The organism is Thermus sp. NMX2.A1 (genome assembly GCF_000511705.1).
GTDB lineage: Bacteria > Deinococcota > Deinococci > Deinococcales > Thermaceae > Thermus > Thermus scotoductus.
In genome coordinates this window covers 106,514-161,032 of sequence record NZ_ATNI01000081.1, presented here as the reverse complement: position 1 = coordinate 161,032, position 54,519 = coordinate 106,514, and the positions used below count along the sequence as shown (strand labels likewise).

52 protein-coding genes, 4 tRNA genes and 2 pseudogenes (2 of these 58 only partly in view) are annotated in these 54,519 nt (G+C 64.6%); 31 read left to right on the top strand and 27 right to left on the bottom strand.

Annotated features, from left to right (window positions below; genetic code table 11):
* The 3 genes from TNMX_RS10435 to TNMX_RS10425 form a co-directional block, all read right to left on the bottom strand.
* On the bottom strand, positions 1–714 hold the 5' portion of the coding sequence (locus tag TNMX_RS10435) for a universal stress protein (protein WP_038031851.1). The gene continues 93 nt to the left of window position 1, outside the view; 714 of the gene's 807 nt are visible here — the first part of the coding sequence; it begins with the start codon at positions 712–714; the stop codon falls past the left edge of the window.
* Positions 711–1,862 (bottom strand): MFS transporter, encoded by a 1,152-nt coding sequence (locus TNMX_RS10430; RefSeq protein WP_038031849.1) that lies wholly within the window; start codon positions 1,860–1,862, stop codon positions 711–713. The genes TNMX_RS10435 and TNMX_RS10430 overlap by 4 nt, the downstream gene beginning before the upstream one ends.
* Before the next feature lie 89 nt (positions 1,863–1,951).
* Positions 1,952–2,028 (bottom strand) — tRNA-Arg (locus TNMX_RS10425).
* 44 nt (positions 2,029–2,072) lie between these two features.
* Between TNMX_RS10425 and TNMX_RS10420 the strand changes: the two genes are divergently transcribed.
* Positions 2,073–3,890: a peptidylprolyl isomerase gene (locus TNMX_RS10420; RefSeq protein ID WP_038031847.1), complete on the top strand. Its 1,818-nt coding sequence runs from the start codon at positions 2,073–2,075 to the stop codon at positions 3,888–3,890.
* A 65-nt stretch (positions 3,891–3,955) separates the two neighbouring features.
* On the top strand, positions 3,956–5,533 hold the full coding sequence (locus tag TNMX_RS10415; RefSeq protein WP_038031844.1) for a phosphoglucomutase: 1,578 nt from the start codon (positions 3,956–3,958) through the stop codon (positions 5,531–5,533).
* Here TNMX_RS10415 and TNMX_RS10410 read toward each other — a convergent pair.
* The 6 genes from TNMX_RS10410 to TNMX_RS10385 form a co-directional block, all read right to left on the bottom strand.
* A complete protein-coding gene (locus tag TNMX_RS10410) occupies positions 5,530–6,372 on the bottom strand; it encodes a carbohydrate ABC transporter permease (protein ID WP_019550567.1) in 843 nt (280 codons plus the stop codon). The genes TNMX_RS10415 and TNMX_RS10410 overlap by 4 nt on opposite strands.
* Positions 6,369–7,244: a carbohydrate ABC transporter permease gene (locus tag TNMX_RS10405; RefSeq protein WP_019550568.1), complete on the bottom strand. Its 876-nt coding sequence runs from the start codon at positions 7,242–7,244 to the stop codon at positions 6,369–6,371. Before TNMX_RS10405 ends, TNMX_RS10410 begins: the two co-directional genes overlap by 4 nt.
* Before the next feature lie 50 nt (positions 7,245–7,294).
* Complete coding sequence (locus tag TNMX_RS10400) at positions 7,295–8,584, bottom strand: ABC transporter substrate-binding protein (RefSeq protein ID WP_038031842.1); 1,290 nt, start codon at positions 8,582–8,584, stop codon at positions 7,295–7,297.
* 131 nt (positions 8,585–8,715) lie between these two features.
* Complete coding sequence (locus TNMX_RS10395; RefSeq protein WP_019550570.1) at positions 8,716–9,795, bottom strand: TRAP transporter substrate-binding protein; 1,080 nt, start codon at positions 9,793–9,795, stop codon at positions 8,716–8,718.
* A gap of 80 nt (positions 9,796–9,875) precedes the next feature.
* Entirely contained in the window at positions 9,876–10,346 is a 471-nt protein-coding gene (locus tag TNMX_RS10390; protein ID WP_019550571.1) for a DUF4384 domain-containing protein, read from the bottom strand.
* 38 nt (positions 10,347–10,384) lie between these two features.
* A complete protein-coding gene (locus TNMX_RS10385; RefSeq protein ID WP_038031882.1) occupies positions 10,385–11,005 on the bottom strand; it encodes a ribonuclease HII in 621 nt (206 codons plus the stop codon).
* Positions 11,006–11,124: 119 nt separating this feature from the next.
* Between TNMX_RS10385 and TNMX_RS10380 the strand changes: the two genes are divergently transcribed.
* The 5 genes and pseudogenes from TNMX_RS10380 to TNMX_RS10360 all read left to right on the top strand — a co-directional run bounded on the left by TNMX_RS10380 (position 11,125) and on the right by TNMX_RS10360 (position 17,668).
* A complete protein-coding gene (locus TNMX_RS10380) occupies positions 11,125–12,672 on the top strand; it encodes a carboxylesterase/lipase family protein (RefSeq protein WP_038031829.1) in 1,548 nt (515 codons plus the stop codon).
* A 4-nt stretch (positions 12,673–12,676) separates the two neighbouring features.
* Complete coding sequence (locus TNMX_RS10375; protein WP_038031827.1) at positions 12,677–14,686, top strand: molybdopterin oxidoreductase family protein; 2,010 nt, start codon at positions 12,677–12,679, stop codon at positions 14,684–14,686.
* Between the two features lie 36 nt (positions 14,687–14,722).
* The gene (locus TNMX_RS10370; RefSeq protein WP_019550575.1) at positions 14,723–15,151 is read left to right on the top strand and encodes an NUDIX hydrolase; all 429 of its coding nucleotides are present in this window, start codon (positions 14,723–14,725) and stop codon (positions 15,149–15,151) included.
* A 2-nt stretch (positions 15,152–15,153) separates the two neighbouring features.
* Positions 15,154–16,383 (top strand): annotated as a pseudogene (gene thiI / locus TNMX_RS10365) (tRNA uracil 4-sulfurtransferase ThiI).
* Entirely contained in the window at positions 16,364–17,668 is a 1,305-nt protein-coding gene (locus TNMX_RS10360) for an amidase (protein ID WP_038031825.1), read from the top strand. Before thiI ends, TNMX_RS10360 begins: the two are co-directional and overlap by 20 nt.
* Here the strand turns inward: TNMX_RS10360 and TNMX_RS10355 are convergent.
* Together TNMX_RS10355 and TNMX_RS10350 are read right to left on the bottom strand one after the other, a co-directional pair.
* On the bottom strand, positions 17,660–18,859 hold the full coding sequence (locus tag TNMX_RS10355) for an SLC13 family permease (RefSeq protein WP_038031822.1): 1,200 nt from the start codon (positions 18,857–18,859) through the stop codon (positions 17,660–17,662). The two genes, TNMX_RS10360 and TNMX_RS10355, sit on opposite strands and share 9 nt — an antisense overlap.
* On the bottom strand, positions 18,825–19,415 hold the full coding sequence (locus tag TNMX_RS10350) for a GNAT family N-acetyltransferase (protein WP_038031820.1): 591 nt from the start codon (positions 19,413–19,415) through the stop codon (positions 18,825–18,827). Before TNMX_RS10350 ends, TNMX_RS10355 begins: the two co-directional genes overlap by 35 nt.
* A gap of 103 nt (positions 19,416–19,518) precedes the next feature.
* On the opposite strand from TNMX_RS10350, the gene TNMX_RS10345 reads away from it, so the two are divergent.
* The 6 genes from TNMX_RS10345 to TNMX_RS10325 are packed head-to-tail and all read left to right on the top strand — an operon-like array spanning position 19,519 to position 24,216.
* Positions 19,519–20,754: an extracellular solute-binding protein gene (locus TNMX_RS10345; protein ID WP_038031817.1), complete on the top strand. Its 1,236-nt coding sequence runs from the start codon at positions 19,519–19,521 to the stop codon at positions 20,752–20,754.
* Position 20,755: 1 nt separating this feature from the next.
* Complete coding sequence (locus TNMX_RS10340) at positions 20,756–21,646, top strand: carbohydrate ABC transporter permease (RefSeq protein ID WP_038031815.1); 891 nt, start codon at positions 20,756–20,758, stop codon at positions 21,644–21,646.
* Positions 21,643–22,464, top strand: coding sequence for a carbohydrate ABC transporter permease (locus tag TNMX_RS10335; RefSeq protein ID WP_038031813.1), 822 nt, complete (start codon positions 21,643–21,645; stop codon positions 22,462–22,464). The genes TNMX_RS10340 and TNMX_RS10335 overlap by 4 nt, the downstream gene beginning before the upstream one ends.
* A complete protein-coding gene (locus TNMX_RS13485; RefSeq protein WP_256378178.1) occupies positions 22,461–22,595 on the top strand; it encodes a hypothetical protein in 135 nt (44 codons plus the stop codon). The genes TNMX_RS10335 and TNMX_RS13485 overlap by 4 nt, the downstream gene beginning before the upstream one ends.
* Before the next feature lie 3 nt (positions 22,596–22,598).
* Positions 22,599–23,093, top strand: coding sequence for a MogA/MoaB family molybdenum cofactor biosynthesis protein (locus tag TNMX_RS10330; protein WP_038031811.1), 495 nt, complete (start codon positions 22,599–22,601; stop codon positions 23,091–23,093).
* Positions 23,086–24,216: an aminotransferase class I/II-fold pyridoxal phosphate-dependent enzyme gene (locus TNMX_RS10325; protein ID WP_038031810.1), complete on the top strand. Its 1,131-nt coding sequence runs from the start codon at positions 23,086–23,088 to the stop codon at positions 24,214–24,216. The genes TNMX_RS10330 and TNMX_RS10325 overlap by 8 nt, the downstream gene beginning before the upstream one ends.
* Before the next feature lie 32 nt (positions 24,217–24,248).
* Here the strand turns inward: TNMX_RS10325 and TNMX_RS10320 are convergent, their stop codons facing one another.
* The 5 genes from TNMX_RS10320 to aceE are packed head-to-tail and all read right to left on the bottom strand — an operon-like array spanning position 24,249 to position 30,841.
* Positions 24,249–25,490, bottom strand: a complete 1,242-nt coding sequence (locus TNMX_RS10320; RefSeq protein WP_038031808.1) for a folylpolyglutamate synthase/dihydrofolate synthase family protein — start codon at positions 25,488–25,490, stop codon at positions 24,249–24,251.
* A 22-nt stretch (positions 25,491–25,512) separates the two neighbouring features.
* Positions 25,513–25,908 (bottom strand): manganese-dependent transcriptional regulator PerR, encoded by a 396-nt coding sequence (gene perR, locus TNMX_RS10315; RefSeq protein WP_038031806.1) that lies wholly within the window; start codon positions 25,906–25,908, stop codon positions 25,513–25,515.
* Between the two features lie 42 nt (positions 25,909–25,950).
* Positions 25,951–26,856, bottom strand: a complete 906-nt coding sequence (gene hemC, locus TNMX_RS10310; RefSeq protein ID WP_019550583.1) for a hydroxymethylbilane synthase — start codon at positions 26,854–26,856, stop codon at positions 25,951–25,953.
* A 40-nt stretch (positions 26,857–26,896) separates the two neighbouring features.
* Positions 26,897–28,153 carry a 2-oxo acid dehydrogenase subunit E2 gene (locus TNMX_RS10305; protein WP_015716059.1) on the bottom strand — a complete coding sequence of 419 codons (1,257 nt, stop codon included), beginning with the start codon at positions 28,151–28,153 and terminating at the stop codon, positions 26,897–26,899.
* A 21-nt stretch (positions 28,154–28,174) separates the two neighbouring features.
* Complete coding sequence (gene aceE / locus TNMX_RS10300) at positions 28,175–30,841, bottom strand: pyruvate dehydrogenase (acetyl-transferring), homodimeric type (protein ID WP_052037975.1); 2,667 nt, start codon at positions 30,839–30,841, stop codon at positions 28,175–28,177.
* A gap of 174 nt (positions 30,842–31,015) precedes the next feature.
* Between aceE and TNMX_RS10295 the strand changes: the two genes are divergently transcribed.
* Complete coding sequence (locus TNMX_RS10295) at positions 31,016–31,873, top strand: LysR family transcriptional regulator (protein ID WP_038031802.1); 858 nt, start codon at positions 31,016–31,018, stop codon at positions 31,871–31,873.
* Here TNMX_RS10295 and TNMX_RS10290 read toward each other — a convergent pair.
* Together TNMX_RS10290 and TNMX_RS10285 are read right to left on the bottom strand one after the other, a co-directional pair.
* A complete protein-coding gene (locus tag TNMX_RS10290) occupies positions 31,870–32,127 on the bottom strand; it encodes a hypothetical protein (RefSeq protein WP_015716056.1) in 258 nt (85 codons plus the stop codon). The two genes, TNMX_RS10295 and TNMX_RS10290, sit on opposite strands and share 4 nt — an antisense overlap.
* Positions 32,124–32,387, bottom strand: a complete 264-nt coding sequence (locus TNMX_RS10285) for a septum formation initiator family protein (protein WP_172640117.1) — start codon at positions 32,385–32,387, stop codon at positions 32,124–32,126. The genes TNMX_RS10290 and TNMX_RS10285 overlap by 4 nt, the downstream gene beginning before the upstream one ends.
* Before the next feature lie 210 nt (positions 32,388–32,597).
* Between TNMX_RS10285 and TNMX_RS10280 the strand changes: the two genes are divergently transcribed.
* Entirely contained in the window at positions 32,598–33,041 is a 444-nt protein-coding gene (locus TNMX_RS10280) for a Fur family transcriptional regulator (protein ID WP_015716054.1), read from the top strand.
* 45 nt (positions 33,042–33,086) lie between these two features.
* On the opposite strand, the gene TNMX_RS10275 is transcribed toward TNMX_RS10280, so the two are convergent.
* Positions 33,087–34,508, bottom strand: a complete 1,422-nt coding sequence (locus TNMX_RS10275; RefSeq protein ID WP_371180294.1) for a leucyl aminopeptidase — start codon at positions 34,506–34,508, stop codon at positions 33,087–33,089.
* A gap of 15 nt (positions 34,509–34,523) precedes the next feature.
* Between TNMX_RS10275 and TNMX_RS10270 the strand changes: the two genes are divergently transcribed.
* The 9 genes from TNMX_RS10270 (at position 34,524) to TNMX_RS10230 (ending at position 43,298) form a co-directional block, all read left to right on the top strand.
* The gene (locus TNMX_RS10270; protein ID WP_038031799.1) at positions 34,524–35,408 is read left to right on the top strand and encodes a DUF1385 domain-containing protein; all 885 of its coding nucleotides are present in this window, start codon (positions 34,524–34,526) and stop codon (positions 35,406–35,408) included.
* Entirely contained in the window at positions 35,405–36,523 is a 1,119-nt protein-coding gene (gene mnmA, locus TNMX_RS10265) for a tRNA 2-thiouridine(34) synthase MnmA (protein WP_038031798.1), read from the top strand. The genes TNMX_RS10270 and mnmA overlap by 4 nt, the downstream gene beginning before the upstream one ends.
* 35 nt (positions 36,524–36,558) lie before the next feature.
* Entirely contained in the window at positions 36,559–37,638 is a 1,080-nt protein-coding gene (gene pstS, locus TNMX_RS10260; protein WP_038031797.1) for a phosphate ABC transporter substrate-binding protein PstS, read from the top strand.
* Between the two features lie 64 nt (positions 37,639–37,702).
* Positions 37,703–38,650, top strand: a complete 948-nt coding sequence (gene pstC, locus TNMX_RS10255; protein WP_224065403.1) for a phosphate ABC transporter permease subunit PstC — start codon at positions 37,703–37,705, stop codon at positions 38,648–38,650.
* Positions 38,650–39,519 (top strand): phosphate ABC transporter permease PstA, encoded by an 870-nt coding sequence (gene pstA / locus TNMX_RS10250; protein WP_051909143.1) that lies wholly within the window; start codon positions 38,650–38,652, stop codon positions 39,517–39,519. The genes pstC and pstA overlap by 1 nt, the downstream gene beginning before the upstream one ends.
* Before the next feature lie 24 nt (positions 39,520–39,543).
* Positions 39,544–40,311, top strand: a complete 768-nt coding sequence (gene pstB, locus TNMX_RS10245; RefSeq protein WP_370687363.1) for a phosphate ABC transporter ATP-binding protein PstB — start codon at positions 39,544–39,546, stop codon at positions 40,309–40,311.
* Positions 40,312–40,321: 10 nt separating this feature from the next.
* On the top strand, positions 40,322–41,494 hold the full coding sequence (locus TNMX_RS10240) for an MFS transporter (RefSeq protein WP_038031794.1): 1,173 nt from the start codon (positions 40,322–40,324) through the stop codon (positions 41,492–41,494).
* Positions 41,495–42,517, top strand: coding sequence for a DNA replication and repair protein RecF (gene recF / locus TNMX_RS10235; RefSeq protein WP_038031792.1), 1,023 nt, complete (start codon positions 41,495–41,497; stop codon positions 42,515–42,517).
* A gap of 19 nt (positions 42,518–42,536) precedes the next feature.
* A complete protein-coding gene (locus TNMX_RS10230; protein ID WP_038031790.1) occupies positions 42,537–43,298 on the top strand; it encodes a DUF721 domain-containing protein in 762 nt (253 codons plus the stop codon).
* Between the two features lie 70 nt (positions 43,299–43,368).
* Here the strand turns inward: TNMX_RS10230 and TNMX_RS10225 are convergent.
* The 3 genes from TNMX_RS10225 to TNMX_RS10215 form a co-directional block, all read right to left on the bottom strand.
* Positions 43,369–43,445, bottom strand: a tRNA-Val gene (locus TNMX_RS10225).
* Between the two features lies 1 nt (position 43,446).
* Positions 43,447–43,521 (bottom strand) — tRNA-Glu (locus TNMX_RS10220).
* A gap of 6 nt (positions 43,522–43,527) precedes the next feature.
* Positions 43,528–43,603: transfer RNA gene (locus tag TNMX_RS10215), tRNA-Lys, on the bottom strand.
* A 124-nt stretch (positions 43,604–43,727) separates the two neighbouring features.
* Here TNMX_RS10215 and TNMX_RS10210 point away from each other — a divergent pair.
* From TNMX_RS10210 to TNMX_RS12895, 7 genes and pseudogenes are all read left to right on the top strand, one after another.
* A complete protein-coding gene (locus TNMX_RS10210; protein WP_015716041.1) occupies positions 43,728–44,522 on the top strand; it encodes a cytochrome c oxidase subunit II in 795 nt (264 codons plus the stop codon).
* A gap of 9 nt (positions 44,523–44,531) precedes the next feature.
* Positions 44,532–44,753, top strand: a pseudogene (locus TNMX_RS13625) (cytochrome c oxidase subunit I); the annotation flags it as partial.
* Between the two features lie 76 nt (positions 44,754–44,829).
* Positions 44,830–46,293, top strand: coding sequence for a cbb3-type cytochrome c oxidase subunit I (locus TNMX_RS10205; protein WP_253269395.1), 1,464 nt, complete (start codon positions 44,830–44,832; stop codon positions 46,291–46,293).
* Positions 46,268–46,855: a cytochrome c oxidase subunit 3 gene (locus TNMX_RS12900; protein ID WP_015716039.1), complete on the top strand. Its 588-nt coding sequence runs from the start codon at positions 46,268–46,270 to the stop codon at positions 46,853–46,855. Before TNMX_RS10205 ends, TNMX_RS12900 begins: the two co-directional genes overlap by 26 nt.
* Positions 46,856–46,867: 12 nt before the next feature.
* The gene (locus TNMX_RS10195; protein ID WP_015716038.1) at positions 46,868–47,542 is read left to right on the top strand and encodes a cytochrome c oxidase subunit 3; all 675 of its coding nucleotides are present in this window, start codon (positions 46,868–46,870) and stop codon (positions 47,540–47,542) included.
* An 8-nt stretch (positions 47,543–47,550) separates the two neighbouring features.
* Positions 47,551–47,889 carry a cytochrome C oxidase subunit IV family protein gene (locus tag TNMX_RS10190; RefSeq protein WP_015716037.1) on the top strand — a complete coding sequence of 113 codons (339 nt, stop codon included), beginning with the start codon at positions 47,551–47,553 and terminating at the stop codon, positions 47,887–47,889.
* Positions 47,876–48,040, top strand: coding sequence for a hypothetical protein (locus TNMX_RS12895; protein ID WP_156919450.1), 165 nt, complete (start codon positions 47,876–47,878; stop codon positions 48,038–48,040). Before TNMX_RS10190 ends, TNMX_RS12895 begins: the two co-directional genes overlap by 14 nt.
* Positions 48,041–48,049: 9 nt before the next feature.
* Here the strand turns inward: TNMX_RS12895 and TNMX_RS10185 are convergent, their stop codons facing one another.
* From TNMX_RS10185 to pckA, 5 genes are all read right to left on the bottom strand, one after another.
* The gene (locus TNMX_RS10185; RefSeq protein WP_038031788.1) at positions 48,050–48,751 is read right to left on the bottom strand and encodes a hypothetical protein; all 702 of its coding nucleotides are present in this window, start codon (positions 48,749–48,751) and stop codon (positions 48,050–48,052) included.
* A gap of 58 nt (positions 48,752–48,809) precedes the next feature.
* Positions 48,810–51,185: a cytochrome c oxidase subunit I gene (ctaD, locus tag TNMX_RS10180; RefSeq protein ID WP_038031786.1), complete on the bottom strand. Its 2,376-nt coding sequence runs from the start codon at positions 51,183–51,185 to the stop codon at positions 48,810–48,812.
* A gap of 14 nt (positions 51,186–51,199) precedes the next feature.
* Positions 51,200–52,213 carry a cytochrome c oxidase subunit II gene (gene coxB / locus TNMX_RS10175; RefSeq protein ID WP_038031784.1) on the bottom strand — a complete coding sequence of 338 codons (1,014 nt, stop codon included), beginning with the start codon at positions 52,211–52,213 and terminating at the stop codon, positions 51,200–51,202.
* A 12-nt stretch (positions 52,214–52,225) separates the two neighbouring features.
* Positions 52,226–54,049: a heme o synthase gene (locus tag TNMX_RS10170; RefSeq protein ID WP_038031782.1), complete on the bottom strand. Its 1,824-nt coding sequence runs from the start codon at positions 54,047–54,049 to the stop codon at positions 52,226–52,228.
* A 167-nt stretch (positions 54,050–54,216) separates the two neighbouring features.
* A protein-coding gene (gene pckA / locus TNMX_RS10165) for a phosphoenolpyruvate carboxykinase (ATP) (RefSeq protein ID WP_038031780.1) crosses the window boundary here: on the bottom strand, positions 54,217–54,519 show its final stretch. 1,287 nt of this gene lie beyond the right edge of the window; only the last 303 of its 1,590 coding nucleotides appear in the window; the start codon falls outside the window, past its right edge — the gene reads right to left on this strand; the stop codon is at positions 54,217–54,219.

Below are 54,519 nucleotides of genomic sequence, written 5' to 3'. Positions count from 1 at the left end.
CAGAAGATCCGAGGGGGTTTGCAGGGACAGAAGATGCTCTGCGGGATCGCCCGAGAAGGCCAGGGACTCCACCCGGATCCCCTGGTCCTGCAGGTAGGTCTGCGCCTCGAGGGCCCAGGTCCCTGCCTGCACCGGATCGTCGTGCACGCTCACCACCCGCACCAAAAGCCCCAGGGGTTTGGCCAAACCGGCTAAGGTGTGCAAGGCCCGCACCGCGCTTTCCGAAGCGTTGTAACCCAGGATGGCCCCTTGTATCTCCACGTAGTCGGTGGGGGCCACCAGAACCGGGGTCGGCGAGGTTCTTAGCACCCTATCCACGGTGCTTCCCAACCCCACGAAGCTTCCCCCATGGGCTTCCCCGCTTCGGCCCATGACCAGGAGGTCTGCGGTGCGGGCATGGCGCAGGATCACCTCGTGGGGTAACCCGGTTTCCATGAAGACCTCCACCTGAAGCCCCGCCTCCTCGGCACTTTTGCGAATGCGCTCCAATAAGGCCTCGCCATGGGCGGAAAGGGCCTTTTCCAGCTCTTCCCGGTAGGCGGGCACGGGCACGGTAAGGGCCCCGAAGTCCATGAGCTCCAGCACCCGGATGAGGCGGGAATCCCGGACGTAGAGGGCCACCAACTTGGCGGAAAGCTTGTAGCAAAGCCACTCCGCCAGCACCTCCGCCCCCCGGGCCTGGGGAGAGCCATCTGTGGCCAGAAGGATCCTCATGGATCCATCTTACGGCCCTCAGGCCCAGCCCCCGGTTCCCGTACCCCCTGGGCCAAGGCCCAGGCGGGCAGGATCAAGGCCCCCAGGGCCAGGAGAACCGGCATCACGCCAAAGACCTCGATCCAGTGGCCTATGGGGGCGTAGAAGAGCCCGGCGAAACCCCAGGTGAAGCCCATGAGAAGCCCGGAAACCGTGGCCGTTTGGCCCGGTTCCAGCTCCTGGGCCAAGGCCACGGCCACCGGGATCCCCGCGTTCATCAAGGCCCCGGTCAGGGCCAGAAGGACCAGGTAGGGCGCACCCCCGGGAGGCAGGAAAAGAAGGCCCAGGTACAGGGGAAGCCCAAAGGCCAGGGTCCCCACCAAAACCGCCTTCCGCCCCAGGCGGTCGGAAAGGGTACCCCCAAGGAAGGTACCCAGGGTGGCGGAGAAGCTATAGGCGGAAAGGCTTAAGGCGATGTACGCATCGGAAAGGCCCCTTTGGGTAAACCAGTAGGGCAAGGTGGTGGAAAAGCTCATAAACACCAGGCTCCTTAAGGTGGCCATCCCCCATAGGCGGGCCACATCCCCGCGAAAGACCCTCAGAAAGTCCCTGAAACCCGCGGGCTTTCCCTGGCGCCGAACGGGGGGCAGGCGCAGGAGGAGCAGGGCCGGCACCAGGGCGAGCGGGGTTAACCACACTAGGCCCCCAAGCCCCCAGGCCCCCACGGCGAACAAGGCCACCACCGGTCCCAGGGAAAGACCCAGGTACCCGGCGGACCCGAAAAAGGAAAGCCAAAAACCCCTCCGCTCCCTGGGGGCAAACTCCCCCACCAGGCTGGCCCCCGAGGCGTGGAAAAGAGCCGAACCCAAGCCGGCAAGCCCCAGGACCAAAAGCAGTACCTCGAACCGAGGCCATAGGCCCAAAGAGCCCATGCCCAAAGCCACCAGCACCGGCCCCAAGGCCGCCAAAAGCCTTCGGTCCAGCCGGTCGGCAATGAGGCCGGCCAGGGGCTGAAAAAGGCTACCCGTAAGGGAATACACGGACACCAGAAGCCCCACCGTCCCAAGCCCTACCCCAAAGTGGGCCATCAGCTTGGGCAGAAGGGGTGTGAGGAAGTTGGAAAAGAGGTCGTTGACCGTGTGAAGCCAGGCCAGGAGAAGCGGCAGCACCCTCCCATGCTAAACCCCTTTCTCATGGGGAGTGTGTTACAATCCCTTCGTGCTTGTGGGCTTTCCGGTAGGCGGGGGAAAAAGAAAAATGGCGCGCCCGAGAGGACTCGAACCTCTGACCTTCGGCTCCGGAGGCCGACGCTCTATCCAGCTGAGCTACGGGCGCACTCAGCGGGATGTATCCTAGCACGCTAAGGAGGAGGCGGTCAAGTGTTCGGTATCAGCAAGAAAGCCATCACCATCCTTTTCGGTCTTCTGGCCTTGGCCTTCGCCGTGGGGGCCATCCTCCTCTTCACCCCGCAGGCAGGGCAGCAGGCACGGGGCAAACCCGTGCTGTGGGTGAACGGGAAGGCGGTTTACGAGCTGGACCTGCTCAGGCTCCAGGGGAACGACCCCCTTTACGCCGCAAACCCGCAAGGGCTCCTCAAGAACCTGGTGGACACCCATTTCCTGGAGCAGGTGATCCTCACCGAGGCCCTCAAACAGGACGCCGCCCGGATACGGGTGGGTAGCGCCGAGGTGCGCAAGGAGGTGGACCGCATCCGGGAACAGCTTGGCCTAAAGGACAAGAAGGCCTACGAGCAGTTCCTGAACCAGGTGGGGTACACGGATGCCCAGCTCAGGAGTGAGATAAAAACCCAGCTCCAGATCCAGAAGCGCCTCGAGCAGATCCGCTCCGCGGCCAAGCCCACCCCGGAAGAGGTGCGGTTTTACTTTGAGGTGCACCAGGAGGATTACAAGGGTGAGCCCCAGGTGAAGGCCCGCCAGATCGTGGTGGACGATGCCAAACTGGCGGCGGAGCTTCTGGCCAAGGCCCAGGCCGGGGAGGACTTTGCCGCCTTGGCCAAGCAGCACTCCAAGGTGGGGGCCGAGCAAGGTGGGGCCTTGGGGGCTGCTCCCGGAGAAAGCGAGTCCAAACCCGTGACCAAGGTGGTCTTCCCCGAGAAGGTGGCGGAGGCAGTCTTCGCCAAGCAGGGGCCTGGCCTGGTGGGACCCATAGAGGCTGGGGGCCGGTACTACCTGGTGAAGGTGGAGGAGTACCTGCCCCCCAAGGTGCCCACCTTTGAGGAGGTGAAGGAGCAGGTGGAGAAGGATGCCCAGGAGGCCAAGGGGAACGGGGCCCTCGAGGCCTACCTGGAAGACCTCCGCCGGAAGGCCCAGGTGCGCTTCGCCGAGGATAGCCCCTACAGCTACAAGAACCCTCCCGTGGCCAAGGTGGGCGACAGGGAAATCCTGCTGAGCGAGATTCTCCAGCCGGTTTTCTCCAACCAGCAGACCGCTGCCCTCATCCAGCAGGGCCTGGGGGAGCTGGCGGTGCAGTTCTTCCTGCCCCAGACCCTGGAAAGCCTGATCGACCGCGAGCTCCTGGTGGAGGCCGCCAAGAAGAGCGGCCAACCCTTCATCGGCTCCAAGGACCAGATCGCCCAGGCCTACCTCCTCTACGAAACCCGGGGCCTCACCGCCACCGAGGAGGAAGCCCGCAAATTCTACGCGGAAAACCCCGCCCTCTTCACCATCCCGGCCAGCGCCGAGGTGAGGGGGGTAGTCTTTAAGGCCGAGGCCAAGGCCAAGGCCTTCCGTGAGGCGGCTTTAAAAGGCGGCGATCTTCAGGCCCTGGCCAAGGCCCAGGAGGGTAGCGTCACCGAGTACGGCACCGTGAACCCCAACCAGCTCCCCGCCGTTTTGGACCGCCTGGTCTTCAAGGTGAAGGAAACCTTCCCCAAGGGTCCTTTGGGGGAGGTGAGCGAGGTGGTGAAGCTGGAAGATGGCACCTTTGCCGTGCTGATCATCAAAGACCGCAAGCCGGAGGTGCTCAAGCCCTTCGCGGAAGTGGTGGAGCAGGCTAAGGAAGGGGTCATCAACCGGAAGCGGCAGCAGCAGGCCCAGGCCCTCATTCAGGAGCTCCGTAAGGCCGCCAAGATAGAAAACCGCCTGAGCCAGGTGCTGGCGGAACTCACCCCCAAAACCCAGGAGCCGGCGAAATCCCCTACACAGGAGGCTCCCAAGGAAGCGCCTTCCAAGCCCTAGGCCGGAATAAACCCGCAGGGAGGCCCCAGGCGCCTGGGGCCTCCTGGGTTTTTTAAGATGGAAACATGGACCTCCTCAGGCTCCTCACCCTTTACTACGAAGAGCGCCCCGACCCCCAAAACCCCTTCGAGCGGGTGGCCTTCGGCACCAGCGGCCACCGGGGCACAAGCCTCAGGGGCACCTTTACCGAGGCCCACGTGCTGGCCATCGCCCAAGCCATCGCCGACCTCCGGGCCTCCTTTGGAGCCACCGGACCCCTCTTCCTGGCCAAGGACACCCACGCCCTCTCCGAACCTGCCTGGGCCACGACCCTCACCGTCCTCGCCGCCAACGGCATAGAGGTGCGCCTCGAGGAGGGCTACACCCCCACCCCCCTGGTTTCCCTGGCCATCCTGGAGCACAACGCCCACCACCCCGCCAAGGCGGATGGCATCCTCCTCACCCCCAGCCACAACCCCCCCGAGGACGGGGGGCTTAAGTACAACCCCCCTACCGGCGGCCCCGCAGACACCCGCATCACCAAGGCCATTGAGGAAAGGGCGAACGCCCTCCTTGCGGAAGGGCTAAAGGGAGTGAAGCGCCTTCCCCTGCGGGAGGCCCTGAAAAGGGCCAAGCCCTTTGACTACGTGGGGCTTTATGTGGAGAAGATCCGGGAGGCCGTGGACCTCGAGGCCATAAAGGTAGCTGGCTTGCGCCTCGGGGTGGATCCTTTGGGCGGCGCCAGCCTAAGGGTGTGGGAGCGGCTTGCCGAGGCCTACCGGCTCAACCTCGAGGTGGTCAACCCCACCGTAGACCCCACCTTCCGCTTCATGCCCCCTGACCACGACGGCAAGATTCGCATGGACTGCTCAAGCCCCTACGCCATGGCGGGCCTTCTGGCGCTGAAGGACCGCTTTGACCTGGCCATCGGCAACGATCCCGACGCCGATCGCCACGGCATCGTCACCCGAAAGGGCCTCATGAACCCCAACCACTACCTGGCGGCCGCCGTCTTCCACCTCTACACCACCCGCACCTGGCCGGGGGCCAAGGTGGGCAAGACCGCGGTGACCAGCGCCCTTCTGGACCGGGTGGCCAAGGCCTTGGGGCGGGAGGTCTACGAAACCCCCGTGGGCTTCAAGTACTTCGTGGACGGGCTCCTGGAAGGCTGGCTGGGATTCAGCGGGGAGGAAAGCGCCGGGGCCAGCTTCCTGCGCTTCGACGGCAGGCCCTTTTCCACCGATAAGGACGGCATCCTCCTGGGGCTTTTGGCAGCGGAGATCCTGGCCAAGCGGGAAAAGGGGCCCGACGAGCTCTACGAGGAGCTGGCCGTGCACCTGGGCCGGCCCCATTACGCCCGCAAGGACCTCCCCATCTCCCCCGAGACCAAGGCCAGGCTGGCCCGCCTTTCCCCTGAGGATGTAAAGGAAAAGGAGCTGGCAGGGGAGCCCATCCTGGCCATCCTCACCCGGGCCCCCGGCAACGGGGAGCCCCTGGGGGGGCTAAAGGTGGTAACGGAAAACGCTTGGTTCGCTGCCCGCCCCAGCGGCACCGAGGACGTGGCCAAAGTGTATGCGGAAAGCTTCAAGGGGGAAGGGCACCTAAAGGAGGTCCTCGAGGCCGCCCTGGCCCTGGTGGCAAAGACCTTGGGATTGAGTACCTAGCCCTTTACCGCCCCGGCGGTAAGCCCTGCCACGATCCGCTGCTGGAAGATGAGCACCAGCACCACCAGGGGCACGGTGACCACCACGCTGGCCGCCATGATGGAACCCCACGGGATCTCAAAGGGCGTGGCTCCCCCAAAGCTGGCGATGGCTGGGGGAACCGTCTTCACCTTATCCCCCACGGTAAAGGTGAGGGCGAAGAGGTACTCGTTCCAGGCGGCGATGAAGGCGAGAAGCCCCGTGGTCACCAAACCGGGGCCCGTAAGGGGAAGCATGATGCGCACCAGGGTCTGCAAGGGCGTGGCCCCGTCCACATAGGCTGCCTCCTCCAACTCCCTGGGTAGACCCTTGAAATAACCCACCAGCACCCAGACGGTAAAGGGCAGGGTGAAGAGAAGGTAGCTGAGGATGAGACCCAGGTGGGTGTTGAATAACCCCGCTTGGCGTAGCAGCATGAAAAGCCCCCCCAAGACCGCGATCTGGGGAAACATGGTCATGGCTAAGACCAAGTAGAGCACGGCATTCTTGGGAGGGAAAGGGAGCCTGCCCAAGGCGTAGGCCGCCAAAACCCCCAGGGTCAGGGAAAGCAGGGTCGCCCCCCCGGCCACCATCAGGGAGTTCAGGAGGTTTCGGCCAAAGTTGGCCTGGATGAAAACATTCCGGTAGTGGTCCAGGGTAAAGGGAAGAGGCAAGAGGCTGGGATTACTGGCGAAAAGGGCATCGGAAGGCTTAAAGCTAGAGATCACCGCCCAGTAAAACGGAAACACGCTATACACCACCACGAAGACCACCAGCAGGTAAAAGAGCAAGCGATTCCCCATGCGCAGAAAAGCCCTCATCGCAAGGCCTCCCTACCCAGGGTGCGCATATAGACCACCACGAAGAGGAAGATAAGGAGCAGAATGGCCACGCTTATGGCCGACCCATACCCCAGGTCCTGGAAGTCGATCAGGGTCTGGCGGTTGTACACGGCCAGGGTACGGGTGGCGGGGTTCACCCCGCTCATGACGAAGATGACGTCGAACACCCTCAAGGCATCCAGGGTGCGGAAGATGAGGGCCACCACCAAGGCAGGGGTAAGAAGGGGGAGGGTGATGGCCCAAAACTGCTGCCAACGGTTAGCCCCGTCGATGCTGGCCGCCTCGTAAAGCTCCTCGGGAATCAACTGCAGACCAGCCAGAAGCAGGAGGGCCATAAAAGGCGTGGTCTTCCACACATCCACGGCGATGATGGCGGGCAGGACCAGCTCGGGCCGGGCAAGGAAGGCCACCTTTTGCGAGAGGATACCCAGCTTTACCCCCAGGATGTTGATGATTCCATAGACGTCGTGGAGCATCCACTGCCACATCTTGGCGGAAACCACTGTGGGAATAGCCCAGGGAATGAGGATGGCGGTGCGTACCAGGCCCCGACCCTTGAAGTTGGAGTGAATAATCAAGGCGATGGCCAAACCCAAAAGGGTCTCTAGGCTAACGGAGACCACCGTAAACTTCACCGTGTTCCAAAGGGCCTGGCGAAAATCGGGGTCCTGAAGAAGGTACAGGTAGTTTTTGAAGCCCACAAACTCCGGGGGTTCCACAAAGGCGATGTCCGCCCGAAAGAAGGACCAGTAGAAAACCTGGGCCAGAGGATACCCCGCCACCAGCACCACCACCAAGAGGGTGGGGAGGACCAATAGCCAGGCCAGGCGTACCTGCCGTTGCGTCAACATGGTTTGCGGATAAGCCCCCGGGGGGAATCCCCCCGGGGACGGGAGGAAGGTTAGCGGAGGATGCGGCGGAGGCGCCCCTCGAGGTCCCGAACCGCCATCTCCCCGGTCTTCTTCCCGGTGAGGACGCTATGGACCTCGGTCCAGATGGCCTCGGACACCTGGTTGTACTTGGCCCCGGCCACATCGGAGGGCCGGGAAACCGCATTCTGGAAGACGGGAAGGAGGTCGCGGAACCAGGGGTTCCTGGCCAGGACACCCCGGTCGGTGTAGAGGGCCGGACGGGTGGGCAAACGGGAAAGCCGGATGGCGTTGTCCTTCTGCACCTCGTAGGAGGCCAGGTACCGCACCAGGTCGGCGGACTCCTTGGGATAACGGCTGTAGGCGGAAACCATGAGCTGCCAACCTCCCAAGGTGGCGGCGTTTGGGGCATCGGCTCCGCCCTTGGGAAGCACCGTGACCCCGAACTTGCCGCGGATGGCGCTTCCCTCCGCCTGGCCAAGGGCGTAGGCGTAGGGCCAGTTGCGCATGAAGAGGCTATTGCCCTGCTGCCAGACGTTCCTCGCCTCCTCCTCGGCATAGCTGGTGACCCCCGAGGGGGCAATGGTGCCCACAAAGCGGCGCACGGTGTTCAGGGCCAGGGCCGCACGACCGTTGTTGATGCTGATGGTGCCATCGGGCTCTATGATGCGCCCGCCCCTATGGGAGTAGATCCACTCCAAGGCGTTGCAGGTAAGGCCCTCATAAGCCTTGCCCTGGAACACGAAACCCCAAAAGTCACGGTTGCCTGCCTTGCGCTCGCCCTCCATCACCTTCTGGGCCATCTGCTCCAGCTCGGCCCAGGTGCGGGGTGGGTTCTTGAAGCCGTATTTGGCCAGAAGGTCTTTGCGGTAGTAGAGGATGCCCGCATCGGTAAAGAAGGGAATGGAGGTGAGCTTTCCCCGGATGGTGTTGTTCTGGACAATGCGGGGGAAGAACTCCTTGAGCTCATTATCCGAGAAGTACTGCTTAAGGTCAGCGGCATGGGGGGTCACGATGCCCGGCCAGATGACGTCGATCATGTACACGTCCACATCCGGGCTCTTGGCCGCCCAGTACTGCTGGTAGAGGGCCAGGCGGTCGTTGGTGTCCGCAGGGGAGTCGATGTACTCCACCCGGGTGCCCGTCTTCTTGCCCCAGGCCTCCACCATCTCCTTCATCCAACGGCCGCCCTCCCCCACCGCGGTGGAGTCCCCGGCCACCCGGATGACCGGGCCCGCCTGGGCCCGCACCAGAGCTGATCCCCAGAGAGCGCTGGCCGCCAACCCGACCCCTGCCTTCTTGAGAAACTCCCTACGCCTCATACAAACCTCCTGTGGAAGCTTTTCCAGGAGGATTTTAAACCTGGTCCACCCGGCCCGTCAAGCCCTGGAGCAGGCCCTTCCCTCAAAACGAAACCCCGGGGGTTCCACCCCCGGGACAACCAAGCCAGGGATTAGACGGCAGGGAAGGCGAAGCTTTCGTAACCCAGCTCCGCCACCGCAAACCAGCGGTACTGCTCCTCCCGGAACTTCTTCCAGGCGGTGTAGACCTTCCGGTAGGTGGCGTCCTTGGCCGCCTCCTCCTCGTACCAGTCAAAGGCTGCCTTCTGGGCCGCCTTCATTACGTCAGCGGGCCACTTGCGCAACCGCACCCCCGCCTTGATGAGCCGCTGGAGGGCAGGGGGGTTCACCTGGTCGTACTTGGCCAGCATGGACAGGTTGGCCTCGGCGGCCGCCACCTCGAGGGCCTGCTGGTACTCCTTGGGTAGCTTCCTCCACTCGTTCAGGTTCACGTAGAAGGAGAGCTGGGGACCGGGCTCGTGCCAGCCAGGGTAGTAGTAGTACTTGGCCACCTTGTAAAAGCCCAGCTTCTCGTCGTCATAGGGGCCCACCCACTCGGCGGCGTCCACCACACCCCGCTCCAGGGCCGGGTAGATGTCCCCACCCGCCAGCACCTGGGGCACCACCCCAAGCCGGCTCATCACCTGGCCGCCCGGGCCGGGGATACGCATCTTGAGGCCCTTGAGATCGGCCACGCCCTTGATCTCCCTGCGGAACCAGCCCCCCATCTGGGCCCCGGTGTTGCCGCCGGGGAACTGGATGATGCCAAAGTCGGCAAAGATGGGGCGGAAAAGCTCAATACCGCCGCCATAGTACATCCAGGCGTTCTGCTGCCGGGCGGTGAGGCCGAAGGGCACTGCGGTGTCAAAGGCGAAAACCGCTGCCTTGCCCACGAAATAGTAGCTGGCGGTGTGCCCCACCTGGATCGTGCCCTGCTGCACGGCGTCCATCACCTGGAGCCCAGGCACGATCTCCCCTGCCTGGTAAGGGCGGATCTGGAAGCGGCCGCCGGTGAGGGTGGAAACCCGCTCCGCCAGCACCTCCGCTGCCCCATAGATGGTGTCCAGGCTCTTGGGGAAGCTACTGGCTAGCCGCCACCTCACGCTGGGCTGGGCCTGGGCAAAGACTGGGCCAAAAGCTGCGCTGGCCGCTACGCCGATACCTGCCTTCTTCAAGAAGTCACGCCGCTTCATTGTTGACCTCCTTAGCGGTCCGGGGGGATTATACCCCACCTAGGAGTGGAAAGCGCAAGCCCCCTTGCAAGTTTTTGCGGTCAGCGTATGTAGAAGTAGGTCTCTGCCACCTGGTAACGGCGGGCTCCAGAGGTTTCCAAATAGACCCTTAGCCGGGCATCCCAGTCGGTGTATACTCCTTCCAAGCGCAGGCTCCCGGGATGGGTATCCGTGTAGATGGCCCGCACCCGCTGAAGCCCTCGAGGGGGCGTGACCGTATAGCGGTAGGCCCCCGGGGGAAGCACATGGGTGCCCCGGCCCAGGTAAAAACGGTCAAACTCGTAGGTACGCCCGTCGGGATCTATGGCCACCAGGCTTATCCAACCGGGATCCGCCAGGGTGAGGAAGAAGCGCACCTCCTCCCCCACGTAGTAGGTGGCCCCCGCTCCCCGATCCGGCTCGAAGCGCAGGATGGCCGGAGTGAAGTCCAGGCGGTAGCTTACCGTCACCCCCTCGAGGGTCACGGTGCAGGCGGAAAGTAGCCCCGCCAAAAGAATCCCCAAAAGCCGCATACCCACCTCCTTCTCCTCAAGCTTATCTCCAAGGGGACCTACTCCCCTTCAGGAAACCTTAAGGGAGCCTGGGCCACTGGGGAAAAGCGCCTACGGTGCACGGGGGATGGCCCCAGGGCCTGGAGGGCCCTTTGGTGCTCTGGGGTGCCATAGCCCTTGTGCCGAGCAAAACCGTAGCCCGGGTAAAGGCGGTCCAGCTCCTCCATGAGCCGGTCCCGGTGCACCTTGGCCAGGATGCTGGCAGCAGCCACGCTGGGGCTTTTTTGGTCCGCCTTGGGAGGGGCCAGGAGGGGCAAGGAAGTGGCCACCTGCAGGTAGTCGGTGACCAGGGCCTCAGGGCCAGGGTGCAACCGATCCAAGGCCCTCCTTGCCGCAAGAAGGGTGGCCTTTAAGACCCCAAGCCGGTCCACCTCGGCCACCTCCACCACCTCGAGGGCGTAGGCCAGGGCCACCCGCTTGACCTCCTCCGCCATCCGGACCCGCATCTTTGGGGTAAGGAGTTTGGAATCCCGGAAAGGGTAACGCCCGCTAGGGGAAAGGTCCAGTGGCGGCAGGATCACCGCCCCCACCACGATGGGGCCGGCCCAGGCTCCCCGGCCCGCCTCGTCTATCCCGGCCACCCTAAGCCCCAAGGACCAGAAGGGGGCCTCGAGGTCCATCCCTGCATCCTCCCTAGCCAACCTAGGCCCTTCGGGCCCCTTATCCTCCCCCATCCCCTGGCATTATGCCCCAAGCCCAGGGTTGGCACTCCCGTATATACTCTGGATAGAGTTTGTTTATGCGCCCCCTCGCCCTCCTTAAGGTATCCACACTAGCCCTAGGCCTCGCCCTGGCCCAGGAGGTTGTGGTCCAGACCCCCTTGGGCCTGGCTTTGGGCCAGGTGGAGAAGGGAGCCATTGCCTTCTACGGCCTGCCCTATGCGGAGGCGGGCCGCTTCCAAGCTCCAAAGCCCGTGGCCTCCTGGCCCAAAGGGGTGGGCAGGGAAAGGGTGGCCTGTCCCCAGACTCCAGGAACCACCGCCCGGCTAGGGGGGTACATCCCCCCGCAAAAGGAGGACTGCCTGGTCCTAAACCTCTTCCTGCCCCTAAGGCCCCCGCCCCCAGGGGGGTTTCCCGTCATGGTCTTTCTGCACGGGGGAGGCTTCACCTCAGGAAGTGCCGCCGAGCCCATCTACGGGGGGCACCTCTTGGCCCAGGAAGGGGTGGTGGTGGTCTCGGTGGACTACCGCCTAGGGCCCCTGGGATTTTTAGCCCTCCCCGCTTTGGCCCAGGAAGACCCCAAGGCCGTGGGCAACTACGGGCTTTTAGATGTGATTGAGGCCCTTCGCTTTGTCCAGCGCCATATCGCTTACTTCGGCGGCGACCCGCAAAACGTCACCCTCTTTGGGGAATCGGCAGGGGGCATGCTGGTCTGCACCCTCCTCGCCACACCGGAAGCCCAGGGGCTTTTCCACAGGGCCATCCTCCAGTCGGGTGGATGCCACCAGGTGCGCCCCTTGGAGAAAGACTTCCCTTCCGGGGAACGGTGGGCCAAAGATCTAGGCTGCCCCCCTGAAGACCTCGCCTGCCTTAGGCGTCTTCCCCTAGAACGCCTCTTCCCACCTGGGGAGGCTAAAGGTCTACCCGACATCACCGCTGCAACTCTAAGTTTTCCCCACGCCCCCTTCAAGCCTCACCTGGGAGTCCTCCTTCCAGAAATCCCCTCGGAAGCCCTGAGCCAAGGCAAGGCCCGAGGTATCCCCCTCCTGGTGGGGGCCAACCTCGAGGAGCTTGCCTTTCCCACCCTGGCCTGGCTCCTGGGGCCCAGGACCTGGGAGGAGTTCAGCGGAAGGCTTGCCGCCCAGGGTATTCCCCCAAAGGAGCGGGAGGCTTTAACGAAGGTCTACCAAAAGCGTTTTCCCGACCCCCGAAAGGCCTGGGGAGAGGTCCAGACGGACCTACAACTCCTCTGCCCCTCCCTGAAGGCCGCCAGGCTCCAGGCTCCCTTCGCCCCCACCTACGCCTACCTCTTCACCTTCCGTGTCCCCGGCTTTGAAGGTCTAGGCGCTTTCCACGGTCTGGAGCTCGCCCCCCTATTCGGCCAGCTCCAGGAGATGCCCTTCTTCCCCCTTTTCCTTAGCGCTGAAGCCCGGGAAAAGGCCGAAGCCTTGGGCAAGCGGATGCGCCGCTACTGGACGAGCTTTGCCAAGGAAGGGGAGCCCCGGGGCTGGCCCCGCTGGCCTCTCTACCGGGAGGGCTACCTCCTCCGGCTGGACGAGCCCCCGGGCCTCCTTCCCGATCCCTATGAGGAGAGGTGCGGTGTCCTCGAGGCCCTGGGGCTACTATAGGGGCATGAAGGCCCGCGCCACCTGCCCCCTGGACTGCCCCGATGCCTGTAGCCTCCTGCTTACCCTTGAAGAGGGAAGGCTCTCCCGGGTGGAGGGGGATCCCCGCCACCCCGTCACCCGAGGCTTCGCCTGCGCCAAAACCTACCGCTACCCGGAAAGGGTAAGGGAGCGCCTCCTTTACCCCATGCGCCGGGTGGGCAGGAAGGGCGAAGGCCGATTTGAACGGGTTTCCTGGGAGGAGGCCCTGGGGGGGATCGCGGAAAGGCTAAGGACCATCCTGGACGCCTATGGCGGGGAAGCCGTCCTCCCCTACCACTACGCGGGCACCATGGGCCTTATTGAAAACCAACATCCCCTGGCCTTCTTCCGGGCCATCGGGGCCAGCGAGCTAGAGGAAACCATCTGCGCCACCGCGGGAAGCGCCGCCTGGGAGATGACCTACGGGGTGAAGCTGGGTCCGGACCCCGAGGAGGTGCCCCAGGCCCGCTACCTTCTCCTTTGGGGCATCAACAGCCTCTCCACCAACAGCCACCTCACCCCCTTCCTCAAGGAAGCCAGGAAACGGGGGGCCAAGGTGGTGCACCTGGACCCCTACGAGAACTCCACCAGCCGATTCGCCGACCAGCACATCAAGCTCCGCCCGGGCACCGACGCCGCCTTGGCCTACGCCCTGGCCCACGTGCTCTTCCGGGAAAACCTGGTGGACTGGGAATACCTCAAGGAGGCCGCCACGGGGTTGGAAGCCTTCCAGGAGGAGGCCCGGAAGTGGCCCCCAGAAAGGGCCGAGGCCCTCACCGGGGTGCCCAAGGAAGCCATGGAGCGGCTGGCCCGGGAACTCGGGGAAGCCAAACGGGTCTTCCTCCGGGTGGGCTACGGGATGACCCGGCACCCCGGTGGGGGGAATGCCTTAAGGGCGGTGATCCTCCTCCCCGCCCTCCTGGGAGCCTGGCGCTACCCGGGGTGCGGGGCGCTTCTTTCCACCAGCGGGGCCTTCCCCCTCAACAAGCGCCTCCTGGGGGGAAGGCATCTTCTGGAAGGATCCCACCCCCATGAGGGCTACTTTCGTCCCAACCCCAGGGTACGCCGGATCAACATGAACCAGCTGGCCAGCGCCCTTACCCGGCTCGACCCCCCCATCCGGGCCCTTTTCGTCTTCAACTCCAACCCCCTGGTGGTGGCCCCCAACACGGCTGGGGTTAAGGAGGGGCTCTTGCGGGAGGACCTCTTCACCGTGGTGCTGGAGCAGGTCTTCACGGAAACCGCCCTTTACGCCGACTACCTCCTTCCCGCCACCTTCTTTTACGAGCACCCCGACCTCTACACCAGCTACGGCCACTACTACCCCTCCTGGAACGAGCCCCTAACCGAGCCCGAAGGGGAGGCCAGGCCCAACACCTGGGTCTTCCGGGAACTGGCCAGGAGGCTTGGCCTAAAGGAACCCACCCTCTACTGGACCGCGGAGGAGGTGGCAGAAAGCCTCCTGGATGTGGACCACCCCTACCTTGCGGGCATCAACCTGAAGAGGCTTAAGGAGGAGGGGTTTGTGAAGCTCAACCTCCCCAAGCCCTTCCTGCCCTTCAGAAACGGCCCCGTACGCTTTAGCCCACCCCCTGAGGTCATCCCCACCCAAACCCTCCCCGGCTACCCCTTGATCCTCCTCACCCCCCCGGCCCACCGCTTCCTGAACACCACCTACGGGAACGTCCAGGCCCTGGTGGAGGCGGAAGGAGGCGAGCCCAGGCTTCTCATCCACCCCAAGGACGCCGAGGAGCGGGGGATCACCGAGGGCATGCTGGTCTACATCCACTCCCCCCAAGGCAGGGTGGTGCGCAAGGCCAAGGTGACGGAGGCCCCCATGCCGGGGACGGTGGTCCTCGAGGGCACCTGGTGGGAGAAGTGGGCCCCCGATGGCAAGGGCATCAACCACCTCACCGCGGAAACCCTCACCGACTTAGGGGGCGGAAGCACCTTCCACAGCACCCCGGTGGAGGTGGAACCCCTCCGCCTGGCCTGATTTGCGCCTGGGCTAGGGTTTTGCTAGGCTGGTTGGGTGCAGACGGCCAAGCCCCTTAAGCGCGCGGTGGCCCTGGCCGCCTGGAGCGAGGAAGGGCTTCTCTTGGTGAAGCGGCCCGAGGAGGACCCCGAGTTCGCCGGGGCCTGGGGCCTGCCGGCGGTGAGCCTTGGGGATGGAGAAGGCCCGGAGGATGGGGCCCTAAGGGTAGGCCGGGAGAAGCTGGGGGCCGGGGTGGAGGTCCTCCGGCCCGTGGCCTTCGGGGTGGAGGAGCGGACCGCGTACACCCTGGAGCTTTGGGTGGTGGAGGCCAGGCTTCTCGCCAGGCCTGAGCTTCCCGAGCCCAAGCCCGGCAAGACCTACTACCGGGCCTACCGCTTTGGCCGGCCCGAGGAGCTTAGGGAAGCCGCCCGGCAAGGCTCCTTATGCAGCCGCCTTTACCTGGCGGTGAAAGGTCTCTGCCCGTGACCATGGAAACCCTGGTTCTGGTCAACCTGTTCCACGAGCTGGCCCTGAAAGGGGAAAACCGCCCCTTTTTCCTGAGGAAGGCCAAGGCCCATGTAAGGGAGGCCCTTAAGGGCACGGCGGCCCGGTTGGAGGCGGAGTGGCCCATGGCCCTCCTCTTCCGCCTGCCCCAGGAAGCCTAGCCCGAGGCCAAGGAACGCCTGAAGGACACCCTGGGGGTGGAGGGCTTTGCCCGGGTCCTGCGCACTCCCCCGGATCTAAAGGCCCTCGAGGCCGCCCTGGAGGAAACCCTTGCGAGGGAACGCTTCGAAAGCTTCCGCATCACCGCCAAGCGCTCCGATAAGGCCTTTCCCCTCACCTCTCCCGAGATCGAACGCCTCCTTGGGGCCTTCGTGAAGGAGAAGACGGGAGCCAGGGTGCAGCTCAAGGGAGCGGAAAGGGAGTTGGTGGTGCGCATCCTGCCCAACGCCGCCCTTTTGGAGGTGGAGCGCCACCCGGGACCGGGAGGGCTTCCCCCCGGGGTTTCCGGAAAGGTGGTGGCCCTCCTTTCCGGGGGGATTGACTCCCCGGTGGCCGTCTACCGCCTCATGCGCCGGGGAGCGGAGGTGGTCTTAGTGCACTTCCACCCCTTCCCCCTTCTCTCGGGCCAGAGCCGGGAAAAGGCCAAGGCCATCGCCGAACGCCTGGCCCGCTTCCAACACCGCATCACCCTCCACCTGGTTCCCTTCAGCGAGGTGCAGCGGCAGATCATCCTCGAGGCCCCCAAGGCCTACCGGGTGGTCCTCTACCGCCGCTACATGCTCCGCATCGCCGAGGCCATCGCCAAGGAGGAAGGGGCCCTGGCCTTGGCCACCGGGGATAGCCTGGGCCAGGTGGCCTCGCAGACCCTGGAGAACCTCCATGTGGTCAACCAGGCGGCCACCCTTCCCGTCTTCCGGCCCTTGATCGGCTTTGACAAGGTGGAGATCAAGGCGGAGGCGGAGCGCATCGGCACCTACGCCATCTCCATCCTCCCCGACGAGGAGTGCTGCACCCTTTTCGCCCCCAAGCACCCCGTGACCCGGGCCCAGCTTTCCGTGGCCTTGGAAACGGAAAGCCGTTTGGATACGGAAAGGCTCATCGCCTTGGCCCTCGAGGGCCGGGAGGTGGTGCGCTACACCTGGCCGGGGCAAAAACCCCTACCAAGGCCCCAAGAAGAGGTCCCTATAATGGGGCATGGACCTCTTGACGGCTAAAGCCCTCCTGGAAAGGGGCGAAACCACTCCCCTGGCCCTTTTGGAGGAAGCCCTGGAAAGGGCCCGGGCCTTCCAGGACCGCAACGCCTTGGCTCACCTGGACGAGGAGGGAGCCAAGGAGGAAGCCCAGCGGCTTACGGAGGAGCTAAGGCAGGGGTACATCCGCGGACCCCTACACGGCATCCCCCTCACGGTAAAGGACCTCTTCCCGGTCAAGGGCATGCCCACCCGGGCAGGAACCCGGGCCCCCCTCCCTCCCCTTCCCGAGGAGGCCCAGGCGGTAAGGCGCCTGAGGGAAGCCGGAGCCCTCATCTTCGCCAAAACCAACATGCACGAGGTGGCCCTGGGCATCACCGGGGAAAACCCTTGGACGGGCCCGGTGCGCAACGCCTTAGACGCAAGCCGCCAAGCCGGGGGAAGCAGCAGCGGAAGCGCCGTGGCCGTGGCCCTGGGGATCGGCCTCGCCTCCCTGGGCTCGGACACGGGAGGGTCCATCCGCATCCCTGCCGCCTTCAACGGGGTGGTGGGCTTCAAGCCCTCCTACGGCCGGGTAAGCCTGGAAGGCGCCTTGCCCCTCTCCCGCTCCACCGATCATGCGGGGCCCATCGCCAAGACGGTGCGGGACGCCCACTTCCTCACGGAGATCCTGGCCGGGGAAAGCATCCCCCTCGAGGGCCCGCAAAACCCCACCTTCGGCGTACCCCTGGACTTCCTGGAGGGCCGTCTGGGGGTGGAGGTGCGCAGGGCTTTCCAGAGGCTTCTAGAGGAACTCCCCTCCTTGAGGGCTGAGGTAAGGGAGGTATCCTTACCCCTACCCGGGGTCTATGAGGTCTACACCCGTCTGGTGCGCTACGAGGCAGCCCGCATCCACGAAAAAGCCTTAAGGGAACATCCAGAAGGCTTCTCTCCCCAGGTGCGGGAGGCCCTTATGGCCGGGCTTTCCCTCACGGAGAAGGATTACCGGGATGCGGTGGCGGAAAGGGAGGCCCTGCGCCTCCAGTTGGTGAAGGCCTTAAGGGGGGTGGACGCCCTCCTCCTCCCCGCCCAGCCCCTTCCTGCCCCCCCCTTGGGCACGGAGGAGGTGGAGTTGGAATCGGGCAGGAGGAGCCACCGGGAGGCCTTCATCACCCTTACCTTGCCCTTTAGCCTCCTCGGGGTGCCCACCCTCACCCTCCCCTTCGCCCCGGTGGAGGGGATGCCCGTGGGGCTCCAGGTGGTGGGGCCCTACGCGGAGGATGGCCGGGTGCTGGCCATTGGGGGCTGGCTCGAGGCCCGGCTAAAGTAGCGCGTAGAGCAGGCCCAGGGTCAAGAGGGTAAGGGGTAGCCCCAGCCGAAGGTGCTCCATGAATCCTATCCTCACCCCCTCCCTTCCTGCTCCCTCGGCCACGATGAGGTTGGCCACGCTGGCCAAGAGGGTCAGGCTCCCCGCCAAGGTGCTTCCCCCAGCCAGAAGAAGCCAGTCCCTGGGCTCCTGTACCAGGGGCGCCAGGAGCAACACCGCAGGCACATTGGAGATGAGAAGGGAAAGGAGGGTGGCGGCCAGAAGAAGCCCTAAAGGCGTGGTGGCCAAGGGCACAAGAAACTCCGCCAGGCCCAGCCTTCGTACCCCCTCGGTGACCATGAAGAGGGCGGCGAACATCACCAGTAGCTCCCAGTCCACCTGCAAGAAGTAGCGCTCGGAGCGTAGACGGCGGGTGAAAAGGAGGATTCCTGCGGCCACTAAGGCTCCCTGGGCCATGGGGTAGCCCAGGAGGAAGGCCAGGAAAAGCCCAAAGGCCACCCAAAGCCCCTTGGCCAGAAGGGGGCGGTGGAGCCGGTAGCGCAAGGGGGGGATGGGGGGAAGGAGCTTTAAGGAGCGTACCTCGGGGTAGAGGAGGGCCAGGAGAACCACCTGGAGCCCCAGGCCCAGCAGGGCCACGGGCCAGAGGGCCGAAACAAACCCCAGGTAGGAGATGCCGGATAGGCTCGCCACCACGATGTTCTGGGGGTTCCCCGTGGGGGTCATGAGGCTTCCCGTGTTCACCGCCGCCATGAGGGCAAGGAGGTAGGGCACGGGGTTCAGGCCCAGGCTCCGGGTTAGGGAGAGGACCAAGGGGGTAAGGAGAAGGGCCATGGTGTCGTTCAGAAAAAGGGCGGAAAGGAACCCGCTTCCAAAGGTAAGAAGGAGGAGAAGGGCCAAGGGAGTCCTGGCCAGACCCAAAAGCCTCTCCACCGCAAGGCCAAAGAAGCCCGCATAGCCCAGATGGGCGTTCAGGACCATGATGCCGAAGAGGAAGGTGAGGGTTTGGGCGTCCAGGGCCTGCCAGGCCTCCCGGAGGTCCAAGACCCCGAGGAGCACCAGAAAGCTCGCCCCCACCAGGGCCACCCCCGCCCGGTTCATGCGGTAGCCGGGAAGTCCTCCCAGGGCCAGGCCCAGGTAGGTGAGGAGGAGTACCAGGAGGCTAAGCCCCTCCCGTATTTCCTGGGAAAGCTCCATACAGTTTCTCCTCCAGCCGGGCCTTCACACGAGGCCACTCTTCCCGCAGGATGCTGTAGACCACGTCGTCGCGGAAGCGGCCATCCGAGAGAAGGCGGTTCCGCCGCAAGACCCCTTCCCGCACCGCCCCCAAGGACTCTAAGGCTCTTTGGCTTCGCAGGTTCAAGGGGTCCACCTTAAACTGCACCCTTTCGGCGAGGAGCACCTCGAAGGCGTGGCGCAGGAGGAGGTACTTGGCCTCCTTGTTGGCGGGGCTTCCCCAGAAGGGTTTGAAGATGAGGGTACCGATCTCCAGCTTGCGGTTTTGCGGATCCGGGGTGATGACGGAGGTCCGCCCGGCCAGCTCCCCTCCCAGGAAAACGGCCCAGTTAACCCGGCCAGGCTCGGAAAGAAGGGCCTCGAGGTGAGCCCTTAGGTCCTCCGGCCCCCTTACCCTATGGCTCATGTGGCGGTAGACCTCGGGGTCGAACTGGGCTTGGAAGCCCGGAAGGTGGGAGAGGGTTAGGGGCTCCAGGCGGACATACCGGCCCTCGAGGTTCTGGGGAAAGGACCACATGCCTCCATTATGGGAGAAAATCCCTTTCGCTCCCGTACCAGCCGCAAGCCAAGGGCTTTGGCGATGCGCCCTGGGGTATAATGGCGGCGAAGGGAGGCTTAAAATGAAAAAGCTATTGGCTTTTTGCGCCGCTCTTTTACCCTTAGCCTTGGCCCAAAGCGTCACCATCACCTACTGGCAGTACGAGTTCCGCAGCAAGGTCGAGGCCATCAACGAGCTCATCCGCCGCTTTGAAGCCCAGAATCCCGGCATCAAGGTGGTTCACCAGACCTTCCCCTACGACGCTTTCCAGCAAAAGGTGGCCGCCGCTATCCCCGCGGGGCAGGGGCCGGACGTGGTGAACCTCTACTACGGCTGGGCTCCCACCTGGGTTAAGGCGGGATACCTAGTGCCCCTACCCGATGACTGGATGCGGCGCCTGGACCAGGACTTCGTGGCCATGGCCCAGGCCGCCAGGGTGGGGGGAAAGCTCTACGGGGTTCCCACCGCGGTGCGAAGCCTGGCCCTTTTCTACAACAAGGACCTCTTCCGTCAAGCGGGGATTGCTGGCCCCCCCAAGACCTGGGAGGAGTTCATCGCCGTAGGTCAAAAGCTAACCGTTAAACAGGGAGGGCGCTTCACCCAGATCGGCTACGGCATCGCCCCGGACGGGCAGGATCACCACCTGGTCCGGGAAGTCCTGGTGCGCCAGTTCGGGGGCAGGCCCTACTCCGACGATGGAAAACGGGTCCTCTATCAGGGCGAGGCCGGGCTTAAGGCCCTGAGCTTCTACGCCGACTGGGTACGCAAACACGAGATCGGGGTTCCTGGCTTCTTCCCCGGTAACAACGGCTATCGTGATGGGTTCATCGCAGGCAGGATCGCCATGATCATCGACGGATCCTTCGCCATCGGCACCATCCAGCAAGGGGCCCGTTTCAACTGGGGGGTGGCGGAGCTACCCCTAGAGCGACCAGGGGGACGGAAGGCCAACTTCGGCTCCTTCTGGATGCACGGCCTCACCCCATTGGCCACCGGGCCCAAGCGGGAAGCCGCGCTCCGGTTTCTTGCCTTCATCACCTCCGAGGAAACCCAGCGCTACTGGTTGGAAAAGGTGGGGGAGCTTCCCGCCAGCAAAAACCTGATCAGGGATCCCAAGCTCTCCTTACACCCCATCTATGGCCCCTTCGTGCTGAGCCTGGCCTACGCCAAGGCCACCCCCTTTGTGGACGAAGCCGCCCAGCGCAAGGTGATGGTGGACGCCATCAACCGGGTCCTGCTCCAGGGCATGGACCCCGCCCAGTCCCTGAGGCTGGCCGCCGAGGAGGAGCAAAAGATTCTGGATCAGTTCTGGAGGTAGGGTGCGGCTTACCCTAGCCCGGCGGGAAGCCCTATGGGCCTTTGTGTTTTTGGCCATTCCTCTGGCTTTTTTCCTCTACTTCCGCATCCTTCCCGCCTTCCAAGCCCTTTGGCTTTCCCTATACGAGTGGCACGCAGACCCCTCCCAGAGGCGCTTTGTGGGCCTCGAGCACTACGCCCGGCTCCTCGAGGACCCTGTTCTCCGCCGGGCTCTTTTCAACACCCTCCTCTATACCCTTCTGGGGATCCCAAGCCAGATTGCCTTGGGCCTTGTCATCGCCTTGCTTCTCCAGCGGGTACCCTTTGGCCGCGACTTCTTCCGGGCCATCTACTTCGCCCCCTACGTGACCCCGGCAGTGGCCGTGGCCTGGGTGTGGAGCTGGATGCTTTCCCCGCACTTCGGGCTGGTCAACGAGCTTCTGGCCCTTTTGGGAATCCCCCCGCAGCCCTTTTTGCAAAGCCCCAGCCAGGCCCTACCCACCGTGACCTGGGTGGTGGTGTGGCAGAACCTGGGCTTCCAGGTGGTCCTCTTCCTGGCGGGTCTGGAAAGCATCCCCCGGCAGTACTACGAGGCTGCCCGCATAGATGGCGCGGAGGGATGGCGGCTTTTCCGCCACATCACCTGGCCCCTATTGAACCCGGTTCTGGTCTTCTCCGTGGTCATCGGCACCATCGGCTACCTGCAGCTTTTCACCCAGGTGGTAAACCTGAACTTTACCGACCAAGGGGGACCTTTGAACAGCACCCTAACCCTGGCCCTCTACATCTACCAGCTGGCCTTCTTGCGCTTCCAGCTAGGGTATGCCGCAACGGTCACCGTCCTCCTCTTTGCCCTCATCCTCCTGATCACCCTGGTCCAGCTTAAGCTCCTCACCCGGAGGGTGGAGCTATGAAGGCGAAAAACCGCCTTACGGGTTTTCTGGTTCTCCTTCTCCTCCTCTTGGGCGGTAGCGTCATGGTCCTCCCCTTCCTCTGGATGGTGCTCACCTCCTTCAAGCCCTTCCCCGAACTCTTCGAGCTCAGATTCCTTCCCCGGGAGCCCACCCTAGAGAACTACCGGGTGGTCCTCGGGGAAACAGGGTTTATGCGCTGGTTTGGAAACAGCCTCCTGGTGGCCTCCCTCACCACCCTTTCCGTGGTGTTCTTCGATAGCCTCGCAGGTTACACCCTGGCCCGGCTCCGATTTCCCGGGAAGAACCTGATCTTTATCCTCATCCTCTCCACCTTGATGGTCCCCACGGAGATGCTGGTCATCCCCTGGTATGTGATGAGCGCGGAGAAGGGCTGGATCAACACTTACTGGGGGCTCCTCTTTCCCGGTCTCATCACCGCCTTCGGGGTCTTCCTCATGCGGCAGTTCTTCGAAACCCTGCCCCAGGACCTGTTCGACGCCGGAAGGATGGATGGGCTTTCCGAGTTCGGCGTGTTTTGGCGGATTGGCCTGCCCCTGGTGCGCCCGGCCCTGGCCGCCTTAGGGATCTTCACCTTCCTGGGCAACTGGAACGCCTTCCTATGGCCCCTCATCGTGGTCCAAACCCCGGAGATGCGCACCCTTCCCGTGGGCATCGCCCTTTTCTCCGGGGAAGCGGGCACCGCCTGGAACCTGATCATGGCGGCCTCGAGCCTGGCGGTGCTACCGGTTCTTTTGGTCTTTTTCTTCTTCCAGCGGCAGATCATCGAGGGAGTGGTCCTCACCGGGGTGAAGGGATGAGGGAAGAGCTTCAGCAGGTCCTAAACCTCCTCCACCTCCCCCACCGGGGAAGCGCTACCCCCCTCGAGGCCGAAGCCTTCCGCCGCTTGCGCACCCTTTTGCAAAGGGTCTTCCACGGGGTAAGCTCTTGACAAATGTTCCGCGTGGGCATCCTGACCGTATCCGATAAGGGCTCGAGGGGGGAACGGGAGGACACCACCCACCTGGCCATCCGCGAGGCCCTAAAGGAAGGGCCCTTCGAGGTGGCGGCTTACGAGATCGTCCCCGACGAGCCTCCCCTGATCAAGAAGGTCATCCGGCTTTGGGCCGACCGGGAGGGCCTGGACCTCATCCTCACCAATGGGGGCACGGGCCTGGCCCCCCGGGACAAGACCCCCGAGGCCACCCGGGAGCTACTGGACAAGGAGGTGCCGGGCCTTGCCGAGCTCATGCGCCTTAAGGGCCTGGAGAAAACCCCCATGGCTGCCCTTTCCCGGGGCCTCGCGGGGGTAAGGGGAAAAAGCCTCATCCTGAACCTGCCAGGAAGCCCCAAGGGAGCCCGGGAATCCCTGGAGGCGGTGCTTCCCGTCCTGCCCCATGCCCTAAACCTCATCACCGGCAAGGCCTGGCGGGAGGGGCACCATGAGTAGGGTTCCTGAAGCCTCGGTCTTCCTGGTGGTGGATGAGGCCAAGAGAAAGGCCCGGGAGAAGGGGATCCGCCTCATCGACCTCTCCATCGGCTCCACCGACCTCCTGCCCCCTTCCGAGCCCCTTCAGGCCCTGCGGGAAGCCCTTTCTGACCCCAGCACTTACGGCTACTGCCTGAAAAGCTGCACCCTTCCCTTTTTGGAGGAAGCCTCCCGCTGGTACCAAGGCCGCTATGGGGTACGCCTGGACCCCAGGCGGGAAGCCCTGGCCTTGATCGGCAGCCAGGAGGGCCTGGCCCACCTCCTTCTGGCCCTCACCGAGCCCCAAGACCTCCTCCTCCTGCCCGAGGTGGCCTACCCCAGCTACTTCGGCGCTGCCCGGATGGCCTCCTTAAGGACCCACCTCATCCCCTTGCGGGAAGACGGCCTGGCGGATCTCTCCCGGGTGCCGGAAAGCATCTGGAAGGAAGCCAAGGTCCTCCTCCTCAACTACCCCAACAACCCCACGGGGGCCCTGGCGGACTGGGGCTACTTTGAGGAGGCCTTGGCCCTGGCGGAAAGGCATGGGCTTTGGCTGGTCCACGACAACCCCTATGTGGACCAGGTCTACCAGGGGGAGGCCCCCTCCCCCCTGGCCCTTCCCGGGGCCAAGGAACGGGTGGTGGAGCTCTTTAGCCTCTCCAAAAGCTACAACCTGGCAGGCTTCCGCCTGGGCTTCGCCCTGGGGAACGAGGAGGCCATAGCCCGGCTGGAAAGGGTGAAGGGGGTCATGGACTTTAACCAGTATGCTGGAATCCTGCGCATGGGGATCGCGGCCCTAAGGACCCCAAGGGAGGTGACCCGGGGCTTCGCCCAGGTCTACCAAAAGCGGGCCCTGGGAATGGCGGAAGCTCTTAAAGGGGCCCTGGACCTCCTTTCCCCCAAGGCCACCATGTACCTCTGGGGGAAGCTTCCCCAGGGGATGGATGACCTGGAGTTCACCCTAAGCCTGGTGGAGCGGGGCGTGGCCGTGGCCCCGGGGAGGGGGTTCGGCCCTGGGGGAAGGGGACACGTGCGGATCGCCCTGGTGCAACCCATGGAAACGCTACAGGAAGCCGCCCGCATCCTGCGGGAGGCCCTGGACTGATACCACCCCACCCCGGCTTCGCCCGGTGGTGTTTACTGCCACCTTTCCTCCGGGGGAAGCCCCAAAAGGGCCCGCTTCACCTCCCCCACCAGGTAGAGGCTTCCCGCCACCACCACCCGGTTCTCCAGGGTGAAGGCCCTTTCCACGGCCTTTAAGGGTTCTTCCTCCACCAGGGCCCCCGGGAAGAGGGGGAGGAGGGCCCTGGGGTCCTGGCTTCTGGGAGAGGCGTAGCGGGTGAGGACCACCGGCCCCAACCCCTTAAGGGCCTCGGCCATGGCCCGGTGGTCCTTCTCCCGGCTGAAGCCCAGGACCAAGGCGGCAGGCAGAAGCCCGTGGAAGCGAAGGGCTTGCCGCAAGGCCCAGGCTCCTTCCGGGTTGTGGGCCCCATCCAGGAGGAGCTTCTTCCCCCCGGGCCAAGGAAGGCGCTCCAGCCGCCCCGGGTTCTCCGCCCGAAGGAGGCCCTTTTCCACCGCCTCCCAACCCGCCCCAAGGAGCCTTCCCGATACCGCCGCCAGGGCCAGGTTTTCCGCCTGGTGGGGGCCGAGAAGCCGCGTGCGGAAGGTTCTCTCCTCCCCCCGGATCCGCAGGCGGAAGGCCAGGCCCTCCCCCAAGGCCTCCACCCCGAGAAGGGAAAACTCCTCCCCCAAAACCCAAAGGGGGGTGCCCATAGTCCGGGCCCGCTCCCGAAGCTCCTCTAGCCCCTCCCCCCTGGCGGCGGTGAGGGCCGGCACCCCCTTGCGGAAGATCCCCGCCTTCTCCCGGGCCACAGCCCTCAGGGTGGGGCCCAGGATCTCCAGGTGGTCGTGGCCGATGTTGGTCACCACGGAAAGCTGGGGCTCCGCGGCGTTGGTGGCGTCAAAGCGCCCCCCCAGCCCCACCTCGAGGACCGCAAACTCCACTCCCTCCCGGGCAAAGTGGAGAAGGGCGAGGGCGGTGGCCACCTCAAAGAAGGTGGCCTCCAAAGCTTCAGCCTGGGGACGGATCTCCTCCAGAAGGGAAAGAACCACCTCCTGGCCTATGGGCTGGCCCTGGATGGCCACGCGCTCCCGGAAGTCCACCAGGTGGGGGCTGGTGTAAAGCCCCACCCTCAAGCCCGCCTCCTCCAGGATGGCCGCCAGGGCCCGGGCCACGGTCCCCTTACCGTTGGTTCCGCCAACGAGGGCCACAGGGTAAGCCTCCTGGGGATTCCCCAGGCGGGCAAGGAGAGCCAGGATTCGCTCCAGCCCCGGCTTCACCCGGCCCTGCCGGGCGTAAAGCCAGGCCAAGGGCTCCATCAAGATGGCCCTCCGGGCCGACCTAGCCCTTAAGGGCTGCCTTGCAGGTGGGGCAGAGGCCCTTATAGGTGACCTCCACCTCCCTTACCCCCAGCTGGGGGTAAGCCTCCTGGACGGGGGTGAGGAGGTCGGGAAGATCCACCTCCAGGTCCACGATGGCCCCGCACCCCTGGCAGACCAGGTGCAGGTGGGGGTGCAGGTTGGCGTCGTAACGGGTGGCCTCCCCCGCCTTGGTGATGGGGATGAGGTAGCCCTCCTCCACCAGGGCCTCGAGGGTGCGGTAGATGGTCCCCAGGCTCACCTTGGGCACCACCTTGCGCACCTCCTGGTAGATCCAGGCGGCGTCGGGGTGGTTGTGGGCCCTCTTCACCACCTCCAAAACAGCCTTACGCTGGCGGGTCAAGCGCTTAAGCGCCATCTACCCCACTATACCCTAGGCCGGGGGAAAACTCCAGCAAACCTATCGGCTTTGGGCAAGAATCTCCCGCCCTCCCTGCTCCAACACGTCCTGGGCCAGCTCCAACCCCAGCTCCTCGGCCTCGGAGGCGTCGCCTTCGATCTCCGCCCGGATGAAGCTCTTGCCGTCGGGGGTGAGGACCATCCCCTCGAGGAGGAGGGTGCCGTCCTCCGCCACCTGGGCCAAGGCCCCCACCGGGGCTAGGCACCCAGCCCCAAGGCCCTTCAAAAAGGCCCGCTCCGCCCGCACCCGGTCGTGGGAAGGGTGGTGGTGAAGGGCGTAGCAGAGCTCCTCCGCCAGGTCGTCCCCCTGGCGCACCTCCAGGGCCAAGGCCCCCTGGCCAGGGGCAGGGAGCATCACCTCGGGTTCCAGGAACTGGTCGATGCGGTTGCGCAGATCCAGCCGGATGAGCCCCGCCGCCGCCAGGATGATCCCGTCATACTCCCCATTCCCCAAGGCAGCCAGCCGGGTGTCCACGTTGCCCCTCAGGTCCTTCACCACCAGGTCCGGGCGGTGGGCCAGAAGCTGGGCCTTGCGCCTTATGGAGCTCGTTCCCACCACAGCGCCTTCAGGGAGGTCCTCGAGGCGCTTATACACCTTGCCCAAGAAGGCGTCCCGGGGGTCCTGCCTGCGGGGGATGGCAGCGATCCTAAGCCCCGGGGGTTCCTCCGTGGGGAGGTCCTTCAGGGAGTGCACGGCGATGTCGATTTCCCGGGAAAGAAGCGCCTCCTGAAGCTCCTTGACAAAGATGGCCTGCTCCATGGGGTTCGCCCCCTGGTCCCCCCGGGTCTTGATGGTCTTCACCTTGAACTCCGCCTCGGGCCAGCTTTCCTTAAGACGCTCCACCACAAAGCGGGTCTGGGCCAGGGCCAAGGCGCTGCCCCGGGTTCCCACCACGATGACGCGCATACTTTCCCATACTACACGAGAACCCGGGGCCGGGCACCCCCTATTCCAAGGCCAGGCCTAAAGGATCCTCCAGAAGCTGGGCCAGATGGCGGCAGAAGCGGGCTGCCTCGGCCCCGTCTATAAGCCGGTGATCGTAGGTGAGGCTGTAGGGCATGACGAGCCGGGGCTGGAAGGCTTCCTTCTCCGGATCCCACACGGGCTTCATCTGGGAACGGGAAACCCCTAAAATGGCCACCTCCGGCCAGTTCACGATGGGGGTGAATCCGGTGCCGCCAATCCCCCCCAGGTTGGAGAGGCTGAAGGTGCCTCCCTGCATCTCCTCCGGGGTGAGCTTCCGCTCCCGGGCCCGTTCGGAAACTTCCTGAAGCTCCTTGGCCAGGCGCAGAACCCCCTTTTGGTCCACATTCCGGATCACCGGCACCAGGAGGCCATGGGGGGTGTCCACCGCCACCCCGATGTGCACGTAATCCTTGTAGATGATCTCTCCCTTTTCCGCATCGATGGAGGCGTTGAACTTGGGGAAGGCCTTCAGGGTCAAGGCCAGGGCCTTGAGGAGGAAGGCGGTGAGGGTGAGCCGAAAGCCCCTTTCCTCCGCCCGCTTGGCGTAGCGCTTTCTTAAGCCCTCCAGCTCGGTGATGTCCGCCTCGTCAAAGTGGGTGACCATGGGCACCTGGGCCCAGGCCTGGGCCATGGCCCTCGATGTGGCCTTGCGCACCCCGCTCATGGGCTCGGTACGCACCGGGCCCCAGCGGCTGAAATCGGGGAGCCTGGAAGTCGGGAGGGGGCTTATGGCCTCCGCCGGCAGGGAAGGGGGAACCTGGCCCGCAGCCCGCCTCACGTCCTCGGCGGTGATGCGCCCCGCAAGGCCCGTACCCCTCACCTGGCGGATGTCCACCCCGAGCTCCCTCGCCAACCGCCGCACCGAGGGAGCCGCCGGGATGAGCCGGCCTTCCTCCTGCCCTGCCGGGGCCGGCGAAGGGCTGGGGGCTTTTGAAGGAGGTGCTGCCTGGACCTTCTCCTCCCTGGGTGGAGGGGGCACCTCCTGGGGCGAGGGAACCTCCGCCTCCCCAGCCTCCAGCTCCAGGAAGGGTTGCCCGGGACGCACCTCATCCCCCACCTTCACCAGAACCCGCTTCACCACCCCGCCCGCCTCGGCGGGGACCTCCATCACCGCCTTGTCGGTTTCCAGCTCCAAGAGGGGGTCCCCCGGGGCCACCCGGTCCCCCTCCTTCACCAGCACCCCCACCACCGTGGCGGCGCTCACGTTATCGCCCAGTTCGGGAAGCTTCAGCTCCATCTTGCCCTCCAGAATACCCCCTTACCTCCTGTGGGGCGGGGTTTCCCAAAGCTCGAGCCCAAGCTCCTTCCGGGCCTTGGCCAGGGTCTTAGCCGGCACCTTGCCCTCCTCGGCCAAAAGGGCAAGGGCCGCGTAGGCGATGTGCCGGGCATCCACCTCAAAGAAATCCCTCAAGGCCTCCCGGGTGTCCGAGCGGCCAAAGCCATCCGTGCCCAGGGCGCAGAAGGGCCGGTCCAAGTACCCCCTTATGAGGTTGGGCAGGGCTTTGAGGTAGTCGCTGGCGGCCACCACCGGGCCCTCGTGCCCCTCCAAAGCCTCGGCCACATAGGGCTTGCGGGCCTTCCCCAGAAGCCTCCTTTCCCTTTCCGCCTCTATGGCATCGTAGTAGAGGGCCTTATAGCTGGTGGCACTCCAGACATCCGCCACCACCCCGTAGCCCTTAAGAAGCTCCTGGGCCTTCACCGCCTGGGGCAGGATGGGCCCAGAACCCAGAAGCTGGACCCGGGGGCCTTCCCCCTCGCCGAGGCGGAAGAGGTAGAGGCCCTTCAGGATCCCTTCCTTTACCTTCTCACGGGGCTCAGGCATGGGGGGGTGGGGATAGTTTTCGTTCTCTATGGTGATGTAGTAGAAGACATCCTCCCCCTTCTGGTACATGCGCCTTAGGCCGTCTTCCAGGATGACGGCGAACTCGTAGGCAAAGGCGGGGTCGTAGGCCAGAAGGTTGGGGGCCGCCAAGGCGTAGATGTGGCTCTGCCCGTCCTGGTGCTGCAAACCCTCCCCCTCCAGGGTGGTCCGCCCGGCGGTGGCCCCAAGGAGGAAGCCCCGGGTACGCTGGTCGGCCGCCGCCCAGACCAGGTCCCCGATGCGCTGGAGGCCGAACATGGAGTAGGTAATGAGGAAGGGAATGGTGGGGATGCCCCAGTGGGCGTAGGCGGTGCCGGCGGCTATAAAGTCGGCCATGGCCCCCGCCTCGGTGATGCCCTCTTCCAGGATCTGGCCCTCCTTGCTCTCCTTGTAGGCGGTGAGGGTGCCGGCGTCCACCGGGATGTAAAGCTGCCCCTGGGGGGAGTAGATGCCCACCTGGGCGATCAGAGCCTCCATGCCGAAGGTGCGGGCCTCGTCGGGCACGATGGGGACGATGAGCTTGCCGATCCTGGGATGCCGGAGGAGCTTGGCCAGGATCCGCACGAAGGCCATGGTGGTGGAGATCTCCCGCCCCCCCGTGCCCTCGTAGAACTCCTGGAAGAACTCCTCCCCCGGCACCTCGAGGCCCCCGGTAAACCGCACCCGGCGCTCAGGGACAAAGCCCCCCAGGGCCTTCCTGCGCTCCAGGAGGTACCTCACCTCGGGAGAGTCCGGCCCCGGGTGGTAATAGGGAAGCTCGGAAAGCTTTTCCTCGGGGATGGGAATGCCCAAAAAGGTCCGGGCCTCCTTAAGGTCCTCCTCGGTAAGCTTCTTCACCTGATGGGCCACGTTCTTGGCCATGGCGGTGGGCCCCATGCCGTAGCCCTTGATGGTGCGGGCCAGGATGACCACGGGGCTTCCCTTGTGCTCCACCGCCGCCTTGTAGGCGGCATGGATCTTCACCAGGTCGTGCCCACCCCGGCTCCGGGTTAGCTCATCCAGCTCCTCGTCGCTCATGCCCTCGATGAGCTGCTTGAGCTCGGGGGTGTTGAAGAAGCGCTCCTTGAGCTCCTTGGCCCCGAAGGCGGCGTACCGCTGGGACTCCCCGTCCACCAGGGCCTCAAACCGCCTCAGGAGGTGGCCCTCCTTATCCTTGGCCAAAAGCCGGTCCCAGGCGGAGCCCCAGACGATCTTGATCACCCGCCAGCCCGCACCCCTATAGAGCCTTTCCAGCTCCTGGATGATCTTGGAGTTGCCCCGCACCGGCCCGTCCAGGCGCTGCAGGTTGGCGTTCACCACAAAGATGAGGTTGTCCAGGTTCTCCCGGGCCGCCAGGTGTAAGGCCCCCACGGTTTCCGGCTCGTCGTGTTCCCCGTCCCCCAAGAAGGCCCAGACCTTGGCGCTGCTCCTGGGCTTCAGACCCCGGTCCTCCAGGTAGCGCATGAAGCGGGCCTGGTAGATGGCCTGGATGGGGCCAAGGCCCATGCTGACCGTGGGAAACTCCCAAAAATCCGGCATCAGCCAGGGATGGGGATAGCTGGAAAGCCCCCGGCCCCCCGGAACCGGAGGGTGCACCTCCCGGCGGAAGTTCTCCAGGTCCGCCTCACTTAGCCTTCCCTCCAGAAAGGCCCGGGCGTAGATGCCAGGGGAGGAGTGGCCCTGGAAGAAGACCAGGTCCCGGTCCAGCCCCGCCTCGGGCCCGCGGAAGAAGTGGTTGAACCCCACCTCGTACAGCTCGGCGATGGAGGCGTAGGTGGAGATATGCCCCCCGATCCCCTCCGCCTTCTTGTTGGCCCGGGTGACCATCATGGCTGCGTTCCAGCGCAGGATGTTGGCGATGCGCCTCTCCAGCTCGAGGTCCCCGGAATAAGGGGGTTCTTGCTCCTTGGGGATGGTGTTCAGATAGGGGGTGGAGAGGCGGTTTGGAGGGGAGAAGCCCTGTAGGTAAAGGTACTCGTCCAGAAGGCGCAAAAGCTCCTCCACCCTGGCAAAGCCCTCCACCCGGAGCACGTACTCCAAGGACTCCCGCCACTCCCGGTTTTCCTCCTCCCTGAACCGGGCCATTTCCTCTGGGGAAAGGGCCTCTAGGGCCTGCTTGAGCGCATCCGCATTCACTGCCGTCAACCTCCCCCCTTTTGCGCAAAACTACACTACACCGACTCCTCATCCCAGTCTGGGGCAGATGGAGCCCTTTGTCCAATAGAAAAGCCTGGATCGTGGTGATAAGCTAACCTTATCATGGACCTGCGCCGCCTGCGGCTTTTCCTTCTTCTAGCCGAGGAGAAGAACTTCCACCGGGCGGCGGAGAAGGCCTACCTCTCCCAGCCCACCCTTTCCCAGCAGATCCAGGCCCTCGAGCAGGAACTCGGGGTGAGGCTCCTGGAACGTAGGCCCTTCCGCCTCACCCCGGCGGGGGAGGTGCTGGTGCGGGAGGGCCGACAACTTTTGCAGGAGGTGGAGGCCTTAAGGGCCCGGGTGCGGCGGGCCAATCGGGAAGAACTCCGCTTCGGGGTTCCGGAAAACCTCCTTCCCGACCTCATGCCCCTTCTGGACCACCTGCGCCGCGGCCTGGGCCAGCCGGTGGAGATCCTGGAGATGCACACCCCTGAGCAGGTCAAGGCCCTCAAGGAAGGCCAGCTGGACTACGGCCTGGCGGGGCTTCAGGTGGAGGACCCCATCATCGGCCAAGAACCCCTCCTACGGGTGCCCATCGTGGTGGCCCTGCCCGAGGGGCATCCCCTGGCCTCGAGGGAACGGGTACCCCTTAAGGCCCTCAAGGAGGAGCCCTTCCTCCTCCTCCCCAAGGAAACCCTGCCCCCCCTTTACGAGGCCTTCATGGAGGTGTTCCGCCGGGCGGGTTTCACGCCCCGGGTGGCCCGGGAGGTGGCCCGGTTTTCCCAGGCGGTGAGCCTGGTAGCCGCCGGGGTAGGGGTCTACCTCACCCTGGCCCCTTACCGGGTCTTTCCCCACCCCGGGGTGGTGCTCAAGCCCCTGGAGGAGGAGGCCGCCTTACAGGTTTCCCTCATCTACCGCCTCACTCCCCCGCCCCCCAGGCTTCTGGAGGTGCGGGAACTCCTCAAAGCCCTGGTCTTCTAGGCCTGCAGGCCAGGGGCATCCGCCTCCCCCCAGGCCAGCTCCACCAGGCCGATAAGCTCCTCCACCGGCAGGCCGTAGTCGCGGGAAAGGCGCGTGATCTCGTGCCCCAGCCTTCTCAGATGGGCCAGCTGGGAGGGGCTGGCCTCCCGCGCCAGGTCCAAAAGCCAGGAAAGAAGGGTTTCCGCTTCCTCATCGGTGAGGCCGTCGGTGAGGGCCTCATCCTCCAGAAAGAGTGCCGCCGGGTCTTCCCTCATCGCCTCCTTAGTATCTCCTCTTGCCGCACAAAACCCAACCTGCGGACCAGGGCTTCCAGGTAAGCGGGATCCTTGACCGCCTTCACCTCGGCCTCGAGGCGGGCCACCCGGGCCTCCGCCTGGCGCAGGGCTTCCTCCAGCCTGGCTCGCTCCCGGGCGAGCTCATACGCCCTGACCCCCTCCTGCCCCAAAAGGAAAAGGGCATGGGCCAAACCCAGGGCGAAGACCAAGTGCAGGATGCGGTAGACGGGCCGGTCCAAGATGGGTCCATTATACCGCGGACAACCCGTGGCCTTGGACAAGGGTATGGCATAATGGAAGAACCTGGAACTTTACCTAAACTTGGGGAACACTCCCTGAGAAAAACCCTTCCCAAAAGGAGAGGGAAAGTCTATACCACCTTTTACCCAATTTGAGTGTTGCATTTGCACACGACCTGTGTATACTGGAATTGAAAGGAAGGAGGAGCTATGCCAAGGATGAGGGAAAAGGAAAACTACCGGGCGCGGCTAAAGGCGGTTGGGCTCAGGCACACCCTGCCCCGCGAGCGGATCCTAAGCTACCTGGATCGCAAGAACGTCCACCCCACCCCCGAGGAGCTCTACAACGGCCTTAAGAAGCGGGGCTACGACATCGGCCTTTCCACCGTATACCTGAACCTCCACGTCCTGCGGGAACACGGCCTCATCTACGAGTTCCGCGACCCCAAGGGCCTGACCCGTTACGACGGCTACAACGAGCCCCACGTGCACCTGGTCTGCACCTCCTGTGGGAAGGTGGAGGACCTCCTCTTGAAGAACCTGCCGGAGCTGGACCTCTCCCAGGCGCAAAAGGCTGCCGCCGAAAAGTCCGGCTGGGCTCTGGAGAACTTCCGGCTGGAGTTCCGGGGGCTTTGCCCCAACTGCCAGGAGTAAGGGTTCTATAGGCTCCCACCCTGCCCGGAGGCAGGGTGGGGCTTTTTAACCTTCGCTCAGCCCTTGGGCCACTTTGAGGACCGTCCTCACCCCAAACCCCGTGCCCCCCTCAGGACCTAAGGCGTGAGCCTTTTTGGCAAAGGCCGGCCCGGCGATATCCAGGTGCACCAAAGGCACCGAAACGAACTCCGTCAGGAAAAGGGCCGCGGTGATGGCCCCGCCGTTCCGGTCCCCCACGTTCTTAAGATCGGCCACGGGGCTTTTCAGCTTCTCCCGGTAGGCCTTCTCCAGGGGCAGGGGCCAGACCTTCTCCCCCGCCTTCTTCGCCGCCTCCTCCACCTGCTTCCCCCAGGTTTCCTCCGTGGCGAAGAGAGCGGCCACCTCCTCCCCCAGGGCCACCACCGCCGAGCCCGTGAGGGTGGAAAGCTCCAGGATCCGCTTGGCTCCCTGGCGTTCCGCATAGGCCAGGGCATCCGCCAGGGTGAGCCTTCCTTCGGCGTCGGTGTTCATCACCTCCACCGTCTTCCCGGAAAGGGTCTTGAGCACATCCCCTAGCCGGTAGGCCCGGCCCGAAACCATGTTCTCGCAGGCGGCGATGTAGCCCCGGATCTCCACGGGCAGGCCCAGGAGGGCGGCGCTCTTCATGGCCCCGAGGACCGCCGCTCCCCCGGCCATGTCCCCCTTCATGGTGGCCATGCCCTCCGTGGGCTTGAGGGAGTAGCCCCCGGAGTCAAAGGTGAGCCCCTTGCCCACCAGGTCCAGCCTCTCCCGGGCGCCTTCGGGAGCATAGCGCAGGGCGATGAAACGGGGGGGGTTCTCCGAGCCCTGGGCCACCGTCAGGAAGGCCCCCATGCCCAAAGCCTGGATGGCCTCCTCGTCCAGAACCTCCACTTCTACCCCGAAGACCTTAAGGGAAAGGGCCGCCTCCGCCAGGGCCTCCGGGGTGAGGACGTTGGGAGGCTCGTTCACCAGGTCACGGGCCCAGTAAACGCCTTCCGCCACCTTCTTCGCCCTTTCCACCTCCTCCGGGTTAGCCCCGGAAAGCTGGATGGCCACGGGCTTTTCCTCCCTGGAGCCCTTGTAGCGGTCAAAGCGGTACGCCCCCAAGAGAATCCCTTCCGCCAGGGGATAGGCCTCGAGGGCCTCCACCAGAACCTCGGGGAAGGATAGCTTGGCGAGCGCCTGGGCCAGCCTTCCCCCCGTGGCCCGCGGATCCTCGTCCAGGCCGAAGAGGAGGAAATGCCCCTCGGGGGTGGAAAGCAAGAGGTTCTCCCCCGCCTCCCCCTTGAACCCTACCCCGGCCATGGCCTGGCGGAGAAGCCCTCCCAGGCGGACGTCCAAGGCCTCCCCTTGAGGGGTAAGCTCCCCCTTCTTAACCCACACCACCTTCAAAGGAGCCTTCCCCTCCGCCAACGTGGCCTCTAAAGCATGCAAGGTGATCACGCTTGGAAGATACCACGCCCCCATGGCAGAATGGGAGGGATGCGGCTTCTTTTGCTCGCCAAGCAGGTGGCCCTGGGGGGTTCGGCGGCCCTCGAGGGGGTGATGATGAAGGCTCCCTGGGCCTGGGCCCTGGCGGTGCGCCTTCCCGACGGCCAAATCCACGTGGAGCGCCACGAGGAGCCCGCCCTAAGCCAGCGCTACCCCTGGGCCAAGCTCCCCCTGATCCGGGGGGTGGTGGCCCTCTGGGATGCCCTTTCCGTGAGCTACCGGGCCCTGGCCCGCAGCGCCGAGCTGGTGGGGGGCGAAGAGGAAATGCCCAAGGGGGCCCTGTGGGGCACGGTGGCGGTGAGCCTCCTTCTGGGCATCGCCCTCTTCATCGTGCTGCCCGGGTTCCTGGCTGGCCTCCTCCTGGATGCTGCCCGCTTTCCTCTCCTCTACAACCTCCTGGCCGGCCTCCTCAAGGTGGGCATCCTGGTGGGTTACCTCCGCTTCATCGGACGCCTGCCGGAGATCAAGCGCTTCTTCATGTACCACGGGGCGGAGCACAAGGCCATCCACGCCTTTGAAAAGGGGCTTCCCCTCACCGTGGAAAACGTCATGGCCCAGCCCCGCTTCCACCCCCGGTGCGGCACCACCTTCCTCGCCTTCGTCATCGTGGTCTCCATCTTGGTCTACAGCCTCATTCCCGCCCCGGAGGTGCTCTGGTGGCGGCTACTGGCCCGGGTCCTCTTCCTGCCGGTGGTGGCGGCCTTGGCCTTCGAACTCCTCTACTTCTCCGCCCGGCACAACGACCCCATTTCCCTGTTCTTGAGGGAGCTTGGCTTCCGCTTCCAGGCCCTCACCGTGGCCGAGCCCACCCCGGCGATGGCGGAGGTGGCCATAAGGAGCACGGAGGCCGCCCTGGGCGAACGGGTGGTGGCATGAGCAAGAAGGTTCTGGTGGCCATGTCTGGGGGCGTGGACTCCTCCGTCTCCGCTTACCTCCTGAAGGAGGCGGGGTACGAGGTGGTGGGGGCCATGATGCGCTTCTGGCCCGATGAGCCCCCTCGGCCTGTCCTGGAGTTCCCCCAGGGGCGGGCCTGGGAAAGTTGCTGCACCCCCGAGGCCGCCTACGAGGCCCGGAGGGTGGCGGAAACCCTGGGCATCCCCTTCTACCTCTTGGACTACCGGGAGACCTTTGAGGAGGAGATCATAAAGCCCTTCCTGAAGGACTACGCCCAAGGCCGCACCCCCAACCCCTGCGCCCGCTGCAACACCTTCGTCAAGTTCGGGGCCCTCCTCAAGCAGGCCCAGCGCCTGGGCCTGGACTATGTGGCCACGGGGCACTACGTGCGCCGGGAGGGGGAAAGCCTTCTCCGGGGAATAGACCCCCTGAAGGACCAGAGCTACTTCCTCTGGGGAACCCCCAAGGAGGCCCTTCCCCACCTCCTCTTCCCCGTGGGGGGGATGACCAAGGCTGAGGTGCGGGCCCTGGCGGAAAGGGCCGGGCTTCCCACCGCCAGGAAGCCGGAAAGCCAGAACCTCTGCTTCGTGGCCGGGGACCTGAAGGAGTTCCTGAGGGAAAGGCTCGAGGTCCGCCCCGGTCCCCTGGTGGACGCCCTCACCGGGGAGGTGGTGGGAGAGCACCAAGGAGCAAGCCTCTACACCATCGGCCAGCGAAAGGGCCTCGGCCTGTTCAAGCCCCACCTGGAGCGGTACGTGGTGGGTGTGGACCCCCTGGCCAACGTGGTCTACGTGGGGCCCAGGGAGGCTACCCTTTGGCTAGGGCTTGAGGGAGAGGAGGCCAACCTCCTGGCCGAGCTTCCCGAGGAGGTGGAGGTCCAGGTGCGCTACCGCACCCCTCCCGTAAGGGCCAAGGTGGAGTCCTTAAACCCCTTGCGCCTTCGCTTCGCCACCCCGGTCTTCGCCGTGACCCCGGGGCAAAGCGCCGTGTTCTACCAGGGGGAGAGGCTTTTGGGGGGCGCGGTAATCCGCCAGGGGCTTTACAACCTGGCAGGCCTCGAGGGGAAGCCCCAGGCAAACGCCTTGACCTTCTCCTGACAAAGGGCTGCCAGAGTACAGGTGGGAGGTTTCGGATGCGACGGCTAACGGCAACGGTTTTGGGAGCATTGGCACTAGCGGCTTCGGCATGGGCGCAAGAAGTGATCACCCTGGTGGGGGCGGGGGCCACCTTCCCCTACCCCCTGATGGCCAAGTACGGGGACGAGTACACCCGGCTCACCGGGGGCAAGGTGCGCATCAACTACCAGTCCATCGGCTCCGGCGGGGGTATCCGGCAGTTCCTGGAGCAGACGGTGCACTTCGGCGCCAGCGACGCCCCCCTGACCGACCAGGTCATGAAGGATGTACGCACCCGCTTCAAGACCAACGCCCTCAACATCGCTTATGCCCTGGGGGCGTTGGTCCCGGTCTATAACCTTCCTGGGGTGCGGGAACCCCTGCGCTTCACCGGACCCGTGCTGGCGGACATCTACCTGGGCAAGATCAAGACCTGGAACGACCCTGCTCTCCAGGACCTCAACCCCAACGTGAAGCTTCCTCCCCTGCCCATCACCGTGGTGCACCGCTCCGACGGCTCCGGCACCACCTACGTCTGGGTGGATTACCTTTCCAAGGTTTCCCCCGAGTGGGCCAGCAAGGTGGGGCGGGGCACCAGCGTCCAGTGGCCCGTGGGCGTGGGAGGCAAGGGCAACGAGGGCGTGGCCGGGGTGGTCAAACAGACTCCCGGCGCCATCGGCTACGTGGAGGTCACCTACGCCAAGCAGAACAACCTGAGCTACGGGGCGGTGCAGAATAAGTCGGGACGGTTCATCCTGGCGGACCTCCCCAGCATCAAGGCTGCCGCCAACGTACCCCTTCCCGGGGATATGCGGGTTTCCATCACCGACACCTCCGAGCCTGGCGGCTATCCCATCGCCAGCTTCACCTACCTCCTCCTTTACGAGGACCTCTCCGCCAACAAGGCGGTGAAGAGCGAGGCTGAGGCCCGGGCCCTGGTGGAGTTCGTGAAGTGGATCCTCACCGACGGGCAGAAGTACAACGAGCCCCTCACCTACGGGGCCCTGGCCTCCGTGCCCCAACAGCGGGCCCTGGCTCTCCTCTCCCGGGTCACCTACCAGGGCAAGCCCATCGGCAAAGAGATCACGGGGCGCTAGAAACACCCTTGCCCCAGGGGTGGCCTTTTCCGGGGCCACCCCTTATCTTGAAAAGGGGTTATCCATGAAGCGGCTGTACACCCATTTCGGCGACCGGATCTTTGCCTGGGCTCTCCTTCTCCTGGCCCTGGGTGTGGTGGCCTTGGCCGTGCTCATGGCCTACGAGCTCTATCAGGGGGGAAGCCTGGCCCTGAAGCGATTTGGGCTTTTGGGGTTTGCCCTGGGTAGGGAGTGGGACCCTGTGATCCAGAAGTCCTTCGGGGCCTGGCCGTACATCTTGGGCACGGTGATCGTGAGCCTCTCGGCTCTTTTGCTCTCCTTTTTCCCCGCCCTGGCCGCAGCCATCTTCGCCGCCGAGTATGCCCCCAGGTGGCTCGCCCAGGTGATCAACTTTCTCCTGGACCTCATGGCCGCAGTACCCAGCGTGGTCTACGGCCTTTGGGGCATCTTCGTCTTGGCCCCGTGGATCCGGGACCAGGTACAGCTTCCCCTCTACATGTGGGCGGCGGAGCATGCGCCTTGGTTGGTGCCCATCCTGGGGGTACCCACGGGATATGGGCTGATGACCGCCGTTTTGATCCTGGCCTCCATGATCGTCCCCTACACCGCCGCCTTAGCCCGGGATGCCATCGCCCTGGTGCCCAAGGAGCATCGGGAGGCCGCCTACGCCTTGGGGGCGACCCGCTGGGAAGTGATGCGCATGGCCATCCTTCCTTTGGCCCAGGGCGGGATCATCGCCGGGGCCTTTTTGGCCCTGGCCCGGGCGGTGGGGGAAACCATGGCGGTCACCATGGTCATCGGCAACTCCCACAAGCTTCCCTACACCCTCTTCGGCGGGGCGGCCACCATGCCCAGCGTGATCGCCAACGAGTTCACCGAGGCCGTGGAGGACCTGCACCTTTCCGCCTTGATCGCCGTGGGCTTCCTTCTCTTCTGGGTTTCCATGGCGGTGAACTTCGCGGCGGCCTACGTCCTCCGGCGCCAGGAGCGCCTGGTCAAGGGGGTACTGTGATGCTTCCTGCCGGCAACCTGAGGAGCCTGGAAAAAAACCTGGCCCTTAGAGCCCGCTACCGCAAGGAGCGCTTCATGATGGCCCTGGTGGGCCTGGGTACGGGGCTTGCCTTCCTCATCCTGCTTTTGGTGCTGGCCTACGCCTTAAGCCAAGGGGCAGGCGCCCTTAACCTGGATTTCTTCCTTAAGGACATGCGCCCCCCCGGGGAAACCGGAGGGGGGCTCAGGCAAGCCATCGTGGGTACCCTGATCGTGGACGGGCTTGGGCTTCTCATCGCCCTGCCCTTTGGCCTGGCCGCCGGGATCCTCCTGGCCGAGTATCCCGACCATCCGGTGAACCCGTACCTCCGCCTCCTCTCCGACACCTTAAACGGCATGCCCGCCATCCTCTTTGGGCTTTTGGCCTTCATCCTCATCGTAAAGCCCATGGGGGGGTTTTCGGGTCTCTCGGGAGCCTTCGCCTTGGGCTTCCTCATGATCCCCATCCTGGCCCGGAGCACCGAGGGGGTGCTCAGCCTGGTGCCCAAGGAGATCCGTGAAGCCGGCCTGGCCCTGGGGCTTCCCCGCTGGCGGGTGATCCTTTCCCTGGTCCTGCCCACGGCCCGGGCCGGGCTCATCACGGGGGTTCTTCTGGCCTTCGCCCGGGCGGCGGGGGAAGCAGCGCCCCTCCTCTTCACCGCCTTTGGCAGTCCTCTCTTGGAGCTAAACCCCCTTAAGCCCATGGACACCCTTCCCCTGCGGCTTTTCGCCTTTGCCATCAGCCCCTACGAGGACTGGCACCGCCAGGCCTGGGCTGCGGGGCTGGTGCTCTTTGGGCTCATCACCCTGACGAGCCTGCTGGCCCGCTGGGCCTCGAGGAGGAGGTTCTAAATGTTACCGGAAACCAAGGAAACCGTGGGCACCCACATGGAATCCAAAGGGCTAGTGGTCCGCTACGGAAACCGGGTGGGCGTGGGGGTCGGGGGCGGGGTAAACCTCCCCATCTACCGCCACCGGATCACCGCCCTCATCGGGCCCTCCGGATGCGGCAAGACCACATTCCTAAGGGCCCTAAACCGCATGCACGACCTCACCCCCATCGCCCGGGTGGAAGGGGAGGTCCTCCTGGACGGGGAAAACATCTACGCCCCCGGGGTGGACCCGGTTCTGGTGCGGAGGCGGGTGGGGATGGTCTTCCAAAAACCCACAGCCTTCCCCACCATGTCCATCTACGACAACGTGGCGGCGGGTCTTAAGCTGGTGGGCATAAGGGACAAGCGCCGCCTGGACGAGGCGGTGGAAAGGGCCCTGCGGGGCGCTGCCCTGTGGGACGAGGTCAAGGATCGCCTGCGCACCCCGGCGAGCGGCCTTTCCGGAGGACAGCAACAACGCCTCACCATCGCCCGGGCCCTGGCGGTGGAGCCGGAGGTCCTGCTTATGGACGAGCCCACCGCCAGCCTGGATCCCATCTCCACCCAGGCCATAGAGGACCTCCTCCTCTCCCTGAAGGAGCAGGTGACCATCGTCATCGTGACCCACAACATGCAACAGGCCGCCCGGGTTTCCGACTACACTGCCTTCTTCCTCAACGGGGAGATGGTGGAGTTCGGCCCCACCGAGTCCATCTTCACCAAACCCAAGGACCCCCGCACCGAGGCCTACATCACCGGCCGCTTCGGATAAACTCTAGGGCATGTCCCCTGTAGGCCTCCTCTTCCTGACCCTTTTCAACAGCATCCTGGGGCTTTCCATCCTCTTCCCCATCCTGGGGCCTTTGGGCCGGGAGCTGGGGCTCACCGAGGTCCAGGTGGGTCTTTTCTCCACCGGCTACGCCCTCATGCAGTTCCTCCTTTCCCCCGTCTGGGGGAGGCTGAGCGAGAAGGGCAGGAAGCCCATCCTCCTCCTGGGCATCCTGGGCTTTGCCGTGAGTTTCCTCCTCTTTGGCCTCTTTGCCCTTTTGGGCCAAAGGGGGCTGGTCTCCGCGAGCCTCCTCTTCCCTCTCCTCCTCCTGGCCCGGCTTCTTGGCGGGGCCTTCAGCTCCGCCACCCTACCCACCGCCCAGGCCTACGTGGCCGATATCACCGGGCGGGAAAACCGCACCGCGGGCATGGCCCTCTTGGGGGCAGCCTTCGGCCTGGCGGTCATCCTGGGGCCCGCCTTGGGGGCGGGGCTTGCCGCATGGTTTGGCCTCCTGGCCCCGGTGTTCTTCTCCTCCGGCATCGCCTTCCTCAACGCCCTCTTCGTGGCCCTGGTCCTGCCGGAATCCAGGCCCCAGGGATCGCAGGAGGTGGGGCACCTTTCCCCCTGGGATGGAAGGGTCTTCCCCCTTCTCCTCCTGGGGTTTTCCCTGAACCTTTCCGGGGTGGCCCTCGAGCAGACCATCGCCTTCTACTTCCAAGACCGCCTCGGGCTTTCGGGGGTGGAAACCGCCAGGAGCGTGGGGCTTGCCCTGGTGCTTTACGGCTTTGTGGCGGTCTTCATCCAGGGTTTCCTGGTGCGGCGCTTCTCCTGGCCGCCTAGGACCCTCCTCCTCCTTGGGCTACCCGTGGGCATCCTGGGCTTTCTCCTTTTGGTGGTGGCCCATGGCTTTCCCCTTTTGGCCCTGGGCCTAGCCCTGCAGGGGGCGGGGGCGGCCATGGCGGGGCCGGGGGTCACCGCCGCCCTCTCCCTGGCCGTGGGGGAAGGGGAACAAGGCCTGGTGGCAGGCTTGAACGCCTCCGCCCAGGCCCTGGGCCGGATGCTCGGGCCTGTTCTGGGTACAGGCCTCTACCGCCTTTCCCCTGAGGCCCCCTACCTCCTGGGGGCTATCCTCCTCCTCGTGGCCCTCCTGGCCCTTCCCTTCCTCTTTCGCCGGGCAAGGATCTAGATGCGGCTCCTCGTCTTCCGCCAGCGGAACTTCCGCAACCTGGCCCTCTCGGCCTTCCAGCCCCCTCAGGGCCTTTTCGCCCTGGTGGGAGGGAACGCCCAGGGGAAGACCAGCCTCCTCCTCGGCATCCACCTGGCCCTTGGAGGCGAGGTCCGGGCTTCCTTGGCCGACCTGATCCGTTTCGGAGAGGAGGAAGCCTGGCTGCAGGCGGAGGTGGAAACCGAGCTGGGTCTATACCGGATCGAGCAACGGCTGAGGCCGGAGGGAAGGGAGATCGTGCTGAACGAGAAGGCGGTGAGCCTAAGGGCTCTTCACGAGCTTCCGGGCTCGGTCCTGGTCCTGCCTGAGGACGTGGAGGTGGTGCTGGGAAGCCGGGAGGAGAGGCGGGCCTTTCTGGATCGCCTGATCGGGCGCTTCTCCCGCCGGTACGCCGCCCTTCTTTCCGCCTACGAAAAGGCCCTGCGCCAGCGAAACGTCCTTTTGAAGGCCGGGGGGAACGGGCTTTCCGTATGGGATCAGGAGCTGGCCCGCTACGGCACGGAGATCATGGCCTTTAGAAGGCGCTTCTTAAAGCGGTTCTTGCCCATATTCCAATCCGTCCACCGGAGCCTGGCCCCGGGGGAGGTGAGGCTTCTTCTGGAGGAAACCGCCCCGGGGGATCTCCTCGAGGCCCTAAGGAACCGGAGGGAGGAGGAGCTGGCCCGGGGGCAGACCCTGGTGGGCCCCCACCGCGACGACCTGGTCTTCCTGCTCTCAGGACGGCCGGTCCACCGCTTTGGAAGCCGGGGGGAAGCCAAAGGGGTGGCCCTGGCCCTGCGCCTGGCCGAGCACCGCCTGCTTTCCGAGCACCATGGGGAAGCCCCCCTTCTCCTGGTGGACGAGTGGAGCGAGGAGCTGGACGAGGGCAAACGGCAGGCGGTTCTGGCCTATACCCGCACCCTACCCCAGGCCATCCTGGCGGGGCTTTGGGCCCCCGAGGGGGTGCCGGTATGCTGGGTGGAAGGAGGGGTGGTCCTATGCTGACCCTCCCGGGAGGGTGGGCATGCCCTGGCGGCTTAAAGAGGTGATCCCCGAGGCCCTCAAGAAGGCCGGGGGGAAGGAAAAGCTGAAGCGGGGTCTGGTGCTGGCCGCCTGGCGGGAGGTGGTGGGCAGGGAGCTTGCCCAGCTCAGCGAGCCCCTGGCCCTCGAGGGGGGTGTCCTCACCGTGCGCGTGGCGGACCCCGTCACCGCCCACCAGCTCACCTATAGCCGCCTGGCCCTTTTGCGACGCTACGAGGAGCGGTTTCCAGGGGTGGTGAAGGAGATCCGCTTTGTGGTGGGGCCCCTGGAGAAGGAGCCAGAAGCCCCCAAAACCCCGGAAAACCCCGAGCGCCTCCTATGGGCAAGCCGCCGGGCCCTGGAGCTGGCGGAAAAAGCCCCCCTGGAGCTACGGGAAAAGGTAGCCCGGGCCGCCCTGGCCCTTTTGCAAAAGGATCGGGGCGAGCCCTGCCCCATCTGCGGAAGCCCCAGCCCCAAGCATCCCTGCCCCACCTGCCGCCGCCTTCTGGAAAGCCCCTGGGTGCGCAAGGAGGCGGAGCGCCTCAAGCGAGGCCGGCCCACGGGCCTCGAGGGGGAAGCCCTCCTGGTGGCTCGGCACGTGGCCAGACAATCCCTTCTCAGCGAGATGGAAGCCCTTTACCCCCAGGCCTTACGGGACGAAACCCTACGTCCTCTGCTCCGGGACCTGGCCCAGCGCTTTCGGACCCTCTTTCCCGGGGAAACCCTCCCCGAGGCGGTGCGGAGCCTCCTCGCCAAGGAAGCCTAAAGCCCTCAAACAAGCCCTCAAAGCATCTTCCCCCCTCGCTACCGAGGGGGGAAGTTTTGTGTTTCCATCGTGGTGGGCGGCAGAGGATTTGAACCTCTGACCTCTCGCTTGTAAGGCGAGCGCTCTGACCAGCTGAGCTAGCCGCCCGTGGTGACCCCAGGGGGAATCGAACCCCCGTTTCGGCCTTGAGAGGGCCGCGTCCTGACCGCTAGACGATGGGGCCCTGGCTTGGTGGGCCGTGCAGGATTCGAACCTGCGACCTACCGATTAAAAGTCGGTTGCTCTGCCAGCTGAGCTAACGGCCCAACAGCCTTAGTGATTATAGGGGAAGGATAAAGGCTTGTCCAGGTGAGGGGACCAAAGGGGTGGGACATTTGTCCCTTTCCCCTATGATAGACTTGGGTGTTAAGCTAAAGGAGGGAACCCCTTATGCAGCGGGCCTTTCTGGTTGTGGCCCTGGTAGCGATGGTGGCGGGCGCCGTTGGGCTTGCGCTCCTTCGGCCCTGGTGGTTTACGCCCCTGGCCTCCAACTGGGGTTCCATAGATCAGATCATCCTTCTTTCCCTTCTTCTTACCGGTTTGGCCTACGCTGGCGTCAACCTCTTTTTGGCCTACAGCATCCATCGCTACCACAAGGAGCCCGCAAAGTACCTCCCGGAGGAACCGAGGCTGGAGCGGAAGCTAATCTGGCTCACCACCCTGGGCATCGTGGTCCTTCTGGCCCCAGGACTTTACTTCTACAACCACCTGGTCCACCCCCCAAAGGAAACCTTCACGGTAGAAGTCCTTGCCCAGCAGTGGCTCTGGAGCTACCGTTATCCGGGACCGGACGGGAAGCTAGGAAGGACGTCCATCCAGAAAGCTTCTCCCGCCAATCCCTTTGGCTTGGACCTCGAGGATCCCCCCGCCCGGGACGACATCCTGGTCATCGGGGGTCCCTTGCGGCTCCCTTTGGGAGAACCCGTTCTACTCCTCCTCCGGGCCAACGACGTCATCCACAGCTTCTACGTTCCCGAGTTCCGGATCAAGATGGACGTGGTCCCGGGTATGGTAACCCGCATCTGGTTCACCCCCACCGCCCTCGGCCAGTTCCAGGTGGTCTGCGCCGAGTACTGCGGCATAGGCCATGCCCGCATGCTGGGCCAGGTCCTGGTGATGAAGCCTGAAGAGTTCCAGGCCTGGATTAAAGCCCAGCCCAGCGTGGCCCAGTCCCTGGGCCGGTAAGGAGGAGCCATGGAGTTTCCCGGTTACCATGACCACCGCATTGGCCCGGAGCCCCGAAGCTTCTGGAGCCGGTACGTCTTCAGCCAGGACCACAAGGTGATCGCCATCCAGTACACGCTCACCGCCCTTCTGGTGGGGGCCATCGGCATGGCCCTCTCCTGGGCCATGCGCCTCGAGCTGGCTTTCCCAGGTGTCCTGGATGCGGGAAGGTACTACCAGGCCATGACCCTCCACGGCATGATCATGGTCATCTATCTGCTCACCGCCCTGCTCCTGGGGGGGTTCGGGCAACTTCCTCATCCCCCTCATGCTGGGAGCGCGGGACATGGCCTACCCCTTTGTCAACATGCTGTCCTACTGGGTCTACCTGCTTTCCGTCCTGGTGCTTCTGGCCTCCTTCTTCGTGCCGGGAGGGCCCACCGGGGCAGGCTGGACCCTCTACCCACCCCAGGCCATCACCCGGGGCACCCCCGGGTACGACTGGGGGATCGTCCTCATGCTGGTCTCCCTCCTGCTCTTCATCGTGGCCGCCACCATGGGCGGGCTCAACTACGTGACCACCGTGCTCCAGCTCCGCACCAAGGGAATGACCCTGATGCGGATGCCCCTGGCGGTCTGGGGGATCTTTATCGCCTCCATCATGGCCCTCCTCGCCTTCCCTGCCCTCTTCGTGGGCGGGGTCATGCTGCTTTTGGACCGCACCCTGCACACCAGCTTCTTCATGCCCGCGGTGCTGCAGTTTGGCCAACGCCTGCCCTACGAGGGAGGAAGCCCCCTTCTTTGGCAACACCTCTTCTGGTACTTTGGCCATCCCGAGGTCTACATCGTCATCCTCCCCGCCATGGGGCTTATCTCCGAGCTGGTTTCGGTACACGCCCGCAAGCCCATCTTTGGCTACGGAATGATGGTCTTCTCCCTGGTGGCCATCGCCGCCATCTCCTTCGTGGTCTGGGCCCACCACATGTACACCAGCGGCATGAACCCCTATTTTGGCTTCTTCTTTGCCACCACCACCCTGATCGTGGCCATTCCCTCGGCCATCAAAACCTACAACTGGCTTCTCACCCTGTGGCGGGGAAAGATCCAGCTCACCGTGCCCATGCTCTTCGCCATCGCCTTCCTCAACACCTTCGTGGTGGGAGGGCTTACGGGGCTCTTCCTGGGCAACGTCATCGTGGACTTCCCCCTTCAGGACACCTACTTCGTGGTGGCCCATTTCCACATGGTCATGGGCGTGGCCGCCATCGTGGCCATCTTCGGGGGCATCTACCACTGGTACCCCAAGGCCACGGGTCGGATGCTCAACGAGACCCTGGGGAGAATCCACTTCTGGGCCACCTTCGTGGGCACCTACCTGATCTTCTTCCCCATGCACTTCCTGGGCCTTCTGGGGGTACCGAGGCGGTACAACACCTTTGAAGGGCTTTCCTTCCTGCCCCCCTCCGTGCGCCCCTTGAACGAGTTCATCACCGTGGTGGCTCTCCTGGTGGGCCTAGCCCAGCTCCTTTTCGGCTTCAACCTGGTCTACTCCTACTTCCGCGGGAAGAAGGCCCCAGACAACCCCTGGCGGGCGACCACCTTGGAGTGGCAGGCCCCCACACCCCCACCCCACGGCAACTGGGGGCACGAGCCCCCTCCCGTGGTGTACCGCTGGGCCTACGAGTACAGCCCCCCAGGGGCTAAAGAGGACTTTATCCCGCAAAACGCTCCCCCGGTGGTGGCGGGAGGCAGTGGAGGGGAAGATCATGCCCAAGGTGGAGGAAAGGCCTAAGCTTCCTCCAAAAGGGCCCCCGGGCCGAGAGCTCGGCGGAGGAGAGGGGCCAGAAGACGCCTTTTCCCTTCCCCCAGGGCAGGTGGGCCTTCTCGTCCCGCTCGCCGCCATCACCAGCCTCTTTGCCGCTTTGGTGAGCGCCTACCTGGTGCGCATGGGCCTTCCCGACTGGCAGGCCCTGCCCAAGCCTCCCCTTCTCTGGCTCAACACCCTTGTGCTCCTTCTGGCCAGCCTGGCCCTGGAACGAGCGGCCCGCCTCGAGGCCTGGCCCCAGGCAAGACCCTGGGCCCTGGGCGGCGGGCTTTTGGGAACGGGCTTCATCCTGGGCCAGCTCCTGGCCTGGCGGCTCCTTCTGAGCCTGGGCTATGCCCCAGCGGGCAATCCCGCCAGCGCCTTCTTCTACCTGATCACCGCCCTCCACGGCCTGCACCTCCTGGGGGGAGGGCTGGCCCTGGCCTGGGTCTTTGTCCGGGAAGGGAAGGGCCTTCGGCCTTGCGCATGGTACTGGCACTACCTCTTGGGCGTCTGGCTGGTGCTTTACGCCCTGTTTCTCTGGACCTAAGGAGGGGGGAGTATGGAGGAGAAAACCCTACGCCTGCCGCACTTCCTAAGGGCGCTGGCCGGGGACTGGGGAAGCGACCTTTCCGCCTTCAAGGTGGTCTGGGCCAAGGCCATGATGTGGATTTTCCTCCTCTCCGACACCTTCATCTTCGGCTGCTTCCTCACGGGCTATGCAGCCGCCCGCCTCTCCGCCACCCTGCCCTGGCCCGACCCTGGCAAGGTCTTCGCCCTCCACATCGGCGAGCGCGAGATTCCCCTCCTTCTCATCGCCATCATGACCGTGATCCTGATCAGCTCCAGCGGCACCATGGCCATCGCCGTGTACCACGCCTATAACCGCAACAAGCCCCGCACTGCCCTTTTCCTAGCCCTGACCGCCCTTTTGGGCCTCAGCTTCGTGAGCATGCAGGCCTACGAGTGGACCCACCTCATCCGGGATCTGGGCTTCCGCCCCTGGGGCAATCCCATGGGGGCTCCCCAGTTTGGCTCCTCCTTCTTCATGCTCACCGGCTTCCACGGCCTCCACGTCACCGCCGGGGTTATCTACCTCACGGCCGTGGCCATAAGGGTCCTGAAAGGGGTTTACGACCGGGCGGGAAGCTACGTGGGGGTGGAGGTGGCGGGGCTTTACTGGCACTTCGTGGATTTGGTCTGGGTTTTCATCTTTGCCTTCTTTTACCTGTTCTAGGAGGCAGCATGAACCACGGCACGGAGATCCATCGGGGGGAACAGCACCAGCCCATCGGCACCTATCTAGTGGTCTGGGGACTCCTCTTTCTCCTCAGCACCCTGTCCTACCTCCTGGACTACTTCAAGGTGGAACCTCTGGGTTTACGGCGCTTCCTCATCACCGCCTTTGCCCTCCTCAAAGCGGGGCTTATCGTGGCCTACTTCATGCACCTGCGCTTTGAGCGGGTGGGCCTGGTCTACGCCATCCTTTTGCCTCCCCTTCTCCTCCTGGCCCTGGTGTCCATTTTGCTCCCCGAGGGGCAGTATGTGGCGACGGTGCGGCATTTCTTCTTTGGTGGCCCTTAGCCTGGCCCTGGCCCACCACACCGAAACCCGCCCCAGCGACCTGGGGCCAAGCTGGTGGGGGATTTTGGTGATGGCCCCGGTTCCCTTCCTCCTGGTGGGGGGTGTGGCCTGGCACCTCTGGCGCCGGCGCTCGAGGCCCAGGAAGCCTTGAGCCCAAAGACTACCTCAAGCCCCTGAGCCGCTCCAGGAAGGCCAGCCCAAAAGCCTCCTCCCGCACCCTGCGCCTTAGGCCCTCGAGGTCGAATGGCCTCCGCGCCACCGCCTCCAGGGCCACCTTGGGCAGGGGAGCCGCCTCCAAGAAGGCGAAAAAGGCCTCGTCGGCCCAAGGGGGGACCCAGGCCCCGCTGCGGCAGAGGAACACCCGCTGGAAGATACCTTCCACCGGCCCCCCAGGATCCTTGACCCTCTCCACAGGAACCACAGGCGCGGGCTCCAGGGAAGGATCGCGCCAGGAAGGGTAGAAAACCCTAAGCCTGGCCCCTTGGCGGGCGTAATAGACCATCCAGTCGTCGCAGGCGGGTTCCTCGCCCAAAGGGCGGTAGCCCGCATCGTGATGGGCATCAAAGAGCACCACCTCCCGCACTCCCTGGCGCACCTCTGGATGGAAGGCCAAGGCGTTGGAATCCGCATAGTAAAGGCGGGCCTCCGGGGCGAAGGCAAAGCGCTCCCAGAATCCCTCCCATCCCCGGGCCTGGGGCAGGGGAAGCCCCCTTAGGAGGAAGGCCAAAGCCCGTTCCTCCCAAACCTCCCCCAGGTAGTAAGGGGTTTCAAAGTGGGCCCAGGCGTAAAGGGGGGCCATAGGGTCCTCAGGGTCTTGGGGCACGGGGAAAAAGTAATCAAAATCCACTACCAAAAGGCGCATCCCTTCCCATAGATAGCAAAGCCCCCGCCTCCTGGGCGGGGGCCAAGATCCAAAGGGATCACCAGACGTAGAAGATGGTCACGATCACCAGCCAGACCGCATCCACCAGGTGCCAGTACATGCTGGCCGCCTCGAGGGTGCCGTGGTGGTGCTGGGTAACCTTGCCCCTAAGGGCCTGGAGGTAGGCCAGGATGAGGCCAAAGCCCCCGATGACCACGTGCAGGCCGTGGAGGCCCACGATGGTGAAGAAGGTGGCGGTCCAGAGGTTTTCCTGCCAGCTGGAGTGATGGTGGAACTCGTAGAACTCGTAGGACTGGACCAGGAAGAAGAGGACGCCCAGGATGATGGTGACCAAAAGGCCAAAGCGGAAGGGGCTGAAGCGGCCACGCCTCAGGTCGTGGTGGGCGAAGTGGACGGTGAAGGAGGAGCTCACCAGGAAGAAGGTGTTGAGGAGGGCAAGCCAAAGGGCAGGCCGTTCCTCCGGGGGTACCGCCGCCCCGGTAAGGCGCAGGTAGAGGTAGCCGGCGATGAGGATGGCGAAGAGGCCCACTTCCGAAACCATGAACCAGGCCATCCCCATCCAGGCGTTGGACTTACCCGAAAGGGTGTGGTGCTCCACCGGGTGGCTGTACTCGTCCTCGAGGGCCCACCTGATCAGGCCGTAGACGAAGAGGGCCAGGAAGACCCACATCCACACGTTGGGCACAGGCAGGGCCGCCACGGAAACAAAGAAGGCGAAGAGGGTAGCGGCGGAGTAAAAGGGCCAGAAGGAGCTATTGGGCAGGTGGATGTGGCTGGGGTCTTCGGGCTTCAGCTCCACCCCCTTCTTGGCCCAGTCGTAGAGAGGCCGCTCAGAGGGGAAGTCCTTGGGCAGGGCCACGTCAAAGTTATGGGCCTTGGGCGGGGAGCTGGTGAGCCACTCCAGGGTGTAGCCACCCCAGGGGTTATCCGGAGCCTTCTCCCCGGAGCGCAGGCTCTTCCACATAACGTAGATCCAGACCAGACCCCCGAGGCCCAGGATGAAGGCCCCAATGGTGGAGATCAGGTTAAGCTCCGGCCAGCCGGCGATGTCCGCATTGTAGGTGTAGTACCGGCGGGGCATCCCCAGGAAGCCCAGGGCGTACTGGGGTAGGAAGACCGTCAGGTAGCCCACCAGGAAGAGCCAGAAGTGGAGCCGCCCCAGGCGCTCGTCGTACATGCGGCCCGTCATCTTGGGCCACCAGTAGTAAAGCCCGGCGAAGGCCCCGAAGCCCGACCCCGCCATCAAGACGTTGTGGAAGTGGGCCACCACGAAGTAGGAGTCGTGGAAGTGGTAGTCCAAAGGGGTCATGGAGAGCATGACCCCGGTGATGCCACCCAGGAGGAAGTTGAAGATGAAGCCCAGCACCCAAAGGAGGGGAGTCTTCATCTGCAGGTGCCCAGCCCAAAGGGTACCGATCAAGTTGAAAAGCTTCACCCCGGTGGGCACGGCGATGAGGGCGGTAAAGAAGGCGAAGGCGATCTGGAAGATGGTGGACTCCCCCACGGTGAACATGTGGTGGGCCCAGACCATGGTCCCCAGCACCACGATGCCCATCTGGGCCCAGACCATCTGCTTGTAGCCGAAAAGGGGCTTGCGGGCAAAGGTGGAGGCCACCTCCGCCAGGATGCCCAGATAGGGCAGAAGCATCACGTACACCGTGGGGTGGGAGTAGAACCAGAAGAACTGCTGGAACAGGACCGGATCCCCACCAACATCAGGATTGAACCAGGAAAGCCCGATCTTCCGCTCCAAAAGCACCAAGAGGGTAGCCGAGGTCAGGCCCGCCAAGCTGAAAAGGTTGAGAACGCTGGCGGCAAAGACGCTCCACACGTACATGGGCATCTTCCACATGCTCATCCCTTGGGCCCTGAGGTTGTAGATGGTGGCGATGAAGTTGGCGTTGCCCAAGAGGCTGGAAAAGCCCAGGAGCAGGATGGCGGCCATGTAGAAGTCCACCCCGCTACCCGACTGCACGGAGAAGGGGTAGTAGAAGGTCCAGCCCACGCTGGGAGCTCCACCGGGGAAGAGGTAGCTCATCAGGGCCAGGATGATGGCTCCCAGAAAAGCCCAGTAGCTGAAGGCGTTCACCCGGGGCAGGGCCACATCCCTGGCCCCTAGCATCAGGGGCACCACGAAGTTCCCAAAGCCGGTGAGCCCGGCCTGGATGATGAAGAAGAAGAGCATGGTGGCCCCGTGCAGGGTGAGAATCTGGTTGTACTGCTCCCCCGTAAGGAGGTTGTTGTTGGGCACCGCCAGCTGCGCCCGGATTAGGAGGGAAAATACCCCGGCCAAAGCGAAGGCGAAGAAGGCGGTGGCCGTGTACAAGAGCCCGATCTTCTTATGGTCTACCGTGGTCAGGAGATCCCAAAGGATCGCCCAGAAACCGGCTTTTGGCTTGGTTGCGATGGCCATCTGCCCGTACCTCCTTAGAACTTAGGCAACGCCTTGAAGTCAAAACCCTCCACCTTAAGCCCATCCAGGTAGCGGACCAAAGCGTTCAGGTCCTCCTCGGAAAGCTGGGGGAAGCCCGGCATCTTGACCCCAGGCTTCATGGCCGCAGGATCTCTGATCCAGGCCTTCATATTCTCGGGGGTGTAGTCCACGATGCCCGCCGCCAGGCTGACCCGGTTTCCGGTGAAGGCCAACTCCGGCCCGATGACCGCAGGAGGCATCTTGGCCTGTACCGAGTGGCAGGCCATGCAGTTCTGCTGGAAAACCTGTTGCCCCTGGGCATCGGCCACAGGAGGCGTGTAGTTCTTGGCCGCGGCCACAAACCGATCAAACTCTTCTTTGGGCACCACGATGGCCCGGAAGAGCATGCGGGAGTGGCTGGGACCGCAGAGCTCGGCACAGAAGCCGTAGTAGTTGCCCGGTTTTTCCGGTGTAAAGGAGAGAAGGGTCTTTTGTCCCGGAATGGCGTCCCTTTTTCCTGCAAGGCCCGGCACCCAGAAGGAGTGGATCACGTCCTTGGAGGTGACCTCCAGCACCACCGGCACCCCTGCGGGCAGGATGAGCTCGTTGGAGGTGCGGAAGCCCAGCTCAGGATAGTTAAAGTCCCACCAGAACTGGTAGCCCGTCACCTCCACCTTCAAGGCTCCGGCAGGAAGCTGGTTGACTTGGATAAGGCTCCGGGCCGTCAGGCCGAAAAGAACGAAGACGATCAGGATGGGGATCACCGTCCAGACCACTTCCAACCGGTCATTGCCGTGGAACTGGGCTGGCTCCCCTTCCTGACCGGGTTTGGCCCGGAACTTCCAGGTGATGTAGGCCAGAGCCCCAGCCACCACCCCAAAGATCAAAACGGAGAAGACCAAGACCCAGATGAGGAGGAAGTTGGTCTCCCGGTTGAAGGGGGAGACGGGGTGGGTAATGGCCACCCGGTGGCCCTCCTGGGCCAGGGCCAAACCTATAAGACTGAGCGCCGCTACAACTCTTCTCATCCGCTTCCCTCCCTAAAGCACCCGATCCACCGCCATGGCCACGAACAAGAGGGCCAGGTAAAGCATGGAGTATTTATACAGCGAAACCGCCGTCCTCCGCTCGGGCTGGCGGTAGAGGGCAAGGCTCTTAAGGATAAGCAAAGCATTAAGGGCGAGGCTCAAGAAGAAGTAAACCAGGCCGAGTTCCCCCAAAAGGAGGGGCATGAGGGAAATCAAGGCAGTGAGCACGGCATAAAGGGCGATCTGCATCACCGTCACCCTTTCCCCCAACACCACGGGCAGCATGGGCACCCCCACGGCCCGGTAGTCGTCCTGGATCATGAGGGCCAAGGCCCAGAAGTGCACCGGGGTCCAGAAGAAGATGAGGGCAAAGAGGTACCAGGCGAAGAGGCTTAGCTCGCCCGTCACCGCCGCCCAGCCCACCAGGGGGGGAAAGGCTCCCGCCGCCCCACCGATGACGATGTTCTGCCAGGTGCGCCGCTTCAGGTAGAGGGTGTAGACCAGCACGTACCAGATAAGGCCCATGAGGGCCAGGGTGGCGGAAAGGAGGTTCGCCCCCCACCAGAGGAGAAGGAAGGCAGAAAGGGCAAGGCCAAAGGCGAAGAGAAGGGCATCCCGGCTGGAAATGCGCTGGGTCACGGTGGGACGCTTGGCGGTGCGGCGCATGCGGGCGTCGATGTCCCGGTCCACCACCATGTTGATGGCGTTAGCCGCTCCCGCCATCATGTAGCCTCCCAGGGCCACCACCAGGAAGAGGCCTGTGCCAGGCCAGCCCTTGGCGGCGATGAGCATGGCCAAAAGGGTGGTGAAGAGAAGGAGGCTGATCACCCGGGGTTTGGTGAGGGCCAGGTAGTCCTTCCAGGTGGCTCCCCCAGTGCCCCGGTGCACCTGCCCCGCCTCCGTACCCTCCCCCAGCTCCACCCGCCTAGCCCCCTGGACCAACGCCGCCGCCGAAAGCAGGATGAAAAGAAGCCACACGGCGTAGGCCAAAAGAAGGTGCAGGATCTGCATCCAGACCGGGGCCTTGAGCCACACGTTCACCAGGCCCACGAGAAGCTGCACTCCATAGAGGTACGCGAGGGCATGGGCGAAGCGGCGGGTATGGGAGGAAGGCCGCAGATGGGCCACCAGGTAGCCAGCAAAAACCACATAAAGCCCCACGCTCACGGCGATGAGGGGGTGAAGCACCCTGAGGCGCACCAGGAAGTGCTCGCCTGGGGTCAGGGAGCGCTCCAGGGCCTCGAGGGTGTTCCGGACGGGGAAAAGAAGGTCGCCCAAAGCGGTCACCGCCCCGCTCATCCCCAGGAAGAGCAAGGCGATAAGCCCCAGAAGCAAGGCCGCCCCCACCGCACCCTGCCCCCTAAGGCGCAAGGGAGCACCCCCAGAGGCCCACCAGGCGGTGAGGACCAAGGCGGCGAGGAGAAAGTAGGTGTTGGCCAGGTGGACCATCTGGACCACGGCCCGGGCGGCGCTGGCGTTTTGGGCCGTCCAGCCAAAGAGGACCAGGGAGGCCCCCACCAGGCTCTCCGTGACCATGAAAAGGAGGGAAAGCCCAGCCCCAAAGCGCACAGGATGCCCCTTGGGAAAAGCGCGAAGGGCAGAGAGGAAGAAGAGGAAGACCAAGAGGAAGGCCAGGCCCGAGGTAGCCCGGTGGGTGAACTCGATGAAGGTCTCCACCTGTGGGCTTCTGGGGATGATCTCCCCGTTGCAGGTAGGCCAGTGGGCACCGCACCCTGCCCCCGACCCGGTGGCCCGCACGTAGGCACCCCAGAGGGCCACCAGGATGTTCCACACCAGGACGCCCCAGGCGTAACGGCTAAACCAAGCTTGGCTCATAACAGACCCGTCCCCCAGACGGTAGTGCTTTCCATTCTGCCAGAAGACCTTGTCCAGGGGTGAGGTACATTTGTCCCATCCATTACCTGCCACCTGGGAGACTAATACCCCCGGGCCCTACTTGGCAAGGGGCTGGGCAGAAGGCCCATCCCCACAAAGGATAAGGGCTACCCCACCTTTGGCCCTGCCCGGCGTATGGCTTCCTCCACCCCGTCCGCGTACTTCTGGAAGTTTTCCTGGAACAAGGTAGCTAGCTTCCTGGCCTGGCGATCGTAGGCCTCCTTGTCCTCCCAGGTTTCTCGCGGGTCCAAAAGCTCCTTAGGCACCCCGGGAACCTCCAGGGGGACCTCAAAGCCGAAGACGGGATCCTGGCGGTAGGGAACCCCCTCGAGGGCCCCGCTTAGCGCCGCCTGCAAAAGGGCCCGGGTCACGGGCAGGGGAAAACGCCGGCCCACCCCGTAAGGCCCCCC

Excerpts from the sequence above, each read along its gene's own strand:
- TNMX_RS10415 (WP_038031844.1), top strand. The coding sequence starts at position 3,956 with ATGGACCTCCTCAGGCTCCTCACCCTTTACTACGAAGAGCGCCCCGAC.
- TNMX_RS10410 (WP_019550567.1), bottom strand. The coding sequence starts at position 6,372 with ATGAGGGCTTTTCTGCGCATGGGGAATCGCTTGCTCTTTTACCTGCTG.
- TNMX_RS10405 (WP_019550568.1), bottom strand. The coding sequence starts at position 7,244 with ATGTTGACGCAACGGCAGGTACGCCTGGCCTGGCTATTGGTCCTCCCC.
- TNMX_RS10400 (WP_038031842.1), bottom strand. The coding sequence starts at position 8,584 with ATGAGGCGTAGGGAGTTTCTCAAGAAGGCAGGGGTCGGGTTGGCGGCC.
- TNMX_RS10395 (WP_019550570.1), bottom strand. The coding sequence starts at position 9,795 with ATGAAGCGGCGTGACTTCTTGAAGAAGGCAGGTATCGGCGTAGCGGCC.
- TNMX_RS10390 (WP_019550571.1), bottom strand. The coding sequence starts at position 10,346 with ATGCGGCTTTTGGGGATTCTTTTGGCGGGGCTACTTTCCGCCTGCACC.
- TNMX_RS10385 (WP_038031882.1), bottom strand. The coding sequence starts at position 11,005 with ATGGACCTCGAGGCCCCCTTCTGGTCCTTGGGGCTTAGGGTGGCCGGG.
- TNMX_RS10380 (WP_038031829.1), top strand. The coding sequence starts at position 11,125 with ATGCGCCCCCTCGCCCTCCTTAAGGTATCCACACTAGCCCTAGGCCTC.
- TNMX_RS10375 (WP_038031827.1), top strand. The coding sequence starts at position 12,677 with ATGAAGGCCCGCGCCACCTGCCCCCTGGACTGCCCCGATGCCTGTAGC.
- TNMX_RS10360 (WP_038031825.1), top strand. The coding sequence starts at position 16,364 with ATGGACCTCTTGACGGCTAAAGCCCTCCTGGAAAGGGGCGAAACCACT.
- TNMX_RS10355 (WP_038031822.1), bottom strand. The coding sequence starts at position 18,859 with ATGGAGCTTTCCCAGGAAATACGGGAGGGGCTTAGCCTCCTGGTACTC.
- TNMX_RS10350 (WP_038031820.1), bottom strand. The coding sequence starts at position 19,415 with ATGTGGTCCTTTCCCCAGAACCTCGAGGGCCGGTATGTCCGCCTGGAG.
- TNMX_RS10345 (WP_038031817.1), top strand. The coding sequence starts at position 19,519 with ATGAAAAAGCTATTGGCTTTTTGCGCCGCTCTTTTACCCTTAGCCTTG.
- TNMX_RS10335 (WP_038031813.1), top strand. The coding sequence starts at position 21,643 with ATGAAGGCGAAAAACCGCCTTACGGGTTTTCTGGTTCTCCTTCTCCTC.
- TNMX_RS13485 (WP_256378178.1), top strand. The coding sequence starts at position 22,461 with ATGAGGGAAGAGCTTCAGCAGGTCCTAAACCTCCTCCACCTCCCCCAC.
- TNMX_RS10330 (WP_038031811.1), top strand. The coding sequence starts at position 22,599 with ATGTTCCGCGTGGGCATCCTGACCGTATCCGATAAGGGCTCGAGGGGG.
- TNMX_RS10325 (WP_038031810.1), top strand. The coding sequence starts at position 23,086 with ATGAGTAGGGTTCCTGAAGCCTCGGTCTTCCTGGTGGTGGATGAGGCC.
- TNMX_RS10320 (WP_038031808.1), bottom strand. The coding sequence starts at position 25,490 with ATGGAGCCCTTGGCCTGGCTTTACGCCCGGCAGGGCCGGGTGAAGCCG.
- perR (WP_038031806.1), bottom strand. The coding sequence starts at position 25,908 with ATGGCGCTTAAGCGCTTGACCCGCCAGCGTAAGGCTGTTTTGGAGGTG.
- hemC (WP_019550583.1), bottom strand. The coding sequence starts at position 26,856 with ATGCGCGTCATCGTGGTGGGAACCCGGGGCAGCGCCTTGGCCCTGGCC.
- TNMX_RS10305 (WP_015716059.1), bottom strand. The coding sequence starts at position 28,153 with ATGGAGCTGAAGCTTCCCGAACTGGGCGATAACGTGAGCGCCGCCACG.
- aceE (WP_052037975.1), bottom strand. The coding sequence starts at position 30,841 with ATGGCCCGGTTCAGGGAGGAGGAAAACCGGGAGTGGCGGGAGTCCTTG.
- TNMX_RS10295 (WP_038031802.1), top strand. The coding sequence starts at position 31,016 with ATGGACCTGCGCCGCCTGCGGCTTTTCCTTCTTCTAGCCGAGGAGAAG.
- TNMX_RS10290 (WP_015716056.1), bottom strand. The coding sequence starts at position 32,127 with ATGAGGGAAGACCCGGCGGCACTCTTTCTGGAGGATGAGGCCCTCACC.
- TNMX_RS10280 (WP_015716054.1), top strand. The coding sequence starts at position 32,598 with ATGCCAAGGATGAGGGAAAAGGAAAACTACCGGGCGCGGCTAAAGGCG.
- TNMX_RS10275 (WP_371180294.1), bottom strand. The coding sequence starts at position 34,508 with ATGGGGGCGTGGTATCTTCCAAGCGTGATCACCTTGCATGCTTTAGAG.
- TNMX_RS10270 (WP_038031799.1), top strand. The coding sequence starts at position 34,524 with ATGCGGCTTCTTTTGCTCGCCAAGCAGGTGGCCCTGGGGGGTTCGGCG.
- mnmA (WP_038031798.1), top strand. The coding sequence starts at position 35,405 with ATGAGCAAGAAGGTTCTGGTGGCCATGTCTGGGGGCGTGGACTCCTCC.
- pstS (WP_038031797.1), top strand. The coding sequence starts at position 36,559 with ATGCGACGGCTAACGGCAACGGTTTTGGGAGCATTGGCACTAGCGGCT.
- pstC (WP_224065403.1), top strand. The coding sequence starts at position 37,703 with ATGAAGCGGCTGTACACCCATTTCGGCGACCGGATCTTTGCCTGGGCT.
- pstA (WP_051909143.1), top strand. The coding sequence starts at position 38,650 with ATGCTTCCTGCCGGCAACCTGAGGAGCCTGGAAAAAAACCTGGCCCTT.
- TNMX_RS10240 (WP_038031794.1), top strand. The coding sequence starts at position 40,322 with ATGTCCCCTGTAGGCCTCCTCTTCCTGACCCTTTTCAACAGCATCCTG.
- recF (WP_038031792.1), top strand. The coding sequence starts at position 41,495 with ATGCGGCTCCTCGTCTTCCGCCAGCGGAACTTCCGCAACCTGGCCCTC.
- TNMX_RS10230 (WP_038031790.1), top strand. The coding sequence starts at position 42,537 with ATGCCCTGGCGGCTTAAAGAGGTGATCCCCGAGGCCCTCAAGAAGGCC.
- TNMX_RS10210 (WP_015716041.1), top strand. The coding sequence starts at position 43,728 with ATGCAGCGGGCCTTTCTGGTTGTGGCCCTGGTAGCGATGGTGGCGGGC.
- TNMX_RS10205 (WP_253269395.1), top strand. The coding sequence starts at position 44,830 with ATGCTGGGAGCGCGGGACATGGCCTACCCCTTTGTCAACATGCTGTCC.
- TNMX_RS12900 (WP_015716039.1), top strand. The coding sequence starts at position 46,268 with ATGCCCAAGGTGGAGGAAAGGCCTAAGCTTCCTCCAAAAGGGCCCCCG.
- TNMX_RS10195 (WP_015716038.1), top strand. The coding sequence starts at position 46,868 with ATGGAGGAGAAAACCCTACGCCTGCCGCACTTCCTAAGGGCGCTGGCC.
- TNMX_RS10190 (WP_015716037.1), top strand. The coding sequence starts at position 47,551 with ATGAACCACGGCACGGAGATCCATCGGGGGGAACAGCACCAGCCCATC.
- TNMX_RS10185 (WP_038031788.1), bottom strand. The coding sequence starts at position 48,751 with ATGCGCCTTTTGGTAGTGGATTTTGATTACTTTTTCCCCGTGCCCCAA.
- ctaD (WP_038031786.1), bottom strand. The coding sequence starts at position 51,185 with ATGGCCATCGCAACCAAGCCAAAAGCCGGTTTCTGGGCGATCCTTTGG.
- coxB (WP_038031784.1), bottom strand. The coding sequence starts at position 52,213 with ATGAGAAGAGTTGTAGCGGCGCTCAGTCTTATAGGTTTGGCCCTGGCC.
- TNMX_RS10170 (WP_038031782.1), bottom strand. The coding sequence starts at position 54,049 with ATGAGCCAAGCTTGGTTTAGCCGTTACGCCTGGGGCGTCCTGGTGTGG.